Origin of the sequence: Arcticibacter sp., from assembly GCF_045629565.1 — a bacterium.
Classification (GTDB): domain Bacteria; phylum Bacteroidota; class Bacteroidia; order Sphingobacteriales; family Sphingobacteriaceae; genus Arcticibacter.
Genome location: NZ_JAZQRL010000125.1, coordinates 115344 through 173014 on the forward strand (window position 1 = coordinate 115344; position 57671 = coordinate 173014).

Genomic DNA, 57671 nt, shown 5'->3' on the forward strand with positions numbered 1-57671 from the left:
GTGAAGTTCTGCTTCGGTCAGGAACGCGCCCTCTACCCTGATCTTTTCTGCCAGGGATTTGATATCAAATAAGTGGCGGATAGGAAGCGGGGAATCGTTTTCCAGTATCTCTTTAAATTCCCTGGTTTGCCGAAGGAATTTATTTATGTTGTCGTAGTTCGACATCATCTGAATCTTATCGACCATCTGGCGGCCCATATCACTCAGACAAAGTGACTGTATATGTAATTTTACGTCTGTAAACCCTAGTTTATCAGCAGCGTTATTGGGGTAGATCATTCTTTAACTTTCGCTTTCATCAATGAATCCCTTCTTAGGGAATCCTGTTTTTTCGTTTTCTCTCTCTGCAGCATCTCCTGAAAGGTCCATTTCTTTATCGGAATAACTTTAAACGTATCGATTTTAATATATTGTTTGTTAAGTGAGTCATTTCGTAAAGAGTCATTCTTTAACTTCAGTTTTCGGGCTATAAGTTGCTGTTCTTTATTGTACTTATCTAGTTCTTCCTGCTGTTTTTTCTCTTCAATGGCGCGCTGTTCTTTTTCGAGATTTTCCAGATTCCTGATGATGGTTTCATACATCAGCTTTAGCTCGGCAGGGTTACGGGAATAATATTCCAGACTTTTTCGAATTCCAATCGAATCTGTGTTATGCTTCTTATATATGGCACCGTAGAGCGCTGCAATCTTATTCCGGCTGCTGTCTGTGTAAAGCGAGCTTGCATAACCGTCTGCAAGGTGTACATTGGTGAGCACATCGATCATCTCTTCCTTGCCCAATATCCCCTTCGGTCTATCATCAGATTTACAGGCGTTAAGAAAAATGATTATAAAAAACAGCAACAATAAACGCTTCATTTAGTAATTTAGCCAGATTAGGGGTTAAAAATACACATAAATGAGCATTGCAGCCAACTTGACGAAATTAAAGAATGAACTGAGCTCTTCAAAAGTAAAGCTGATAGCTGTTTCGAAGACTAAACCTGCGTCAGACATTCTGGAGGCCTATAACGCCGGGCAGCGTATCTTCGGGGAGAATCAAGTGCAGGAGCTGGTGGAAAAGCATGAGCAGCTTCCGAAGGATATTGAGTGGCACTTGCTGGGACATCTCCAAACGAATAAAGTAAAATATATTGCTCCGTTTATCAGCCTGATTCATTCTGTAGACAGTCTGAAGCTGCTTAAAGAAATTGATAAACAGGGGGAGAAGAACCAGCGGGTTATTGACTGTCTGCTCCAGATTTATATTGCGGATGAGGAAACGAAATTCGGACTTGGTTTTGATGAAGCTGTTGAGCTTCTCCGATCGGAAGAGTACGCAGAGATGAAACACGTCCGCATTGTAGGAATCATGGGCATAGCGACCAATACTGACCAGGAAAAGCAGATAAGGGATGAATTTAATGAGCTAAAGGTCCTGTTCGATGGACTGAAGGCGTCCTTTTTTCGCAAAACGGATTCGTTTAAAGAGATATCCATGGGCATGTCATCAGATTACAAAATTGCCATTGAAGAGGGAAGCACCATGATTCGCATTGGAAGCACCATCTTCGGTAAGCGTATAATCCCTCATTGGAAGACTAAAGACAGCTCTGGGTCGGCCACTCCCCCCTCTGATAATACTGACGCAACATTAAATTAAAATGAAAATCGAGATTCGCCCTGCGCGCAAGGATGATTGCGGGCAGCTCCTTGAAATGGTAAAAGGATTGGCTTTATATGAAAAGGCTCCTCAGGAAGTAACTGTAACATCGGATGAGTTTACGGAGTCAGGTTTTGGAAAGAATCCGATATGGACCGCGTTCGTTGCGGAGGTAGAGGGGAGACTGGAAGGATTTGCCTTGTATTACGTCCGCTTTTCGACCTGGAAGGGCTGCAGGATGTACCTGGAGGATTTCTATGTCAATGAAAGCCTCAGAGGTCAGGGCGTTGGCACAATGCTTTTTGAACGCATATTACAGGAGGCCCGGGATAAGAAATTTAATGGAGTAAGCTGGCAGGTACTCAACTGGAATGAACCTGCCATTAACTTTTATAAAAAATACAATGCGCGTTTTGAAGGCGAATGGATCAACGTTTCGTTGAGCAGTGATCAGCTTTCTGCAAGCACCATATCATCACCACTACATGATTGAAGTATATAAATTCGGAGGAGCGTCTTCCAAGGATGCAGAGGGAATTAGAAATATAGCCCATATTTTGTCATTGAAACCTGAGCTGCAACTGCTCATCGTGATATCGGCTATCGGTAAGACTACTAACGCACTCGAAGAGCTCCTGAACGCCTATGTGGATAGAAAAGACAGCACACTGGATATTCTGGAAGCGATTAAGGTTTACCACGAGAAAATCATGGACGACCTTTTTGAAGATAGATCGCACCCGATATATGATGATGTTGCGAATACTTTCGTGGAGATCGAATGGATTTTGGAAGAGGAGCCATATGACAGTTATGACTACCTGTATGATCAGATCGTGTCCGTTGGCGAGCTGGTATCATCGAAGATTGTGAGTCATTACCTGAACAACTCAGGGATTGTAAATCAATGGACTGATGCACGCAGCTATATTCAAACCGACAATACTTACCGTAGAGGAAAGGTTGATTGGGTGAAAACCTCTGCCAGGATAAAGGAACAGCTTGTCCCGGTTCTGCAAAACCAGTATATTGTGACGCAAGGTTTCATTGGGGGGACATCAGAGAACTTCAGTACGACGCTTGGCCGGGAAGGTTCAGACTACTCGGCAGCTATATTTGCTACAGGCCTGGGAGCCCGGGCGGTAACGATATGGAAGGATGTTCCCGGGGTCCTTAACGCCGATCCTAAGCTATTCGCCAACACGAAAAAGTATGAGGAACTTTCCTATCGTGAGGCCATCGAAATGACCTATTATGGGGCGACGGTCATCCATCCAAAAACAATCAAGCCTCTTCAGAATAATCATATTCCTCTATATGTTAAGCCTTTCAATGCTCCGGAAGAAAGTGGTACTTGCATTACGGACACTGACGTTAAGATCACCGAGCCTGCCGTTATCATTAAGAACAACCAGATCTTAATCTCACTTACGACAAAGGATCTGTCGTTTATTACCGAAGAACATATCAGTGTGATATACAGGAGCTTTGCAGATTTTGCGATTAAAATGAATGTTGTACAGGTTTCGGCGACAAGCCTGTCGGGGTGTGTTGACAGTGATCAACGTACATTTGCCCGTCTTATCAGCCTGCTGGAGGAGAACTTTATTGTTAAATACAACGAAGGCTTGCAGCTGGTTACTATGAGACATTATGAGAGAGACCTGTTAAATGAATTCACCAAGGGCAGGACGATCATGCTTGAACAAAGTAGTCGCGTAACAGCGCAGGTGGTTTTGAAATAGCATGAAGATGAATACTGCGCTATTTCATCCTGCCGTTCAGAAATATATAATAGACAATCTCCATGCTGATGTCCATAAGATCATGCTGGGTAAGAGTCCGTTTGAAGGAGTAAGTGCACGAGAGTTAGCTGAACAAATTGACAGCAGGAGACGGTCGGAGAAAAAGCTACCCACCTGGTTTGCAAAAGAAGGGATCTATTACCCCCCTAAGCTATCGGTAGAGCAGACATCATCAGAGATAACCGCTGCTTATAAATCTGGGTTGATGAAAGGCCGAAATGCAATCGATCTCACCGGTGGATTTGGTGTTGACAGCTATTACCTTTCGAAGACGGTTGAATCTTTGGTGCATGTAGAACGGAATAAAGAGTTATCGGAGATTGCTGAACACAACCTTCGAATCTTAGGCACAGATAATATCACCTTCGTAAACGATGACTCCCTTCCTTTCCTGAAGAAGCATACGGGGCGATTTGATACAATTTATGTCGACCCGTCAAGAAGGGTCGAAAATAAAAAGGTATTTCTACTGGAAGAGACCGAGCCTAATGTAATAGACAACCTCGGGCTCTTTTTCAGCGTTGCCGGCCGGGTGGTTGTGAAGACCTCCCCTATGTTGGATATACAGGCTGGGTTGAAGGCTTTTAAAGGTGCTACGGAGGAATTACACGTGGTGAGCGTGAAGAATGACTGCAAGGAATTACTTTGGGTCTTGTCTGCGGGAAACCATCGGGAGGCAAAGATTGTCTGCTCTGCGATAGGCGGAGAGCGAACCACCCGTTTTACATTCACTCTATCAGATGAGCGTAACGAACATATTAGCACGTATGCCAGGCCTTTGAGTTTTCTTTATGAACCAGACGTGGCTGTTTTAAAGTCCGGCGCCTTTAAAACGATTGCTAAGCGGTTTGAACTGCTAAAGTTAGGGGCTAATACCCACTTGTATACTTCTGGTGATTTGAAAGAGAACTTTCCGGGAAAGGTCTTCAAGATCGTATTCTGGGAAGCGTATAGGGAGTTTTCCAGGAAAAGAACATCAGGTAGCTTCAATGTAGTAAGCCGAAATTTCCCTTTATCTACTGATCAGCTAAAAAAGAAGCATAAGCTCAGCGACGGCGGGAATGACTTTCTCCTATTCACAACGTCAAACGATCAATTGGTGACCATCAGGGCAGAAAGGATTTCTTAGCCATAAAAAAAGCCCCATGGCATGGGGCTAACTAATTAGTATAAGGTACAATAAAAATTAAGCTTTCTTTACGTCGACTGCTTGCAGACCTTTTTTACCTTCTGCGACGTCGTATTCGACAGAATCATTTTCTCTAAGCGCGTTAACTCCGCCTTCAACATCTTTGAAGTGAACAAAGACTTCTTTACCATCGTCTCCGACAATAAATCCATAACCTTTTTCGGCATTAAACCATTTAACTTTTCCAGTTTTCATAATAATAAGTTTTGTTTAGGTACTGATAATGTGCAACTACCGAAAAAGAAATATTCATTAATTAATCAAGATGTATGGCACAGAACACTTAACCAAATGTATAAATTTCGAGTAAGATATGCAATTCTATAAGGCTGTCAAAAGCTTATTCGCTGTCTGGCTGTGGTGTAAACCTCAAATAGGGCTTTACTATCCGATGGCCCTTGGGAAATTTTTCAGGTATATCTTCTGTTTTAATGGAATTAGCCACAACAACATCCTCTCCTTGCTGCCAGTCGGCGGGCGTAGCCACACTATACTTCGCAGTGAGCTGTAATGAATCGATTACACGAAGGATCTCCTGGAAGTTTCTGCCGGTAGAGGCTGGGTATGAAATAATCAATTTCACCTTTTTATCAGGCGATATGATGAATAGTGACCTCACGGTCAGCGTATCAGATGCATTTGGATGAATCATTCCATAGGCATTAGATATCTCTTTACTTTCATCGGCTATCAGAGGAAAATTCACTTCCACTCCCTGGGTCTCATTTATATCCTGAATCCAGCCTTCGTGTTTTCCTACGGGATCAACGCTCAAGGCTATAACTTTAACATTACGCTTAGCGAACTCATCGCTTAAAGAGGCTGTTTTGCCTAACTCTGTTGTGCACACGGGAGTGTAGTCTGCCGGGTGTGAAAATAAAACAACCCAACTGTCTCCTACATAGTCATAGAAGTTAATTTCGCCCTGTGAGGTTTGGGCAGTAAAGTTTGGTGCTGTGTCTCCTAGTCTTAAGCTCATAGTATTTGATATTAGCGTTTGGTTTAAGTCTACTAATTTAATAGGTTTCGGGCAAGAAAAAGAAAATTAGTGTCTGCGTAACATCATGTTTTCCCTCCGATGTATTCGCTCAGAGTCCCAACTGTGCTTGTCTATTGAGAATCATGGGCGGGGCCAGCTTTGTACCAAGAACCTCGTTCCAGCGCCTGACTGTGTAGTCAGCTAATACAGGCGTATCCTTTTCGTCATGTTGGTGCAAAAAGAAATAAGCAGACTGAAGTCCCTGCTCTTTCCATGATTTAATGCGTTCAATCCAGTCGTCGACCCTTCTGAAATCACTTTCATGGAGGCCGTTACCAACAAAGCGGATGAAGGCATGCGGCGTAGGGAGCTCCATATGGAGGCAATCCCGACGACCACTGGCATCTGTTATTACCGCACCTATCTGGTTTTGCCTTAATACCTGAAACAACGCTGACCTTGCTTCCGAATCACTAAACCAGGCATGATGCCGCACCTCCAGAAAGAGATTGAAGTCCCTTGGCAAAGATTCCAGATAGTCGGCGAGCACCTGCAAGTTGGGGGGGCCGAAATTATCACTCAGCTGAAGAAAGCAAGGGCCTAAATACTGCCCGAACTCCATGATACTTTCCAGGTACTGCGAGGTCGCTTCCTCCGCATTTTTCAGCCTTTTAATGTGGCTGATGGTCTGGGAAATTTTCGGACAAAATTTAAAATCCGGTCTTTCTGCTTCAGCCTTTTGCCTCCAGGTGATTATCTGTTGCTTATCAGGCATTTTATAGAAAATTGCGTTGAGCTCAATAGCATTGAAATGCTTAAGGTATTCGTCGAGAAAGAGGCTATCTTTCGTTTTAGGAGGATAGATCAATCCCTTCCACTCCTTTCTTCCCCATTTTGCACAACCAATATACGATGCGATCTCATTTACAGGAGTTTGCTCGTGAAGGACATCCTGCGTTAATCTACCATCCGGCGGTAAACTAAAATCGATAGCAGGCAACTCTTGTTCAGGTACTTTACCGAAATCCATATAACATTAAACAAGAAAAGGGAGTCATTGTGTGACTCCCTTTCGATTTGCAATAAAAACAATATTATTTTACAGCATCAATGATAGCTTTGAATGCAGCTGGCTCGTTCATTGCAAGATCAGCTAAAACTTTACGGTTTAAACCGATTTCTTTTGCTGACAATTTACCGATCAACTGAGAATAAGAAATTCCATGTTGACGTGCACCTGCATTAATACGTTGAATCCAAAGGGCTCTAAACTCTCTTTTCTTTGTTTTACGGTCGCGGTATGCATACTGTAAACCTTTTTCAACTGTGTTTTTAGCAACAGTATAAACCTTGCTGCGTGATCCGTAATAGCCTTTGGCTAAATTTAAGATCTTTTTTCTTCTTCTTCTTGACGCTACTGCGTTTACCGAACGTGGCATGTTGTTTGATTTTTGACAGCGGTGTTGCTTTATGCAATCTTAGGTACCGGGTGTCTGGTTACTTAATTAAATTACTTTCCGATGCAAAGCATTCTCTTCACGTTTCCTAAGTCAGCTTCAGAAACTAAGCTTGTCTGACTCAAGTTACGCTTACGTTTAGTAGACATGTTCGTTAAGATGTGGCTCATAAACGCATTCTTCCTTGCAATTTTACCTGTTCCAGTAAGCTTGAAGCGCTTTTTAGCACTGGAATTGGTTTTCATTTTTGGCATAACTCTATTTATTAATTGTTTTTATTTTTTTGCTTTCGGGCCAACGATCAAAAACATACGTTTTCCTTCTAACTTTGGTAACTGCTCTACCTTACCCACCTCTTCTAAAGCCTGAGCAAATCTAAGCAACAAGATTTCACCCTGTTCTTTGTACACGATTGCTCTACCCTTGAAGTGGACGTAAGCGCGAACCTTCTCTCCTGCTTCCAGGAAACCGATTGCATGCTTCAATTTAAACTGAAAGTCATGCTCATTGGTGTTTGGTCCAAAACGGATTTCTTTGATAACCGTCTGCTTTGCGTTGGCTTTTATCTCTTTAAGCTTTTTCTTCTGCTCATAGATAAATTTATTGTAGTCTATTACTCTACAAACGGGAGGATCAGCATTAGGAGATATTTCGACTAGATCCAGCTCTTGCTCATCAGCAATCCTTCTGGCTTCAGCCAAAGACATGATACCCTGTTCAACATTATCACCTACAAGACGCACTTGTTGAGCTCTGATATACTCATTAATGTTGTGCTCAGCCTCTTTTTTCTTAAACGGAGGTCTCGGTCCGCGTGGACCCTTATTAAAACCTGGTCTTCCTAATGCCAAATGTTATTATTTATTTAAACTGTTACTTCTGTAATTAATTGCTTCTCAAATGCTTCTGCCGTCATGCTTCCTAAATCGCCTTCTCCATGCTTACGAACAGAGACTAAGTTCTCGCTCATTTCCTTCTCACCTATTATTAACATGTATGGGATCTTTTTGATTTCCGCATCTCTGATTTTCCTTCCGATTTTTTCATCGCGCAAGTCAATCAAGCCGCGAATATCGGAATTATTAAGAGATTCTAAAACTTTTTTTGCGTAATCTTCATACTTTTCCGATATAGGAAGCACTATAAACTGGTCTGGCGTCAGCCAGAGCGGGAAGTTGCCTGCGCAATGTTCTATAAGCACAGCAACAAACCTTTCCAGTGATCCAAATGGTGCTCTGTGAATCATTACAGGACGATGTTTGAGATTATCGCTTCCCGTATATTCAAGTTCAAAGCGCTCGGGTAAGTTATAGTCTACCTGAATCGTACCGAGCTGCCACCTGCGACCAAGTGCATCCTTCACCATGAAATCAAGCTTCGGTCCGTAAAACGCAGCCTCTCCCAGTTCTACCACTGTAGGCAGCCCTTTCTCTTCGGCCGCTTCAATAATAGCAGCCTCAGCGAGAGCCCAGTTCTCATCTGAACCAATATACTTTGTTTTGTTCTCCGGGTCGCGGAGCGATACCTGCGCGGTGTAATCATTAAATCCTAACGCATTAAACACGTACAGGACGAGATCAATCACTTTCTTAAACTCTTCCTTCACCTGATCAGGGCGGCAGAACAAGTGTGCGTCATCCTGAGTAAAGCCTCTTACCCGGGTAAGCCCGTGAAGCTCACCGCTCTGTTCATAACGATAAACAGTACCGAATTCGGCAAAGCGAACCGGAAGATCTTTATACGAGCGGGGTTTGAATTTATAGAGCTCGCAATGATGCGGGCAGTTCATTGGCTTCAGGAAGAACTCCTCCCCTTCTTGTGGCGTCTTGATTGGCTGGAAAGAATCGGCTCCATATTTCTCATAATGACCCGACGTTACATATAAATTCTTGTGACCGATATGTGGAGTAATAACTTGTTCATAGCCAGACTTTACCTGGGCCTTCTGCAGGAATTGCACCAACTTCTCACGTAACGCAGCGCCTTTAGGCAACCACATGGGGAGACCCATTCCTACCTTCTCTGAGAAGGTAAATAACTCGAGTTCCTTTCCCAGTTTCCTGTGATCGCGTTTTTTTGCTTCCTCTATCATTTTCAGATAGTCTGTCAGCTCACTTTGTTTAGGGTAAGTGACTCCGTAGATACGCGTAAGCTGTTTACGATTTTCATCTCCACGCCAATAAGCACCTGCAACATTCATTAGCTTAACCGCTTTTATGAAACCGGTATTCGGAATATGCGGACCACGACATAAATCTGTAAAGTCGCCCTGTGTATACAAGGTGATAGAGCCATCTGGAAGATCCTTGATCAGGTCGAGTTTGTACTCATCTCCTTTTTCAGTAAAGTAGGCTATAGCATCTGCTTTACTAATAGGCTTGCGCTCAAATGTCGATTTCTTCTTAGCAAGCTCGAGGATCTTGTTCTCAATTTCCTTAAAATTATCCGAAGAAAACTCCCGGTCACCGAAGTCGACGTCGTAGTAAAATCCGGTTTCAATAGCCGGGCCTATACCGAATTTGGTACCCGGATAGAGTGCCTCTAGTGCTTCTGCCATTAAGTGTGCAGAAGAGTGCCAAAACGTCGACTTACCTTCTTTATCGTTCCAGGTTATCAGCCGTACATGAGCATCTGCTTCAATCGGACGGGACGAGTCCCAGATCTGACCGTCTACTTCTGCTGCAAGGACATTTCGGGCGAGGCCTTCTGAAATTGACAAAGCAATCTGATAGGGAGTTGTTCCAGCTTCGTATTCACGAATGGAACCATCGGGGAGTGTAATCTTAATCATCTACAACTATGATTTTATGTTCTTGTATAAAAAATTGTCAGATCACGTACAGGGGTGATCTAAATGAATTGCAAAAGTATCGTTTTAGAAATAAAAATCCGGAGTATTATACATTTCCCCAGCCATGTGCAAGAACATCTGCGAGGTGCACGGATTTAATTGGCAGCTGATGTTTGTCTATATAACCCTGCATGTGTAAGAGACAGGACGCATCTGTGGAGATAATGTATTCTGCACCTACTGACAGCGCATTGTCTATCTTCTGTTGCGCCATGGCGCTCGAGATACCTTCAAATTTAACCGCAAAGGTTCCACCAAATCCGCAGCAGGTGTCATTGTCCTTCAGGTCAAGTAACTCAAGGCCATGAACCTTTGACAATAACGCCCTTGGCTCGTCCTTGATTTTACATTCTCTCAAGCCGGCACATGAATCATGATAGACAGCCCGGCCGTCAAGCTCAGCACCAAAGTAATCTTTCTGAAGAACGTTGATCAGGAAATCAGAAAGTTCAAAGATATTTGACTGAATTGATCTGCATTTATTATGTACAACGGTGTTTGTGAACAGGTCGCTGTAGTAATTTTTAACCATACCTGTGCAGGATGCAGAGGGAGAAACGATATAATTGTCCTCCGAGAAATCGCTTAGGAACTTCCCGCCGACAGCCTTTGCTTCATCCCAGAAACCAGCATTGAAGGCAGGTTGTCCGCAACATGTTTGTTCTGGATTATATGATACTTTACAACCGGCTTTTTCGAGGATCTTCACTGTGTTAAAAGCAGTGTCCGGATATAGTTGATCCATGAAGCATGGAATGAATAGTTCTACAGTCATAGTCAGTGCGTAAAGGTAATTCGTATTGAGGAAAAGCCAAACTTAATTTTCAGAGATTAATGAAGTTTTTGTACTTCCTTTAGTCCTTGCCAGGAATACAAGAATGATCAGGCCAGTAAAGAAAAACAAGCTAAGCGCCAATGCAGAGTTCCTGATATTGGATCTTTCTTCAATAAAAGCGAAAGAGGCAAGTCCGATCACAATGGCGAGCTTTTCAGTCACATCGTAAAAACTGAAAAACGACGCGGTATCTGGCGTGCCTTCGGGCAGAAACTTGGAATAAGTAGATCGTGACAAACTTTGAACGCCTCCCATGACTATCCCGACTACAACAGCGAGCACGTAAAACTGTTGTGCTGTAGATATAAAGTACGCTGAGATACAAATTGCGATCCAGACACAAACAACCCAGATCAATACGTTGATATTTCCAATCTTCCGCCCTAGCGACGACATGAGATAGGCCCCGCCGATAGCAACTACCTGAATGATCAGGATGATTATTATCAGATTTTCTGTACCCAGATGAAGTTCCTTTTCCCCGAAACTAGCTGCAACCAACATGATCGTTTGAACGCCAACGGAGTAAAAAAAGAAAGCCAAAAGAAATCGCTTTAATATCGTCATGCTTTTGACTTGCCTGAATACGTAAAGCAACTCCTGATAGCCATTTTTGCGATTTTTAGCTACCTGAACACCGGGGCCTGCGGGAAGTTTGGAAAACGGTATCTGGGCGAATAAGACCCACCAGACGCCTACCAGTAAAAAAGAAAGTCTGGGAGCAAATGAAAGATCGGTGATACCAAACCACTCTGGCTTTAGTACGAATACAAAACAGAGTATCTGCAAAAGAACGCTCCCGATATAGCCATAGGCAAAACCTTGGGCGCTTACTCTATCTTGCTGATCAACGCTAGCGATTTCAGGAAGATAAGAATTGCTGAACATTACGCCTCCTATATAGCCCATTGCTGCAATTGCAGAACAGATGATCCCCAACTCAAGGGTTTCAAGCTTGAAAAAAAAAAGCAACATACAAGCCAGACTCCCCATGTATGTAAAAAACTTCATATAAGCTTTTTTATTCCCATGATAATCGGCACTCGATGAAAGGAAAGGAAGAAGCAGCGCCATGATAAGATAAGCAACTGACAATGAATAGTTCGATAGAGCCGTATTGACGAAGGTAAATCCGAAGAAGCTGACCTTGTCGCCATGCTCCTCTGTCGTCGTAATTATCGTGTAATATGCCGGAAATATGGTCGAGGTTATGACCAGATTATAGGCTGAATTGGACCAATCGAACATTGCCCAGGAGCGAATGGTCTTCTTATCGTTCTTTACTGTCTGCATTTGAGCTGAAAATAGATGAAATTTTAATGGTTTAACGAAGCTTAGATTAAACTTCCTTTCGGAGTACTTCAAGAGGCGGGGCATTCAAGCTGCTCTTGCTGTTCAACAGTCCGATCACAACTGTAATTAAACATACACTTGACAGCAACAACAGAGATGGCATCAATTCAGGCGAAAACGCAGTTTTAAAATTATAGATTGCAAGCGCCCAACCTGCCATAAATGAGAGAAGGATCCCTGTGATGCCAGCTAAAGTTCCAAGAAAGAAATACTCCAGCGCAGTAATGGTAAGCACTTGCCTCGTACTTGCCCCCAGTGTCCTTAGTAAAACATTTTCTCTCATTCGTTGATACCTGCTTATCAAAACCGAAGTTATCAATACGATAATTCCTGTCACAATACTTAAGCCGGCCATAAAGCGAATGACAAACGCAAGCTTGGCCATAAGGCCATCCAAAACACTCAGGACGAGATTCAAATCAATAATAGAAATATTGGGAAATTTCAGAACTACGGCCTGCTGAAATTCGGCCGCCTTTTGCGGAGACTCTAATCTGGTCAAAAGTACATGGAATTGTGGTGCGTTTTCTAAAACGCCGGAAGGGAACACCACCCTGAAGTTAGTTTGTATATTATTCCAGTCCACTTCCCTAAAACTTCCAACAATAACGGGTACCAAAGCTCCCTGTACATTGAAAATCATTTCATCACCAACGCTTACACGAAGTCTTTCTGCGTACCTCTTTTCCAGAGATACGTATACCTTATCGTCGCCGGCGTCGACTCTTCCAACCCATTTGCCAGCGACAATCCTTTCTGTGCTTGTTAAGCTGTCTCGAAAGGTACTTCGGATTTCTGAGTTAAAGGCTTTTACGGGCACATCGAGAGTCGTATCTTCTTTGGCCTTCGATGCGTTTATTCCTCTTATCTCCTCAATGCGCATGGTAACGATCGGCACCTGTTGCATAACCGGCAGTCCCTGCGCTTCAGTCATTTCTGCGATCTCCTTTTTCTGTGAAGACTGAATATCAAACAGCACCATGTTGGGTTTTCCTTCGGCAGATGACGTCGTCACTTTATCAATCAGCATGTCCTTTACAAGCATCAGCGTGCTGATCAACGCTGTGCCCAGGCCTATGCACACAATTAAGATAACGGTTTGATTATTTGGCCTGAATAAATTAGAGAATCCCTGCCGGTAGATATAACTCCATTCCGATGGAAAATAACGCCTTGCAAGCTTCGTCAGCAAGTTGGCGGTTCCTACAAGGATCAGGAAGCAGAGACCTGCTCCTCCGGTAAAAATAGCCGCTTGCTTCAGGTCTCCTAACTGGATATAGGTGAATGATACAAGGAAGACTATAATAAGGAAATAGACGAGCACCCTTAGCCAATCGGGGGAATTACCCGCATCTTCCGCCGATGCCCTTAAAGTATAGAGCGGTGAAACTTTTCTGACAGTTAATAGCGGGAGAATTGAAAAAATGACTGAAACAATCAAACCTGTTGAGATTCCTTGGAAAATAGCAGGATACGATACTCTTGCCGTAATTTCGATTGGAATAAAGTCTCTCATAACAGCCGGCAAAAATTGTTGGATGAACAATCCTAAAAGAGAACCCAGAATAGACCCGACCAGACCCACTACCGCAACTTGTATAAGATAGATTAGAGTTGCCTGAGAAGCAGTTGCCCCGAGGCATCTCAAAATCGACACAGACGCGACTTTTTCTTTTATATATATATGAACAGCGCTCGCGACACCAATACAACCTAACAGGAGCGCCATAAACGCAACGAGAGACATGAAGTTTGTCATGTTTCTGAATGAATTTCCGGTTTCCTCTTTTGTCGATTCTATGGTTTCTACATCCATCAATGCGTTATCGGCAAATGCCTTAATGGATTTTAGCTCTTTCTTCAACCTTCCAGGCTCATTAAACCGGTAATGATAACTATGGTTAATGCGGCTGCCTTTTTGCAATAAACCGGTCTGTTGCAGGTAAGTCATCGGGATATAGACTATTGGTGCAATCGATGAGGAGAATCCGGTCTGTCCGGGCGCCGATTCGAGGATACCTGATATAATAAACGATTGTTCACCCAACCGGATAGAATCACCCTGTTGCGCTCCAAACTGGAGCATCAATGTTTTATCTACAAGCGCATTGTGACCGTTCGGAAGCTCTCGGGAGACTCCCTCAGGTATAGTTTTGATCTCTCCATAAAAGGGAAATTTTCCCTTCAAGGCCCTAACCTGCACCAGTCTGCTCCCTCCGTTTCGGTTAAAAAAAATCATCGAAACAAATCTCTTCTCACTCGAACGCTCGTCGCCGAGCTTCGCGAGATAATCTTCCATCCTGGCCGATGGTTGTTTGTTCGTGGACAACACCAGATCTGCGCCTATCAGGCTTGCAGCCTGATGGTCAATATCGGTGTTTAAATTATCGTTAAATGAATAAATAGCTACAAGTGCGGCTATCCCCAGAATGATCGATGAGACGAAGAGGAGGAGCCGGGACTTACTTCTGCGGCTGTCTCGCCAGGCCATTTGGAATAACCAGGCGACTTTCGATATGTTCTTACTCATTGCCGATCGGTTGGGTGGGCAAATCTGAAATCACTTCACCACCCTTAAGCCTGATGATCCGCTGAGTTCTGGATGCAAGATCGAGGTCGTGAGTCACCAGCAACAAAGTAGTTCCTGATTCCCGGTTAAGCTCAAAAATCAAGTTGATAATCTTCTCTCCCGTTTCGTCATCAAGATTGCCCGTCGGTTCATCTGCAAAGAGTATATCCGGACGGTTTGAAAAAGCTCTGGCTATGGCCACTCGCTGCTGTTCTCCCCCGGATAATTGGGTCGGATAATGGTGCGAACGCTCCAACAGTCCAACCTTATCAAGAAGTTCGAGCGCACCGGGCTTAATTCCCCTTTCTCCCCGAAGTTCCAAAGGAACCATTACATTTTCCAAAACCGTCAGGGTTGGCAAAAGCTGAAAATTCTGAAAGATAAAGCCTGTATATCTGCTTCTGACCCGTGCCTTTTCATCTTCACTGAGATCATCGATGCGAATGTCGTTTATACGAACTGAGCCGCCCGATGAACGATCCAGACCGGCACAGAGACCTAGCAAGGTCGTCTTGCCACTTCCTGATGGACCAACTATTGAAACCATAGATCCTCTCTTAACGGAAAATGAAACATCTCTCAGGACAGTCAATTGGTGCCCTGCACCTTTATAAACTTTGCTTAGATTATTTACTGATAGAATATTTTCGGTCATTTAAACTAACTTAGTCAATTACTGTTTGATCATTAACGAACATCACTTTATGAACAGATTATACAGTTGCCTGATACTTCTAATGTCTGTGTTGGGCTGCACAAATAGCACGATGAAAGAAAACGATGAAAATAAAGATAACCTAAAGAACAAAGAAACATCCGACAATCAGGAAACTAAAAATATTTTATTTTTCGGAAACAGCCTCACTGCTGGCTATGGCCTGGATGACCCTTCGAGTGAATCGTTTCCATCGCTGATTCAAGACCGGATTGATTCGCTGAATCTAAGATACAAGACCATAAATGCCGGCTTAAGTGGTGAAACAACCGCTGGAGGAAAGGGGCGCATAGGATGGCTATTGAAAAATAAAGTTGACATTTTTGTTTTAGAACTTGGAGCCAATGACGGGTTGAGAGGCGTGCCGGTTACCGAAACTGCAAAAAACCTGCAGGCTATTGTAGATACCGTCAAACAACGGTATCCCGACGCAAAATTAGTGCTCCTGGGTATGCAGGTTCCTCCAAATATGGGTGGCCAATATGCCAGAGAGTTTAATGAGGTTTTCCCTGCGATTGCGAAGAAAAATCAAATGTTGCTGATCCCGTTTTTATTAAAGAACGTTGCGGGCATTCCACGGTTAAATCTCAAGGACGGAATCCATCCCACAGCAGAGGGTCAAAAAATTCTTGCTGAAAATGTTTGGGAGGAGCTTCAGACGATTCTTTAATCGTCTTTATCCTTCCTTTTTGAGATACGGCCGTATTATTTTAAACAAATCCATTGGCACAAACGGTTTCAACACGGTATCATTAATACCGGCGTCCAGGATCATTTCCCTGCGCACGACTAAATCGCTTCCAGTAAGAGCAATTACCGGCAGATCTTTATACTTACCATCGGCAAGCATCCTGATTTTTCGGGTTGCCTCATAGCCATCCATTACGGGCATATGCAGATCCATGAGGACCAGGTCGTAATCCTTCCGTTCTATCATCTCAAGAGCCTCTTTTCCATTCTTTGCAAGATCTGATTTTATTCCCCAGCGCATTACAGTCTTTTGGGCAACCATCCTGTTCATCGGGTTGTCGTCTACAATTAAGATATAAGAGGGAATGGATACTGGCAGCTGGTCGAGTGCTGACTCTTCTATACCGGCTTCACCAGGGCGGGCAAATCGAATGGTAAAATAAAAAGAGGAGCCCCTTCCTTTTTCACTCTCGACAAATATTTCCGAATGATGAAGTTGAATTAACTTCTTTGTAATGGCAAGACCAAGACCTGTACCTCCGTATTTTCGGGTTGTATCAGTACTTTCTTGAGTATAGGATTCAAATATATAATCCAGCTTATCGGGATTAATGCCTATACCAGTATCCGATACTTTGAACCGAACAGATACAGATTGATCATCTTCACAAATAAGAGCAAGTTCCAAGTTAATTTCGCCCCGTTCCGTAAACTTAATCGCATTGCCAAGTAAATTCATCAAAACCTGATACACACGTGTATTGTCGACCATCAATATTTCTGGAATCCTATTGTCGATCTTCACTCTCATGGAAACTTTCTCCCGGTCGACTTTGAATTGCAGGGATTCGACTGTGGAAGTTACGATCTTTTTAAGATTGACTGGTCTAAGCTCCAACTCGAGGTTACCCGTCTCGATTTTGGTATAGTCGAGGACGTCATTAATGAGTGTAAGTAAGTTCTCTGTCGAAAACTTTAACATGTCGAGGTTTTCCAACTGCCTATCCAGAGGATCTTCTTCCAACAGAATGCGGCTTATGCCTATAATTGCATTTAAAGGCGTACGCATTTCATGACTCATGACAGATAGAAATGTCTCCTTGGCTTTTCCTAACTTTATAGCGGCTTCGCGGGTTGCAATAATTTCCTGCTCAGCTTTCTTGCGCTCTGTGACATCAACAACAATACACACCTGACGTTCCATCTGTCCTGATTCGTTGAACAAAGGTGTGTTCGATAAATAGAGCCAAACCTTTTCGCCCGATTTTGTGTAAAAAAGATTCTCTATTTCGTATGTCGTTTGGTTTGCAAATGCATCTTTAGCTACTTTGTAGCCATCCATGGAAGTGTCAGGACCAATCAAGATATCTCCGAGATGCTTTCCCTTAAACTCGTTCAGACAATATCCTGTGATCGTCTCAAAGGCATCATTGAACCACACAACTTTATTTGTGTTATCACGCACCACGATTCCCACACTGGATTTACTGAGAGCCAGATTGAGCGTCTCATTCTGGCTGGCTGATTCCTTCTGTTGGGTGATGTCAGTCAGTATCTCTATCGACTTGTCTGCCTGGCCTTCGTCGTTAAGCACAATTGTATTCATTACAGATAGCCAAACAGGACTCAAGTCTTTGCGGTGAGCGGGAAGAACAACGGAAAATGATTGCCTGCTAGCGGTTCGGCTTCTTGCATAGGTCAGAGTTGGGTTGTCTGTATAATTCCGAAGTAACAAATCACCTATTCTTTTTCCTAAAACTTCAGCAGCACGATATCCGGTAATTGTTTCAAACGCCTTATTGACCCATATCGCCTTACTGTCAGCATCGTTGATAACCACACCATTGTTTACATGGCTTGCAACAAGGGAAAGTTGCTCCAGCATCATTTGGTTCTTTCTTTGGTGCGTAATATCTCTTCCGTTAATCAACCACCGCCCACTCCTGATTACATTATTCCAACTGAAAACTTTAATACCTTCGTGTTTAGTTACAACGTTCGTTTCAAGTTTAAAATGGTCAAGCCCGCTTAAAATTGCTTTACGAATATCCGGAAGGAGCTTGTTTCTTTCATCGGGAGGACAAAAGTCCCAGATATATCTCCCTTTAACCTCATCAACGGTATAGCCGATAATATCAACCACCGAGTTATTGACAAACTCGATCTGACCGGTTTCACTGACTATACAATGCAAATCGCCGGAATGATTAAACATTTCCTGATATTCCTGAGCAGCGTCAAGATGGTATTTTAATTCGCGGTTTCTCTTAGATGACTCTATATGAAGGATCACCTCATCGGCAAGAAGAAGAAGCGTTTTCTGCTGCAGATCGTTTAGCGCATTTGGTTTAGTGTCCATTACACATAATGCCCCCAGCTTGCACCCGTCTTCGGAAGTAAGGGGAGCACCCGCATAGAAGCGAACCATTGGATATCCTGTTACAAAAGGATTGGTAGAAAACCTCTTATCTAATAGAGTATCATTAACTTGTAAGATTTCGTTACTCTGAATGGTATAGTTACAAAACGAAAACTCTCGCGATGTTTCCTTCAGGTCAAGCCCAACTTTCGCTTTGAACCATTGCCGGTTCGAGTCCAAAAGCGTGATCATAGCCATAGGCATCTGGCAAAGTTCAGCAGCTAATTCAGTAATGGAGTTAAAGGGGCGTTCATCCTCTGTATCAAGTATTTGATAAGTTTCCAATCCTTTTATCCTTCGCAGTTCATCCTCTCCAGCGTTTACCCCTTGCATATAAAACGTTCTCATTTAATCAAACACAACAATAAAACCATAAAAAAGATTTGCGAGGCCCGCCAATCACCTACCAACTTTAACCATATTGAAATGTGCCTGTTTACAGACTCACAAGGTGAAACAACTTGGGCAGCCTTAAACTAACCCTGCACTTGGTCATTTTGATATTGCTATCAGAAAGATTGCCAAAATGGCTATCCCTATGCCCCAGACGTTCAACCTACTCAACCTTTCCTTAAAAAGAAGCACACCTACGGCTGATCCGGCAATGATCACACCGATATTCATTGCTGAAAAGACAACAGACGGGTTCTCAGGAACCGCTCTATGAGCCTTTAAATAAAACAAGATATTTCCAAAGTTGAAAACGCCTAGTATCATTCCGCATATTAAATTTTTAAACCCAAAAGATGTTCTTCCCGACACGATACTCAACGTCAGCACAAAAGCTGCCAGTAAGAAAGATAAAACGAAAACAACAAACAGCGACGAAGTGTAGGGAATCGCCTGAAATGAGGCTATCTGCTTAAATAGCGTGTCAATAACGCCCATCCCCAGGAATACCGTCAACGGATAGAGCCACCCCAACACGGTAGTTTTATTTTTAAGTGGTTCTTTATGCCAGGGTATAGAACACAATATTGCCAGAAAGCCGACCAAAATACCTGCGACTTTCAACGGGGACATCTCTTCCTTAAAGATAAAAAACGCGGTAAGTAAAGGTATAAATAGCGACAGCCGCTGAGCTAAATCCGTTCTTACAATACCAGTATGCCGTACTGATAATCCGAGTATTATAAACAAAGAAGGAAGCAAAATCCCCAACAGCATATAGATACTAAAAGGAACTTGATCTATTTGAAGTGAAGAGATATCCGGCTTAAACAGACTATAAGTTAGTATAACTGAGACTGCATAGTTCCAGACGACTGCCTGTGGAACGCTGATCTCATATCGCTTTGCCAGCTTTAAAAGTATGGATACAATGATATTACACAGTATACTAAGAAAGATAAAAATCATATGCACTAACGCTGTTCGTAGGGCTCAAAGATAGCATAATGATCGTCGCTGAACTATGTACCAACAAGAAAAGGGTCGTTGCTTCTATTAGATAGATATGAACAACGACCCTTTAGTTTATAGCCGCTTCATTTAAACGTAGCGGTTAATGATGTTCTCCAGGTACTCCTGTTTGCCACTAATGGTAGCGGGCTCGCCCTTTTCGATAGCGTATGCCCGAAGATCTACCAAACTAAGTTTACCTTCCTCAAACTCCTTACCCTTACCTGAATCAAAAGATGAATAACGGTCTTCCCTGATCTTTTTATAGTCAGATTTTTGAAGAATGTTGTCTGCTGCAATTAAAGCTCTGGCGAAGGTATCCATTCCACCCACGTGTGCATAGAAAAGATCTTCCTTGTCCGTTGAGTTTCTTCTAATTTTTGCGTCAAAATTTACGCCTCCTCCTTTTAAACCACCAGCTTCAAGAAAAATCAACATACACTCTGTAAGCTCAGATGCATTGTTTGGGAACTGATCAGTATCCCATCCATTTTGATAATCCCCTCTGTTGGCATCCATTGAGCCTAAAAGTCCTGCATCCGCTGCAACCTGCATCTCATGCTGGAATGTATGACCAGCCAGGGTAGCATGATTCACTTCAAGGTTTAATTTAAAGTCACCCAGTAAATCGTACTGACGAAGAAATCCTAAAACCGTTGCCGCATCGTAATCATACTGATGCTTAGTAGGCTCGCAGGGTTTAGGTTCGATGAAGAAAGTTCCTGTAAAGCCATTGCTGCGTGCATAATCTTTAGCTGTGTGAAGAAACTTGGCCAAATGCTCCTGTTCTCGCTTCATATTGGTATTCAGCAGGGACATGTATCCTTCTCTTCCTCCCCAGAATACATAATTTTCACCTTTCAGGGCAATAGTAGCATCGAGTGCTGCCTTTACCTGAGCTGCTCCGTGAGATAATACGTGAAAATCCGGATTAGTAGACGCTCCGTTCATATATCGACGATGAGAGAACAAGTTGGCCGTTCCCCAGAGCAGTTTCACACCACTTTGCTCCTGCTTCAGTTTCGCATACTCTACGATGGCTTGTAATCGACGCTCATTTTCAAGAATATCGTTCCCATACTCAACCAGATCCACATCATGGAAACAGTAGTAGGGCAGGTTCATTTTTGTGATAAACTCAAAAGCAGCATCCATTTTGTCTTTCGCTCTTTCAACAGGATCGCTTTTCTCATCCCACGGGAAGATATGAGTCGGCCCTCCAAACGGATCAGCACCATCGCCACAGAACGAATGCCAGTAAGAACACGCAAACTTGAAGTGTTCTTTTAAAGTTTTTCCGGCAACCACCCGATTTTCGTCGTACCACCTGAATGCTAATGGATTATCTGACTCCAAGCCTTCGAATTGAATCTGGCCTATTCCGCTAAAGAATTCCTTATCGCCAGTAATGATCTTTCCCATTTTGTTTATTTTATAGTTAATTGTTCTTCTAAAATACGTTTCCAGTCATCGTAAACCGGCTCATACTGCTCTGTCATAGTAGGCGTTATCAGTTTGATCGACTTAACATTAAGAAAGGCCTCTTTTTCGGAGGAAAACACTTTGGCCCCTATACCTGACCCTAAAGCTGCTCCTACACTACCATCATTATGATATAACTCCACGGGCACGTTCGTCGAATTAACGAATGCCTCCGCAAAAAGCTCGCTTTGAAAAAGATTGGCTTTTCCGGCGCGGATCACCGTTGGGTTCATGCCGTTCTCCCGCATGATATCTAACCCATAGCGAAACGCAAATGCAATACCTTCCTGCACCGCCCTGAAAAGATGCGCCGAATGGTGTAAATTGAAATCTATCCGATGGAATTGGGCACCAATTAATTTATTGCCCAGCATCCTTTCTGCGCCGTTACCGAAAGGCAGTATCCGAACGCCGTTCGCCCCAACACTGACTGAAGCAGCCTGCTGGTTTATCTCTTGATAACTGAGGTTGTTTCCGAACGTATTCTTAGCCCATCTGTTTAAGATGCCTGTCCCATTAATACATAAAAGAACGCCCAAACGACGGTCATTTACCGAATGATTGACGTGGGCAAAAGTATTTACACGAGATTTAGGATCGCTGAACAACTGATCGCTTATTCCATAAATTACCCCCGAAGTGCCAGCCGTGGCAGCAACCTCTCCGGGTTCCAGAACGTTTAACGATAAGGCATTATTTGGTTGGTCGCCTGATTTGTAACTTACCGGAATGCCAGTTCTTAAGCTCAATCTTTCTGCTACATCAGCTTTCAGACACCCATGCGTCGCGAAAACCGGCTTGACCTCCGGGAACAGACCTTTGTCGAATCCAAAGTAGTTGATAATATCTTCCGATAGTTCCTCATGCTCAAAATCCCAGAAAATCCCCTCAGAGAGAGAAGAGGGACTGGATGTAATCTCGCCCGTAAGCTTCATAGCGATGAAGTCGCCCGGAAGCATTACCTTATCAATTCTGGAATATAGATCCGGTTCGTTCTGTTTTACCCACGCGAGTTTAGATGCTGTGAAGTTACCCGGTGAATTTAACAACCTTGATAAACTTTTATCCTCGCCTATCGCATTGAACGCATCATCTCCAATTTTAACAGCCCTGCTGTCGCACCAGATAATCGAGTCCCTCAACGCTTGTTGTTTTTTGTCCACAACCACAAGTCCATGCATCTGGTATGCGATACCTATCGCACTTATATCTGCCGGATTAAACAAACCGCTGGCATTGATCTTTTGGATGGCGATACCGACATGTTCCCACCACATCTCCGGCGACTGCTCCGCCCAGCCAGGTTGAGGAGAGCTGATTTCTGTTTCATTATCCGGATATTGCACAGACTGCAAGACGCGCTGAGACTGAGCATCTACCACGGAAACCTTTATCGATGATGTACCTACATCTATTCCTAATAATAACATTATAAATTGGTTAAGAGACTAATGCCAACGTTTGCACAATTGTAGAAATAAATTCTGATATTAGAAAAATATATTTTAAAAACATTTAAGCTAATCTATAACTTCGAACTTCATTTCCCGGAGGGATGAATTAATCGGTAATCGCCGGCTAAATGATATCAAAATGAAAAAAGTTACCATTCTTGACATAGCTAAGGAACTAAATATTACCTTCTCAACCGTCGCTCGTGCCCTTAATGATCACCCTGCTATTAGTGCCAGTACCAAACAAGCGGTTAGGGACGTCGCAGAACGGCTTAACTATCGACAAAATAAGATTGCTTCCTCATTACGTTCTGGAAGAACCAATGTCATAGGTGTGATCGTACCCAGTCTGCAGGTTACCTTCTTCAGTTCCGTTGTCTATGGAATTGAGCAGGTAATGAATGCTAACGGGTATAATATTCTATTATATCAGTCGAACGAAAAAATGGACCAGGAGGCAAGTGGAATTGAAACTTTTTTACAATCGAGAGTTGACGGAATTATCGCTTCCATAACTACAGAGACGACCTCTTTTAATCATTACGAGGAGATTATCAACCGTAATACTCCCCTGCTTTTTTTCGATAGAAACCCTAAAGAACTAAATTCCCCCTCTGTTACCATCGACGATTACCAGGGCGGATTTATCGCCACTGAGCATCTTATAAAACAGGGATATAGCCGCATATTACACATTACTGCAGAACAGGACATCCCCATATTTAAAGAGCGTCTGAGGGGTTATATCGATGCCCTTAAACATTACGGTATCGAAGTTGACGAGCAATTGATTATAAGGGGTAAGTTTTCATTGCAGTTTGGAAAACAAGTAGTCCAGAATGCAAAATCAAGTTGTCTGCAGTTCGATGCAGTCTTCGCTCTCGAAGATTTTACAGCCATGGGCGTTATGCAACAACTTTTGGAGTACAACGTTGACATCCCCGGGGAAGTGGGGGTCATAGGGTTTGCTAACGAATCTTTTGGCAGCCTGGTCACTCCTAAGCTCTCGACTATCGACCAGCAGACATTGACAATGGGACAAGAGGTAGCGAAACTGTTCCTCAAACGTATCAAAGATAATGAGCCTTCTCCCATTGCCGAAGAGCTGAAACTTGAACCCCTCCTGATCGTTAGGGAATCTTCCCGAAAATTGAAATAACTTCCCGATATGGTGTAAGAAATACACATAGCATATCTTGCAAAAGGGCTTAAATTATTACATTTGCTCGTACCACAAAGACTGCTATGTTAAATAACCTAAAACAAACATTCTCCAAACAATTTGGACAGGAATGTCAACGTACGTTCTTCGCACCAGGACGAGTAAATCTCATCGGCGAACACATCGACTATAACGGCGGATTGGTCATGCCTTGCGCTGTTACTTACGGAACTTATCTCTTAACAGCACCGAATAAGGATGGTATCTTCCGCTTTTCCAGCGTTAATTTCCCTGAAACGTATGAAACGCCAGTTCTACCTGAATATTCCAAAACAGGCAAAGAATGGTTCAACTATCCCCTCGGTGTAATCCATAATTTCGTTGCTGATAAAAAAGAAGTGCAGGGCCTGGATCTTTTATTTTATGGAGACCTTCCTATCGGCGCAGGATTGTCGTCTTCTGCTTCCTTAGAAGTGGTAATTGCCTATGCCTTAAACACGATCTTTAAAACCGGGTACTCGAAACTCGATCTGGTTAAGCTTACCAAAAGAGTGGAAAATGAGTTCATAGGTGTCAATTCAGGCATCATGGACCAGTTTGCAGTAACTTTCGGAGAAAAAAATAAAGCTTTAAAGCTGGACTGCGAATCGCTGGAATATCAAGCCGTAGAATGTGATCTGGCAGACAATTTGCTGGCCATAATCAACACCAACAAACCGAGGAAGCTCGCAGAATCAAAATATAACGAGCGCGTAAGCGAGTGTGCTCAAGCGCTCGAAGCTCTCCAGACAGAATTAAGCATTGATAATTTATGTGATATTAACACCCAAACGTTTGAAGCTCATAAACATCTCATCAAAGATCCAACGGTTCAGAAACGAGCTCAGCATGTTATTGAAGAGAATGACAGGGTTCAACTGGCGGCATCGGCGTTGGCTGCTCATAAATTGGATGAGTTTGGAAGATTGATGTTCGCTTCACACGATTCATTGCAATCGCTGTACGAAGTATCCGGCATAGAGCTCGACACGATTGTAGCTTTCTGTAAAACCTACTCCGGGGTTACCGGTGCACGGATGACTGGCGCCGGATTTGGTGGATGTGCCATCGCCCTGGTCAAAAAAGATAAATTTGAGGATTTTAGTAAATCCATTACCGATCACTATTCAAACACCATTGGCTACGCACCTTCTGTCTACAGCTCTGAGATAGGCACCGGAGTAGTGGAACTGTAACGACTATGCATAAACTAAAGCTCGATGAATTAAATAGAGTAAGTGTTGACGAATTTAAAAAGCAGGAGAAGCTTCCTCTCACACTCGTACTGGATAACGTACGAAGCATGCACAATGTCGGATCTATTTTTCGCACCGCAGATGCGTTCGCATTGGAAAGAATAGTGCTTTGTGGTATAACCGGACAGCCTCCCCACAGAGAGATTGAGAAAACCGCTTTAGGTGCTACACAATCCGTCGAGTGGTGCTATTTTGATACTACTACAGCTGCAATTGACTGGCTAAAAGAAGAAGGAAAGGTTATTCTGGCCATTGAACAGGCAAAAAACAGTATAATGCTCAACGAGTATCAGCCCGATCAAGGCACAAGCTATGCATTGATCTTTGGTAACGAAGTAAATGGCGTGTCTGAGGAGGTGATGCAGAAGATTGATACGTGCATCGAGATACCTCAGTTCGGCACAAAGCATTCTTTCAATATCGTCGTATCAGCAGGCATCGTACTTTGGGATATGTTTTCCAAGTTAAAGCCGGCTTCCTAAAAGAATGCAGCCCTAAGCAAAGAACAAAACTCCATATAAACAAGAAAGGCGTCAATATATGTATATCGACGCCTTTCTTGTTAAATGAATAATCCGTTAAGCATACATACTCTCAGCATCCTTGCTTTCCAACGCTGTATAACCGCTCAGGAACTGATCAACACGCCGTGCTGCCTCACGTCCTTCCGAGATCGCCCATACTACTAATGATTGTCCGCGACGCATATCGCCCGCTGCAAACACTTTGTCAACATTCGTTTGATAAAGTCCTTCCTGAGCACGAACATTGCCACGTTCGTCAAACTCAACACCCAACTGCTCGAGGAGTCCCTCTTTCTGTGGGTGCACAAAGCCCATCGCAAGAAATACGCGCTGTGCTGGCAAAATCCTTTCAGACCCTTCCACTTCCGCGAACTTAATAGCTCGTCCGAACACATCCGTCTCCCAGGATACATCAACTACACGGATACCTGTCAGATTCCCCTCTTCGTCGCCGATAAACTCCTTAGTATTAACACCCCATGAACGCTCACAACCCTCTTCATGAGAAGAACTTGTTTTTAGCACCATCGGATACGTAGGCCAAGGCATGCTTTCAGTACGGCTAACCGGCGGTTTAGGCATCAGCTCAAACTGAACGATAGACTTGGCTCCTTGTCTGTTGGATGTACCAACACAGTCAGATCCTGTATCCCCCCCTCCTATCACAATTACATCCTTTCCGGAAGTAATAATCTCCTCGTCCTGAACCTCGATATTACTTACGCGCTTATTTTGCTGCTTAAGGAATTGCATGGCATAATAAACACCCTTGAGCTCGCGTCCGGGAACCGGAAGGTTACGAGGAATTGTTGATCCTCCAGCAAGTACAACGGCATCAAAATCTGCAAGTAACTGATTAGCCCGGATATCTTTTCCGACCTCAGTATTATACTTAAATATAACACCTTCTTCTTCCATTATTTGGATACGGCGGTCTACAACCCATTTTTCAAGTTTGAAATCCGGAATCCCATATCTCAGCAAGCCACCAGCACGGTCATCCCTTTCAAAAACAGTCACAAGGTGGCCTGCCTTATTCAACTGTGCAGCAGCTGCAAGCCCCGCAGGACCCGAACCTATTACTGCAACAGTCTTACCGGAGCGTACTAACGGAACTTTAGGCTTCACCAAACCTTTGGCATACGCTATTTCAATAATGTGTTTTTCAATTTCTTCAATCGTTACAGCAGGTTTGTTGATTCCCAATACACATGCCGATTCGCATGGCGCAGGACAAATTCTACCCGTAAACTCAGGGAAGTTGTTTGTGGAGGAAAGAATGCGGTACGCCTCTTCCCAATTTTCCTTATATACGGCGTCGTTGAACTCAGGAATTATATTCCCAAGCGGACAACCTGAATGGCAGAATGGAATTCCACAATTCATACATCGGGCAGCCTGATTATTTAGCTTGTCCTCCGTAAACATCAAATTGAACTCTTTATAATCTTTAATTCTTTCTTCAGGAGATCTTTTTGAAGGAAGCTCCCGGTCGAATTCTTTAAAGCCTGTCACTTTTCCCATAATCAATTAGCTGGTTGATATTGTGCGTGTTGTAATACTCTTTTATACTCTTTAGGAAATACCTTGATAAATTTCCTGGATTCTTCTGCCCAATTGCTCAGAACGAACAATGCAAGATGGCTCTTAGTAAGCTGCATGTGGGTCTTCAATAAAGCAAGAATCTGTTCTTCATCTTCACCTGAAAGCGGATCAAGATCTACCATCTCAGGATTGCAGTTTTCAGCAAATGTCCCGTCGGTATCATATATCCAGGCAATACCACCGCTCATACCTGCAGCAAAGTTCCGTCCGGTTTTACCCAAAATAAGAGCTCGGCCACCGGTCATATATTCACATCCGTGATCTCCAACACCCTCAACTACTGCCGTAGCACCGGAGTTACGAACGGCAAAACGTTCCCCTGCCTGTCCTCTCACAAAAAGCTCGCCTGAAGTCGCACCGTAAAGAGCTACGTTTCCGATGATAATATTATCTTCTGGAACCAGGGTACTTTCCGCAGACGGATAGATCGCTAACCTTGCACCTGAAAGACCTTTACCTACATAGTCATTTGCCTCGCCCTCTAATTCAAAAGAAAGCCCCTTAGCGGTAAATGCCCCGAAGCTTTGTCCTGCGGATCCGGTGAACTTATAGTTAATGGTATTATCTGGCAGACCGGCAGAATGATAGATTTTTGAAACTTCATTCGATAACAAAGTTCCGATCGTTCTGTCTGTGTTCTTAACCTTGAAAGTCCCAAAAACAGGAGTCTTATTTTCTAAGGCTTGTTGCGCATGCTCTAATAACTTCCAATCGATGATATTATCCATACCGTGATCCTGAGACTCACTGTTATACAGCGTTAGATTGGACGGATTGGTAACGGGATAGAGGATAGATGAAAGATCCAGGGTTTTCGTTTTCCAGTGAGTGTTGTTCTCACGAACTTTAAGGAACTGCGATCTGCCTACCATATCATTGATCGTACGGAAGCCCAGTTCCGCCATTATCTCGCGTAGCTCCTCCGCTATAAAACGGAACAGGTTGACGATGTGCTCTGGTTTACCGGTAAATAACTTACGCAGTTCAGGATCTTGAGTCGCAACACCAACCGGACAGGTATTCAAATGACACTTGCGCATCATAATACATCCACCTGCAACCAAAGCGGCAGTCGCAACACCCCATTCTTCAGCACCAAGAAGAGCGGCGATGGCAATATCCCTGCCAGTTTTTAGCTGACCATCAGCCTGTAACACAACACGACTTCTCAGCTTGTTACGTACCAGCGTCTGGTGCGCTTCTGCCAAGCCAAGTTCCCACGGTAATCCCGCGTGCTTGATCGAACTTATTGGGGAAGCACCTGTACCCCCATCATAACCCGCGATCAGGATCACGTCAGCATGTGCTTTCGCAACTCCTGCAGCTATAGTTCCTACTCCGGCTTTAGACACCAACTTCACGTTGATACGAGCAGCCCGGTTTGCGTTCTTAAGGTCAAAGATAAGCTGCGCTAAATCTTCAATGGAGTAAATATCATGGTGAGGCGGAGGTGAAATCAATCCAACTCCCGGTGTCGAGTGGCGTACTTTGGCGATCCATTCGTCTACCTTATGCCCAGGTAATTGGCCGCCCTCTCCTGGTTTAGCACCTTGTGCCATCTTAATCTGTAACTCGTCAGCATTAGCAAGATAGTAAGAGGTTACCCCAAATCTTCCGGATGCAACCTGCTTAATGGCCGAGCGCATCGAATCTCCGTTAGGTAAAAGCTGGTAACGAATATCATCCTCACCGCCCTCTCCGGTATTACTCTTCCCACCTATCCGATTCATCGCAATGGCAAGGGTACTATGAGCTTCATGTGATATCGACCCGAAAGACATTGCTCCGGTTGCGAACCTCTTCATGATTGATTCGATCGATTCTACGTCCTCAATCGCAATAGGCTCCCGATGATGGGCAAAATCAAACAACCCACGCAATGTGTACATTTTCTGCGACTGATCATTTACATGCTTAGCATATTGTTTGTAAACTGAATAGTCATTCGTACGGGTGGCCTGCTGTAGCAGGTGAACTGTCTGCGGATTGAAAAGGTGAGCTTCCCCTCTTCTCTTCCATTGGTAAATACCTCCTTCTGAAAGCAATTGCTCCTCAGGTTTGGAATGAATAAAACCGTGATTATGCTTAAATAAGCTTTCTTTCGCTATCTCGTCCAGACCTAGACCACCAATACGGGTCACAGCACCGGAAAAATAACGGTCGACAACTTCTTTATTTATACCGAGGATTTCAAAAATTTGTGCCCCCTGATAGGATTGCAATGTAGATATTCCCATTTTAGAAAAGATCTTCAGCAAGCCGTCGCAGATAGCTTTAATATAATTTTTAGATAAGTAGGTGTAGTCAAGAGACGTCTCCAGCTTACTCTCTTCCTTAAGTGTATGAATAGTCGCTAGTGCAAGGTATGGATTGATGGCAGTTGCACCAAACGCCAGAAGACATGCGAAATGGTGAACCTCCCATACATCCCCGGCTTCAACTACCAGGCCTACCTGGCCCCGGTAACCCAGCCTGATGAGATGGTGATGGACCGCAGAAACCGCCAGTAAAGAAGGAATCGGGGCATGTTCCGAGTCGATAGCTCTATCAGAAAGAATCAGTACTTCAAAGCCGTCATTAACCGCATCCTCAGCGTAGCGACATAAACGCTCCAGCCCGTTTTTCAAAGCACCGGGTTGCCCGTCTGCTTTAAAGTAAGTCTGTAAGGTCTTTGCATGAAACATCCCCGTGTCAATACTTCTCAACTTTTCCAACTCATAATTAGTCAGAATGGGATGCTTTAAAGCAACAACATGACAATGCATTTTATCTTCATCAAGCAAATTTCCGTTGCTTCCAATGAACGTAGCAAGGCTCATTACCATTCTCTCCCTGATAGGATCGATTGGAGGATTGGTTACCTGCGCAAAAAACTGCTTGAAATAACTCGAAATATGTTGCGGACGATCCGAAAGCACAGCAAGAGGAACATCAGTACCCATAGATCCTATAGGCTCCTTTCCGTCAATAGCCATTGGCTTAATAATCGTCTCAATATCCTCTCTGGAATAACCAAAAACCTGCTGATATTTTAGAACAGCGTCCTTCGCCAGATTAGTAAAAGCTACTCTCGGCTCCGGAAGTTCTTCCATATTGATCTTATAATTCTCCAACCACTCACCATAAGGCTGTCCTGAAGCAATTTTATGTTTGATCTCCTGATCTGTGATGATCTTTCCTTCCTTAATATCAACAAGAAACATCTTGCCAGGTTGTAAACGACCCTTTTTTATGATGATGCTTTCCGGAATGGGAAGAGCACCGGCTTCAGAAGCGACAATGATACGTTTGTCATTGGTCATCGCATAGCGAAGCGGCCGTAATCCGTTCCTGTCAAGTAGTGCACCTATCTGACTTCCATCCGTAAAGGTGAGAGCCGCTGGTCCGTCCCAAGGTTCCATTAACGTCGCATGAAACTCGTAAAAAGCCTTTTTCAGCGGATCCATTTGCTCATTTCCGTCCCATGCTTCCGGAACCAGCATCATCATGACATGTGGCAGAGATCGGCCTGTATGCGCTAGAATCTCAACAACGTTATCCAGACATGCAGAATCGGACTGGTTACTGTCTATGACAGGCAGAATAATATCCATATCCTCTTTCGAGAAATAAGACGATGCATAGGATCTTAAACCGGAGTAGAACCAGTTAAGGTTCCCAGTAAGTGTGTTAATCTCACCATTATGCGCCATAAAGCGGAATGGCTGTGCAAGCTTCCATGATGGGAACGTATTCGTCGAAAAACGACTATGCACCATTCCGAAAGCCGACGTAAGCCTTACATCCCCAAGATCCTTATAATAAGTTCTTAGCTGATAGGTGGTAAGCTGCCCTTTATAGACTATTATGCGGCTTGACAGGGAGGCAATATAGAAATCATCACCGTACTTGGTCGTTTCGTTTATCGTTTTCGTTATAAGTCTTCTCAGCACATATAACTTTCGTTCAAAATCTTCGGAATTCACATACGAAGCCGGACGCCCGACAAACAACTGTTCAACCGATGGTTCAACAGCCAGTGCCGATTCACCCACAACCGATGGGTCCACCGGAAGGGCTCTGAAACCTAGCAAAGGTAAACCGACCTTCTCAACGGCACTGACCACAGCCGCCCTGCAAGCTTCTTTCGAACTTGAATCTTTCGGAAAAAACACCATACCAACGCCGTAATGGCCAGGCTCGGCGAGATGAATATCAAGAGAAATACATTCTTCCATCAGAAACTCGTGAGGAATCTGTATTAGTAGTCCCGCTCCATCTCCCGTTTCGGGGTCACACCCGCAGGCTCCCCGGTGTTCCATATTCTCCAGGATCGTCAGCGCATCAGAGACGTTTTGGTGTGTTTTTTGTCCGTTAATATGGGTAATAAAGCCAACCCCACAAGAATCGTGTTCAAATTCCGGGCGATATAAACCCATCTGGTCATTTTCAGTTTGTTTCATCAGATTTACAATGCAAATTACGTATTAAGGTCCTACCTCACAAGTTGAATTCGTCAACAATATTTACAAAACATTCAAGTTAACAAAAGCAAACATAACTTTTCTTAACAAGTTTTTAAAACGATTTGGGATTTTTTAGCATTCTCCTAATTCACCCTTCCTCTCAAACAATCTCGCAGAATCTTCAAATGCATGAGGGAATTTTTTATCCAAGTTAGCAAATTCTTATTTTTTTTCAAAATGATTTTCATGTTTTGTTTTAATTCATACCTTTGTGCCAAGGGTTAGTCTTCTACGACCAGCTCCTTTTGAACTCCCCCAGGGCGGGAACGCAGCAAGGGTAAAAAGTCGTAGCGGTGCGATAGAAGGGGCTAGCCCCTTTTTTTTATTTCAAAAATTCCACTATTTTTTCCTATCCAGATATCAAAAGTTTACCTTTAGACCGGCTACTGGTTTTCATACAAGTAAATCTCAACACCAGCAGCTATAACTAATTAAAAATTAACATGAAATTTTTTATTGACACAGCCAACCTGGCTCAAATTAAAGAAGCTCACGACATGGGAGTTCTTGATGGTGTGACCACAAATCCGAGCTTGATGGCAAAAGAAGGAATTACCGGCCATGAGAACGTAATTAATCACTACAAAGCTATTTGCGAAATAACGGATGGCGATGTAAGCGCTGAGGTTATAGCTACAACATTCGACGAAATCATCGTTGAGGGAGAAGCGCTGGCAAAACTGCACCCTAAAATTGTTGTTAAAGTTCCTATGATCAAAGATGGTATAAAGGCCATTAAATACTTCACATCGAAAGGAATCAAAACCAATTGCACGCTTGTTTTCTCTGCTGGTCAGGCATTACTGGCTGCTAAAGCTGGTGCGACATATGTATCTCCTTTCGTAGGACGCCTGGACGATATCTCGACTGATGGTATTGCACTGATCGAAGAGATAGCTACCATCTACGCAAATTACGGATACACTACTCAGATCCTGGCGGCGTCTGTTCGTCACCCAATGCACATTGTTCAATGTGCGACCGTAGGTGCTGACGTAATTACTGCTCCCCTATCAGCAATCGCAGCATTACTTAAACACCCTCTCACAGACAGTGGACTCACTCAGTTCCTTGCAGATCACGCAAAGGCAGCTGGCAAGCAATAATCATCTTGAACGTCCGTGTTTATTACGGACGTTTCTTTTTAACTCTACCGTTCTTCCAATGTCCGACACCCTGACACAAGTTGATGTTCTCATAATTGGCGCGGGACCAATTGGACTAACCTGCGGAATTGAAGCTCAGGCAGCTGGCCTATCCTATTTGATCATTGAAAAAGGATGCCTCGTCAACTCCCTCTATAACTACCCCTCAAACATGACCTTTTTCTCCACTTCCGAGAAACTGGAAATCGGTGGTATCCCTTTTGTTTCTGTAAATCTTAAGCCTACACGGGCCGAAGCTCTCGAATATTACAGGCGGGCTGCAGTACATTTCAACCTCAATATCCGTCTTTTCGAAGAGGTCAGCGAAGTGGCCCGGCGTCCGGATAGCCTCTTTTTAATAACCACTAAAAAGGGCTCATACTTAGCAAAAAATATCGTTATATCTACCGGATTCTATGACGTTCCGGTGAAATTGAATATTCAAGGGGAAGATCTTCCTAAAGTAAGGCATTATTATAAAGACCCTCATTACTACGCCTTTCAGAATGTCGCTGTAATCGGAGCTGGCAACTCCTCTGTTGACGCAGCTCTCGAAACGTTCCGCAAATCAGCCAACGTCACCATGATCATCCGCGGTTCGGAGATCAGCCATCGCGTCAAGTATTGGGTAAGACCCGATATAATCAACCGTATTAAAGAAGGAAGCATTAAGGCATATTTCAACTCATCTCTGGAAGAAATCACGCCTACAGCTATAATCATCCGCACTCCAGAGGGAAAAGTGTCCGTTCCCAACGATTTCGTGCTTGCTATGACAGGCTATCTGCCGAACTTCAATTTCCTTAAAAACATCGGCATTGAATGTTCGCTTGACGAATTGCAGCTGCCGACTCACAGTGAGGAGACTATGGAAACCAACGTTCCAAACGTTTATCTCGCAGGTGTAGTGTGCGGCGGAATGAATACCCACAGCTATTTTATTGAAAACTCCCGCGTGCACGCGCAAAAAATTGTTAACCATATCCGCTCCTTAACAACTTAATTACCCTCCAATGACGCCATTTCCAAATTTCTGTTAATTATCGGTCAAACACTCAGTATCTTTGCAGCGATGAACATACAGGACCTATTGCAAAAAGCACTCAACTTTCACTTTCTAAGTCAGGAAGAGGGTGTGTACCTATTCAAACATGCGACTACCAACGAACTGATGTATACGGCGAATGAACTCCGTAAAAAACAGGTTCCTCATGGTAAAGTCACTTGGCAGATAGACCGCAATGTTAATACAACCAATGTGTGTATTGCCAATTGCAAGTTTTGTAACTTTTTCAGACGTCCCGGCCATGCCGAAAGCTATATCACAGACATCGAGACGTACAAGATTAAAATCGAGGAAACCTTTCGTCTGGGCGGAGATCAGCTGCTTTTACAAGGCGGGCACCATCCCGATCTGGGGCTTGCATTTTACACCAATCTGTTCAGACAACTGAAAGAACTTTATCCTACCCTGAAATTACATTCCTTAGGCCCTCCCGAGATTGCTCATATTGCAAAGCTGGAAGGAATAAGTCACACCGAGGTACTGAAGGAGTTAATGGCATCCGGACTCGACTCGCTTCCTGGGGCAGGTGCAGAAATTTTAAACGACCGCGTCCGTCGGCTGATATCAAAAGGCAAATGCGGCGGGCAGGAATGGCTTGACGTCATGCGAGCCGCACATCAGCTGGGACTAAGTTCTTCCGCAACGATGATGTTCGGCCATGTAGAAACCATCGAAGAACGCTTTGAGCATCTCGTTTGGATAAGGGAAGTGCAATCAGAGAAACCTGAAGGTACAGAAGGCTTCATTGCCTTCATTCCATGGCCATTCCAGGATGACGGCACACTGCTTAAAAGAGTCCGGGGAATCAAAAATGAAGTATCTGCTGATGAATATATCAGAATGTTGTCATTGAGCCGTATCATGCTTCCGAACATCAAGAATATTCAGGCATCCTGGTTAACAGTCGGCAAAGCAGTCGCGCAGATCTGCCTTCACGCAGGAGCCAATGACTTCGGCTCCATTATGATAGAAGAGAATGTCGTGAGCGCTGCTGGCGCCCCTCACCGCTTTACATCAGCTGGCATACAACAATCGATCCGTGAGGCTGGGTTTGAACCTCAGTTACGTAATCAGAAATACGGCTTCAGGGAAGTTCCGCAGGAAATACAACAACAAACGATTACTTATTAAATACAGATTCACCACTAATCATTATTTTAGGTATTTTCAACAAAAACACCTGAATGACGCTTCAAGCAATTATTGTCGACGACGAAGAATACAGTAGAAAATCACTTTTCTTTCTTATCCAGGAGAATTGCCCCAACGTACATGTCAGCTATATTGCTCAGTCAGCCCAGGATGCGCGCGACTTTATCGCAAGCAATCGTATAGACCTCGCTTTCCTGGACATCGCGATGCCACGAGAAACAGGCTTTGACCTCCTCCCTGCCTTGCAAAAGCAGAACATTATGGTAATTTTTACCACTGCGTACGACCAGTATGCTCTTAAAGCAATTAGGTCGAACGCCGTGGACTACCTTCTCAAACCAATCGACATATCAGAATTAAAGGAGTCGGTGAGTAAAGCAGAAAGGTGGGCTGGGCTTATCAGCACTCAGTCGTCTTCCGCGAAAACGGAACCGCGAGCAGACGATTCTGCAAAATCCGCTGAGCCCCGATCCAAGATCACCCTGCCACATGCCCATGGCTATCATGTGATCGACCTGGACGAGATTATGTACGTCGAAGCCGATAGTAATTATTCGATATTCCATCTGAAACAGGGCGACAAAATGCTTATCTCGAAACCGCTCAAAGAGTTTGAACGCTATCTGCAAGAGGGCAATTTCATGCGCATCCATAAATCGGTTATAATCAACTTTCGGTTTGTAAGGGAGTATTCCAGCAAGAATGGAACCCAGGTAACTTTAAAAGACGGCACCATACTCCCGGTTTCAAGAAGAAGATCGAATGAATTTCAGGAGAGGTCCAGGCTGTACTTCCAAAGGTAAATGACATGAGATCCAGCGTTAAACTGACCATCCTATTTGTAGCGTTTTTTTCTGCTGTCAAAACCTTCTCCACAACGCTGAATTTCAGGCACTACTCGGTGAATGATGGCCTGGCCAACTCCACGGTTTACTACATCTTTCAAGATAGCAGAGACTTCATCTGGATAGCGACAGAAAGTGGTGTTAACCGGTTTGACGGAAATAAATTCGAGCTCTTCACCATGGATAACGGATTATCAGACAATGAGGTCCTTCAAATACATGAGGATTCTGCAGGTAGGATCTGGTTTCTCACACTCAACGGAAATCTAAGCTATTTCTTCAACGAGCGATTTTTCAATACATCAACCGACCCATGGTTGAAAAAAAGCATGGGAAACGGAAGCCTCACCTCTTTTTACCAAGATTCATCGTCAAGACTTTGGTTTTCAACAAACCAGAATAAACTGATTCAAATTGATGCCCAAAAAAATATCCGGGTCTTCTCTTCCTCCGAACATTCACTCCTTAATGCTTTTGTATGGGAAACACCTCAGAAAGATCTGATTGCTTTTTCGGAAAAATATTTTTTTAAACTAAGCAAGGAAGGGTTTATACCCGTGCCCCTGAACCATTACCCCTTGTCGCCAAAAGCAATATTTCGTGATAATGAGAAAAAAAATATTGTCTTCCTTAGTGCAGGTGGGTTGATGCAGTACGACGGCTATAAAGTACAGAAGACAGGTCACTTGCTGCAGAAATCGCCGTCGCTTATCAGCGGACTGCTACTCGAAAGAAACCATATCTGGATCGGGACTATGGGTACTGGCTTACTATTATACAATAGCCGGAACCAAATTTCCGAAGTACACCTAAAGAACCTCAACATATCGCACATTCTTAAAGACAGACAGGGCAACCTTTGGATATCTACTATAGGCGATGGAATTTATCTTCTACCCTATCAGAGAAACTTTGCAAAACACATCACCAAGTCAGACGGTCTGTCGGCCGATGCCATTACTAGTATTCTAAAAACCCATAACAAAATCCTTCTCGGGTATAACAACGGAAGTCTGGACATCCTGAAGGGAGAGACAGTCGAAAACATGCTCTCCCGGCCCGTCAACAATTATGACCCGGTAAGAAAGCTTCATGAAGAGGCACCTGCCGGATCGCTCTGGTACGCTTCAGACAATAGCCTCCTGAAAATCCATGGTAAGGGAAAACAACTCAACCTGCTGAACGACCCTAAATGGAGTCGTTATGCGTTGAAGTCGTTCAGTCTCGATAACAAGAAAAACCTGGCTGTAGCGATGGCCTCCGGTGTTTACATTTTGAAAGATAAGGAAAGAGACCAACCTTCCTATTCCGATCTCTCGTCCACATCGCGTTTCCTGGGCCGTGCCTTTGCAGTGCATTTCGATCGCGATGGTGGGCTATGGTTCTCGAATATACGGGGGCTTCACTATTTAAAAGGGAAAAATCTTATTCAGCTTTACATCAAGTATCCGCAGCTTAGACACCGGATTACCGATATCGCAACCCTAGCTGATAATACCATTATCTGTTCTTCTTATGGCTTTGGCATTTTCGTCCTGAAAGACGGTAAGTTATTAAAAACAATTACTACAAGAGATGGCTTGCCGAGCAACATTTGCAAGAAGCTTTTCGTTGAAGGAAAGAATGCCTGGGTCGTAACAGGAAAAGGCATCAGCAAAGTTAACTTGCAGGGCGACATACCTGAAGTGAATAACTACGATACAGAAAAAGGACTCCTTTCTAATGAAGTGAACGATATTTACGTCGAGAACGATACTGCTTACATTGCCAGTAATATCGGCCTGACTATCTTCAAAGAAGCCCTTAAACCTGAAAAGACCTCCCTGCCTCCCGTGCTCATACGTTCCGTATCTGTAAACAATAAACCCTCCGGCCTGGAGAAAATAAAAAATCTCTCCTATACCGAGAATAATGTCAGCGTCACTTACATCTGCATGGATTATGCAAACCCGCAGCGAGTGATGTACAGCTACAGAACCAACCAGAATGAGTTCTGGATCGAAACGAATGAACAAACGATAGAATTCAGCTCACTGAAACCTGGCCGGTATGATCTCGAGATTAGGGCGAAGAGCATGTATACAGGCTGGACGCATCCTACTAAAATCCATTTTAACATTGATAAACCCCTATGGGTGCGTTGGTGGTTCCTCAGTCTAACTGTTGCGTCTGCAATTTTTTTACTGTTTTTGCTCGTCCGCCGCTATTACCGCACCAAACAAATTAAGGAGAAAGAGAAGTTAGTCACGAAGACCAGGCTGATATCTTTAGAACAACAGGCATTGCAAGCAATGATGAACCCTCACTTCATCTTCAATGTGATGAACTCGATTCAGTACTTCATCAATACAAGAGACAACGCCATGGCAAACCAGGTTCTTACAGGTTTCGCGCGATTAATCCGCAAGAACCTCGATATCTGCAATAAAAGCTATATCAGCATTCAGGAAGAAATAACCTACCTTGGTCTGTATCTTTCACTCGAGAAGCTTCGCTTCGGAGAAAAGATGAGCTATAGCATCACTACCAACACGGATATTGATTTAGCCGATACTTATATTCCATCCATGTTGCTTCAACCTTACGTCGAAAACGCAATATGGCATGGTATCATGCCGATGAGCGAACCGGGTGAAATAAACGTGGATATCATCAGCGCAGAGCATAATCTGATTTTGACCATCCGCGACAACGGGGTAGGGATTGACGAATCACTGAAATCAAAAAGCAGCGATCATATTAGCAGAGGAATGCAGTTAACCCAGCAAAGAATTGCCCTGATGAACAAGTTCAACAAAAACGCCATGTCTATTTCCGTATCGCAACAAGCTACGGGCGGAACAATGGTGACAGTAAAAATCCCCCTAAAACCGTTTACTCATTCATAGCAGCCGATAGCTCAGTTCATTAGCAGAATATATCCTGTATACTTATTATTGCACCATAGAATCTGATTAACGAACAATAAAAATATTTTTATCTAAGTGTGTGTTTGGCGGTTGAAGCTTCCCAAAAGTTTCACCGCTTTTTTTTTGCTTAAATTTTACTTTGGCTACCTTTGCAGTCCATTGGAAAATATAACACAGCATATCGAAGCCCTTATATTCGCGTCAGAGCAGAGCATCACGCAGAAAGATATTTCACTCGTCTTACAGGATATATACAACGTAAGTCCTTCCTTAGAAGAGCTTCAGGATCATCTCAACCACATCGTCAGAAAGTATAATAACGACGAATATCCATTCACCGTTGCCGAGATAAACGGCGGATACCAGTTTCTGACGAAACCGGCTTATCATTCTACGGTTCATAAACTGCAAACTCAACGCTCAAAAAAGAAACTTAGTCAGGCAGCCCTGGAAACGCTGTCGATCATAGCGTATAAACAACCCATCACCAAACTCGATATCGAACAAATCCGGGGAGTGAACTGCGATTATACAATACAAAAGCTACTTGAAAAGGATCTGATTGCCATCTCCGGCAAGTCTAAAGCAATAGGAAAGCCATTACTGTACAGCACAAGCACCACATTTATGGACTACTTCGGTATCAACTCCCCAGCGGAACTCCCTCAGATAAAGGATTTACCGTCAGAAAACGACGCCATCGGCGACGTGTCCGAGTGATAATACGTGATTACGTTTCTCAGAAGCCCAATTTTCTGTTATTTTTGACTCCAGATTTAAAACAAGCTGAAGCAAAATTTTTCTAAATTTAGAGGAGAGAATTTACTCCGCAATTGGTAAAGCAGAAAATAATTTAAGAGCAAACGAACATGAAAAATTCAGTGATTGAACCGGAAGAGTTAGATGACGAGCTTTTTACCGACGACGAAGATGGGTTTACAGATCCGATCGAAGATCTTGGTGGCTTCGACGACTTGAATGACTTTGACGACGACGAGTTTTAGAGACGCTACTCAACCTTAATTCAGGTTATGTAACCCGATGGCTTACAGCTACAGCCTGACAACCTTTTAAATATGATTATTACTGAAGTAAAAGACAAAAAAGACAGAAAGCAATTTCTAGATATAGCAAGAATCATATATAAGGATACTAAGGTTTGGGTTTCTCCTCTTGACAAGGATGTGGAGGCAGTGTTTGACCCCGCAAAGAACAATTTCCACCAACACGGCAGGATCACCAGATGGATTCTAAAAAGTCCGTCCGGTGATCCTTTAGGACGTATTGCAGCGTTCATCAACGAAAAAAAAGCGTTTAGTTATCCTCAGCCAACCGGCGGAATAGGATTTTTTGAATGCGCGAATGACCAGATGGCTGCTAACCGTCTATTTGATACGGCAAAAGAATGGTTGATGTCACATGGAATGGAAGCGATGGACGGCCCGATCAATTTTGGAGAAAACGATACTTTCTGGGGGCTGCTTGTAGACGGATTCACGCAGCCGTCTTATGGGATGAACTACCACCACCCCTATTACAGATCCTTATTTGAGAACTACGGGTTTGAACCTCTTTACGAGCAGATCACCAATCACCTCGACGTAAATAAACCTTTTCCTGAACGCTTTACACGAATTGCCAATTGGGTAATAAAAAAGCCAGGTTATAGCTTTAAATCCCTGGAGCCGAAAAAGATCAACGATTTCGCACGTGATTTTATGGAAATATATAACGATGCGTGGAAAGACTTCGACAACTTCGCTCCTATAGACAATGCCACCATCATTGAAACCTTTCAAAAGATGAAAACGATTATGGATCCCAATCTCATATGGTTTTCATATGTGAATGGAGAACCAGCTTCTTTCGTAATCATCCTTCCTGATGCCAATCAGATAATCAAATCTTTCAACGGGAAGCTCGGTTTGATCGAAAAGATCAAGTTTCTTTATTTGCGATGGAGAGGTGTATCGAGAATGAGGGCAATCGTCATGGGAACGAAAACCGCCTATCAGAAGCACGGCTTAGAATCCGCCATGTTTATTAAACTTAAAGAATATGTATTACCTCTCGGGAAATACAAAGAACTGGAGTTATCCTGGGTCGGGGATTTTAACGACAAGATGCTCGCACTCCACGAAGCAACTGGCGCTTCTTTTGGAAAAAAGCACGTAACACTCCGAAAAAGCTTTTAAATGGCGGTACCCGCGGCTTCGCGCGGGACCTTAAGATAGCACTTTTGACTGCCTCAGTTCATCAAACAGGTCAATGATTTTCTTCTGAAGAGCAATGATCTCAGTCTCGCGCTCCCGCAGTTTTTTGTTGCTTACCTCAAGATCAGAGACATACTTTTCCTGTTCCTCTGAGTCGTTGTAAGTTAGCAGTTGTATAACTGACAAATCAAACAGTTTGGCGATCTGTTCCAGGCGAGACAGATTTATATCCGTAATTCCCGTCTCAATTTTGGAAAACGCAGGAATAGAGATATCCAGTCTCTTGGCTACGTCCTCCTGGCTCCAGCCGTTTTGATGGCGGAGAAGCCTGATTTTTTTTCCTAGTGTATTCATTTTGTTTATTCTTAGGTGGTATGATTCACTGCACGTTGAGCGATCGCATCAAGATCCAATCCCCCAAAATTACCTGAACTCATAAGAAGCAAATTTTTACCCTTATAATTAATACAACTCAAAAATTCGTCCAATATTTCACAATTATTAAAAAAAATCAACTTATTATTACCAAACGCTGCTTTTACAACACCTGAATCGTATGGCTTGAGATTCTTTTGCTCGAAAGTCTTATTATCAATATAAACAACAGGCATATCCGCATTGTCCATGCTCCCCTTATATTCGCCCAGAAAATCGGGATTCAGGCTACTGAAAGTATGAAGTTCGATCACGGCAACCAGTTCTCTGTCCGGAAACTGACTTTTTACCGCCTGAACAGTTGCTTTCAACTTCGATGGCGAATGAGCAAAATCTTTATATACTGCAGTATGGTTATTTGCGGCCAGCAGTTCTAACCTCCTCGAAGCGCCTTTAAAAGAAGCAATAGCCTCGTAAAACTTGTCTTTATTAACACCCAGCTTTCCGCAAACTAAAAAAGCCGCTTGCATATTGTACAGATTATGCTCTCCAAAGACATGAAGTGCCGTTTCATCATTCCCGTTTTGTAGATAGGTCACCCCATTTCTCGTAACACTGGCTATAGCAGAATATCCGATCTTATTTACGCTCGACTGATCATTATTAATAACAGTATTTACGGCTTCATCGTCCTGATTAAAGAACAGTGTCCCACCGGTTTCCATACTTTTTATAAACAGGCTGAACTGTTCGGCATAGTTTTCAAAAGTAGGGAATACGTTGATGTGATCCCAGGCGATTCCACTGATCACTCCGATATGTGCATGATATAAATGGAACTTCGGCCGGCGGTCAATCGGCGAAGAAAGATACTCGTCCCCTTCAATAACCATGATTTTCGCGTCTGTTATCTTGACCATAGTATCAAAACCCGCTAACTGAGCACCCACCAGATAATCAAAATCAATATGGCATTGTTGCAACACATGCAGTATCATCGAGGTAATAGTCGTCTTTCCGTGACTTCCTCCGATCACCACACGCTGTTTGTCTCTCGACTGTTCAAAAATATATTCCGGATAAGAATATACCTTGATACCCAGTTCCTGGGCCTTCAGCAACTCCGGATTATCGACACGGGCATGCATCCCTAAAATTACTGCGTCAAGATCTGGCCGGATCCGTTCTGTGTTCCAACCCAGTTTATCCGGGCAAATCCCGTGCTTTTTTAAGCGCGACAATGAAGGCTCAACGATTGCATCATCTGAGCCAGATATCTCATACCCTTTTAATTTCAGAGCGATTGCCAGATTGTGCATGGCGCTGCCCCCTATTGCTATAAAATGTAGGCGCATATTAAATCATTATGTCAAGCTTTCACTAGTTTAAGCGATGCCCAGTTGTCCGACAGATGCTTTTCAGAGAATTGTATACTAAACTCCCTCGCCTTCTGTAGCAGGACCTCACAATCTTCATCATAAAAGCCACTTAAAATCAGAATTCCTCCCGTGTTTAGTACCTCAGCGTAGCTCTCGATTTGATCAAGCAAAATATTTCTGTTAATATTCGCAAAGATCACATCGTATGTTGCATCGGGAATCACTTCCTTGGATCCACACAAAGCCTTAATGTAGCTAACGTCATTCAATGCTATATTTTCCAGCGTACTTTCAAAACAAACCGGGTCATAATCGATCGCCGTAATATCTCTGGCTCCCCTTTTTCCGGCGAGTATCGCCAAAATTGCTGTTCCGCACCCCATATCCAATACCGACTTTCCAATGAAATCCATCGTCAGGATGAACTCCATCACCATTGAAGTCGTCTGATGATGTCCGGTACCAAACGACATTTTAGGATCTATCACGATCTCAACAGGGAACTCAGGTCGAGGCTCGTGAAACGTAGCCCGTACATAGCATTGGTTGCCGATAGTCAGCGGTTCAAAATTACTTTCCCATACCTCGTTCCAATTCTTCTGAGGCACGAAGTTTTTCTCGTACGAAAAAGTAATCATATCCCGGAACGAAGAAAGGAGCTCTTCCAGCTCTAATCCTTCAGCCAGGTTTTCCGATAGGTAAGCATTAAAACCGCTTTCGGTCTCCTCAAAAGTATCAAAACCTGCTTCACCCAGAGAATGGATGAGCAGGTCCCGATAAACTTCTTCGCCTTGTTCTATTTTAAAAACAAACTCGTAGTAATTCAAATCTTAATGATTAAAAACTTTTGCAATGTCGATAAAGTCGCGTGATTTAAGAGACGCGCCCCCGATAAGTCCACCGTCAATATCTTTCTGAGAAAAAAGCTCTGCCGCATTCTTTGGGTTGCAGCTTCCACCGTATAAGATAGTCGTATCTTCTGCAACTGCATCTCCGTACCGGGCTTCTATTTCCTTACGTATAAAAGCGTGAATCTCCTGGGCTTGCTCCGGACTTGCTGTTACACCTGTACCTATTGCCCAAACCGGCTCATAAGCCAGCACGATAGTAGAGAAGTCGCCTACGCCAAGTTCAAAAACACCCTCTGTAAGCTGTCTTTTTATAACGTCGAAATGCGTATTGCCGTTTCTTTGTTCCAAAGTCTCTCCGATACAGAAAATAGGTTTTAAACCTGCTTTTATAGCGGCCCGCGTTTTTTCGGCCAGGAGCTCATTTGTTTCTCCAAAATATTGACGTCGCTCAGAATGACCCAATATAACATATTCCGCACCAACCGATTTGATCATAGATGCGGATATTTCACCTGTATAAGCACCTGCTTCCGCCTGATGGCTATTTTGCGCGCCAATACTCACGTTAGTGGTCTGGCCTGCCATCTGGCTGAGGCTATGCAGGTAAAGGCTCGGCGGACATACAACCAGTTTTTGATCTCCACGAATCTCGTCCTTCGCCATATGAAGCACTTCAGAGAATAAACTTAACCCTGCTGAATAGTCAAGGTTCATCTTCCAGTTTCCTGCAACGATTTTTTTTCTCATAATTTAGTTTTTATATTTCTGTAATGTTTGGTTAACTCAAATACCGCAGTAAAGATACCCCTTTCCATTTTATCCAACTCCTTCTCTCTTCGGGCGAAAACACGTTCAGTTGTTTCAATCGCTTTATCTAAACGATATTCGGTATTGTTCCCAATCCCGTACCATGAAAAGTCAGGCACGAAATTTTCCGGAAACCCTGCTCCGAAGATATTGGAACTTACACCAACAACCGTTCCCGTATTAAACATCGTATTGACGCTGCATTTGGAATGATCACCCATAATAAGACCGCAAAACTGCAGGCCGGTATCTCTATAGCAATCATGGGCGTAATCCCATAGTTTCACCGAAGCATAGTTGTTTTTCAGGTTCGAGTTATTCGTGTCCGCCCCCAGATTACACCATTCTCCAATAACAGAGTTTCCAAGATACCCGTCATGTCCTTTTGACGAGTAACCCATTATAACTGCATTATTTATCTCCCCGCCAATACGACAATACGGTCCAATGGTGGTCTTAGCATATATACGGGTGCCCATTTTAAGCTGCGCTCCCTCACATAGTGCGAACGCTCCCCGAACCATACACCCCTCCCATACACCAGAATTACGCCCCAGATAAACCGGACCTTTCAGCGTGTTGAAGGTACTGCATTCTGCTTCCACTCCTTCCTCTACAAAAATCTGGTCACCCAGAATGGTATTCGTTGAGCTAAGAGAAGCAGACGTCCTCCCGGCGGTAATCAGCTCAAAGTCCCTGACAATTTCCTGTTCGTTATGTAAAAAAATATGCTCAGGATATACAATGCGACAATAATCGCGGCTATAGGAAATAAGTTTAAAACCCTCCAGGTTTATGACAGGAACGCCCGACGCTGCTTGTACCCCCCTTACGGCCAGCAAAATATCACTGGCGTATAACGCTTCGCCGCTTTTCAGCGCTCCGATCGCTTCGACAAGGTACTCGTCAGGGCATACAGAACCGTTTATAAACAGACTATCAACATGGTGATCGTATGGGTACTTTTCCTGAAGATAAGCAACTGTTAAAAAGGCGACATCACTGTCCAGATGCTTCGCCCATTTTTCTGCAATGGTCAAGATTCCGACTCTTAGCTTGGCAACGGGCCGTGTAAATGTAAGAGGCAACAGACTATCACGCGCAGAGTCATCAAATAAGGTAATGGTCATTTAGGTCAAAAATAAAAAAAGTCCGGGCTGTAAGCCGGACTTTCAAAAAATATTTTGAGAAATATTACTTCTTAGAGTAACGTGTGCGGAACTTATCAATACGACCGGCAGTATCTACCAGTTTCATCTTACCAGTATAGAACGGGTGAGATGTGTGAGAGATTTCCAATTTAATAAGAGGGTACTCGTTACCATCTTCCCATTTAATGGATTCCTTAGTGTCAATACAAGATTTTGTAATGAAAGAATAGTCGTTTGACATGTCTTTAAAAACAACTAATCTATAATTTTTTGGGTGCAAATCAGCCTTCATGATCTAAACTTTTTCAGGGCGCAAATATGAAATAAATTTCCATTACATCAAAATGTAATTTAACTTTATTTAGCATCGCTTACCGGTTCAAGTGGCAAATATAGGATAATCATTCATTATGTCAAAAAAATGACGCATTAAAGTGCCTGTAACCAGGTGAAAACGTCCGGACACTTTAAACTTTTCTTACCTTTGCTCAAGCTACGTTCCGACAGAAAATATGAATCTCCCCATCTATCTCGACAATAACTCAACAACTCCGGTAGACCAGAGAGTATTGGATGCGATGCTCCCTTACTTTACCAATAAGTTTGGTAATGCAGCTAGCCGCAACCATAGTTTCGGTTGGATTGCTGAGGAGGCAGTAGACAAAGCCCGCCAACAGATAGCGAGTCTGATAGGGGCCGACAGTATCGAAATCACTTTTACATCAGGAGCGACAGAAGCAGTTAACCTGGCGCTAAAAGGTACGTTTGAGACCTATAGGGCTAAAGGCAATCACATCATCACTTGTGTTACCGAACATAAGGCAGTCCTTGACTCCTGCAAACATCTCGAAAAAATCGGTGCTGATATTACCTACCTACCGGTTGATGCTGAGGGCATAATCGACCTCAGGAACCTCAAGGCAGCTATAACTCCGGCCACCATCCTGATCGCCATAATGTATGCCAATAATGAAACAGGAGTTATTCAACCGATAAGGGAAATTGCGCAAATAGCGGCCGACAATAATATCTTATTTTTCTCTGACGCTACGCAGGCTGTCGGAAAAATTCCGGTCGATGTAAGAGAAGATGGCATTCATATGCTTGCTCTTTCGGCCCACAAGATGTATGGCCCGAAAGGCATTGGCGCACTCTATGTGAGGCGACGGAACCCACGGGTAACCATACTGCCGCAGATTCACGGAGGAGGCCACGAACGCGGCTTCCGGTCAGGAACCTTAAATGTGCCCGGGATCGTTGGTTTGGGTGAAGCAGCAGCGCTATGTGCTGATGCCGGAGCCGGGGAGCAGTCCAGACTCCTGTACCTTCGTGACAAACTCGAATCAGCACTTCGAAAAATCGAACACACTTATATCAACGGAGACCAGTCTGCCAGATTACCGAACGTATTAAACATTTCCTTTGAGCACGTTGATGGACAGGCGCTGATGATGGCCATGAAAGGCATTGCGGTCTCGTCAGGATCTGCATGTACCTCTGCGTCATTGGAACCCTCCTATGTATTGAAAAGTCTTGGCCTCACCGACGAGCTTGCACATTCTGCTATCCGCATAGCGGTCGGCCGCTTTAATACAGAAGAGGAAATAGATTTCACCATCGGACAAGTGACCAGGGCTGTGGAGCATCTGAGAAGTATCTCCCCCGCCTGGATAATCGCCCGGGAAGCAAACAATTCATCTAAATAATACATCTAAGCAACGGTTATGCAACAAACATGTCAATAACCTCGTTGTTAAATTAATGATCAAAACACCAATACCATGATAACAGTAACAGAAAAAGCAAAAGCACGAATCGAAGATTTGGTCAGGGACTCCAATTACGATGAATCCTACTTCCTCAGGGTTTCTGTTCAGAGCGGTGGCTGCTCAGGCTTGTCTTACAATATGGACTTTGACAATATAACCAAAGCTGACGATCAGTTCTTTGAAGATAAAGGAATCAGGATTGCATTGGATATGAAGTCTTTTCTTTATCTGGCAGGCACAGAGCTTGATTTTTCAGACGGGATTAACGGAAAAGGCTTCAGCTTTAACAACCCCAATGCGACACGTACCTGCGGTTGTGGAGAAAGTTTTTCAGTTTAACACAAAATAATATCTTTGTGATGTAAAAGGGGCCAAAAGCCCCTTTTTGTATATCTGTCATAATATCAGTAAATTGTTTTGGCAACCAATATAACTTAGATGCATCACACCAACGAACCGACTACCGTTCCTTCTCTGCTTCGCAATATAGTGGCTGGCGTTCATCCTGAAAATCACACCTTTCTTCTGCATAAAGCAGGTGATTCATGGAAAGAGATTAGCTACAAAGAGACGCTCGACACTGCCGACGCGATATCTTCTTATTTTTTGGACATGGGCATCCGCAAAGGCGACCGTCTGGGACTCATACTCGAAAATTCCCCGTCATATATCTTCTACGATCAGGGGCTTCAGCAAATAGGTGCTGTAAATGTTTCCATATACCCTACCCTTACCGAGAGCGAAATTGAGTATATAATCAACGATGCCGGCATCAGAACGATCATTGTAGGAACCGCATTCCTGTTAAAGAAGATTATCAAAGTGGCCAATAACTGTCCGTCCCTTCAGCGTATCATCCCTGCTTTCGATCAGTTCGAAAAACACGTTCAGGATATCGGCATCATCGCAGGCATCATCGGCTTCAAACAGTTGATTGAAGAGGGAAAGAAATCGCTGGGCGAACGTAAAAAACAGATCAACGCCTGTCGGGAGGCTATCCTTCCCTCCGACCTCTCTGCACTCATCTACACCTCCGGCACCACCGGTATTCCCAAGGGAGTAATGCTCACCCACGCCAATTTCGTGGAAAATGCCAGGGCCAGCCTTCAACAAATTCCTGTCGTTACAAAGGATGATATGTTCTTGTCTTTCCTGCCCCTTTCTCATGTATTTGAACGTACCGCGACTTACCACATATCATGCACAAAAGGATGCCGCATCGCCTTCTCCCAGAGCCTGGAACTGCTTGCGCGGAACATGGAAGAGGTAAAGCCAAGCATCATGGCCTGCGTACCGCGGCTACTCGAACGCATCCATGACAAAGCCATCAAGAGCGGCACACAGGGTGGTGGCCCTAAAGCCGCCATTTTCAACTGGGCATTGTCAACCGGGGAAAAATACAGGAAGATTACCGATTCTGGAAGGTCGGCAGGCCTTTTACTATCGATGCAGCAGAAGCTCGCAGACAAACTGGTCTTCAGTAAGATAAAAGAAAAAACCGGCGGCAACCTGAAGTTCTTTATCTCAGGCGGGGCCGCACTTCCCAAAAATGTAGGTGAATTCTTCGGAAACCTGGGCATTAAAGTACTCGAAGGCTTCGGGCTTACAGAAACCTCCCCCGTTATGTCCGTTACAGAGTATGACCGGCAGATATACGGAACCGTTGGCCGCATTCTTCCCGGTATCGAGGTGGGCATCCAGGATGTAGACACGAAAAAGATACATACCGTTCAAACACATAATTCCTTTAACGAAAATCTCGAATCGCCCGAAGGAGAGATTATTGTTAGAGGCCATTGCGTCATGAAGGGATATTGGAACAAGCGCGAAGAAACGGCCCTGGTGATTGATCAGGATGGCTGGTTCCATACAGGTGATATCGGCCAGTTTTACAAGGGGAACCTTAAAATAACAGATAGAATAAAGAACATCCTGGTGAACTCTTTCGGAAAAAACATCTACCCTACGCCGGTAGAAAACACATACCTCAAGAGCCAGAAGATTGAACAGATATTCCTTATCGGCGATAAACGTGAATACATAACCGCTATTGTCGTCCCTTCGAAAGAGTCCCTCCAGGAAACCTTTGGCTTTACGGAAGAGTACTTCGAACGTACCGAAATGTTCATATCAGAAACCGAAGTCATATCCTGGATCAGTGAAGATATAAAAAGACTTTCCGGCGAACTGGCGAAATTCGAACGTATCAAAAACTTTAAAGTTAAGCGGACACCCTTCTCTATAGAAGCAGGCGAAATGACACCTTCCCTTAAGGCGAAACGTAAAGTGATCGAGAAAAAATACGCCGACGATATCAACATGCTATATACGGAGGAAAGTTTTAACGAGTAAAAACCGGCATAGATTGGTACACTACGCCCGAATATCTATATTTGCAAAAATTACAAAGAATGAGTATTGGCTTATCCGAACAGGAAATTATACGCCGTGAGGCACTGCAGCAGCTACGCAATCTGGGAATAGATCCTTATCCAGCAGAAGCATATCAAATAAACGTTACTACGGAAGATATTCTAAAAAACTACGAGAGAGATAAAACTTCGTACAAGAACATCAGTTTTGCCGGCAGGATTATGAGCCGACGCATCATGGGTAGCGCATCTTTTGCTGAGTTACAGGATTCAACCGGAAGGATGCAGGCCTATATTAAGCGTGACGACATCTGTCCGGGAGAAGACAAAACACTTTACAACACGGTATTTAAGAAACTACTTGACATAGGTGACTTCATCGGTGTCAAAGGTTTTGTGTTCACCACCCAAACCGGCGAAATATCGATCCACGTTACCGAAATGACCCTGCTGTCGAAGTCGCTTAAGCCCCTTCCAGTGGTAAAACGTGATGAAGAAGGAAACATATTCGATGGGTTTACAGACCCTGAAATGCGTTATCGTCAGCGTTATGTGGATCTGACTGTTAACCCCGACCTCAAGCAGATTTTCATCAACAGATCGAAAGTCATCAACACCATGCGCAATTACTTTGACAGTCAGGGCTGGATGGAAGTAGAAACACCGATTCTCCAGCCTGTACATGGCGGAGCAGCAGCGAAGCCTTTCAAAACACATCACAATACGCTCGACATGCCTTTGTTCCTCCGTATTGCTAATGAGCTTTACCTGAAGCGCCTGATCGTTGCCGGTTTTGACGGCGTCTATGAATTCGGAAAGATGTTCCGCAACGAAGGAATGGACAGAACGCATAACCCCGAATTCACGTCCATGGAAATTTATGTTGCTTATCGCGACTATATATGGATGATGGGAATGGTTGAGGAGTGTATTGAGAAAATTGCGATCGCTATCCATGGCCAAGCCAGGGTAACCGTCGGACAGCATGTAATCGACTTTACCGGACCATATGAAAAACTGTCTATGTTCGAATCCATACAGAAATACACCGGCATCGATGTATCCAGCATGGACGAAGCCTCACTGCGTCAGGTATGCCAGGACCTGAATATCGAGGTGGATGCATCAATGGGTAAAGGTAAATTGATCGATGAGATCTTCAGCGAAAAAGTAGAAGCCAACTTAATCCAGCCAACCTTTATTACCGATTATCCGATTGAAATGACTCCTTTGGCCAAAAAACACCGGAGCAAAGAAGGCTTAGTTGAGCGTTTTGAGCTTTTCGTTCTTGGCAAAGAGATCGGAAACGCGTACTCGGAGCTTAACGACCCGATTGATCAGCGAGCACGTTTCGAAGACCAGCTCCTGCTCGCAAACCGCGGTGACGAAGAAGCGATGGCCATGGACGAAGACTTCCTCAGGGCCCTTGAATACGGTATGCCCCCAACAGCCGGTTTAGGTATCGGAATCGACCGCCTGGTCATGCTGATGACAAACCAAAGCACTATACAGGAAGTGCTGTTCTTCCCGCAGATGCGTGCCGAGAAGAAGCTGAAAGTGGCTTCGGTAAGCGATTACCTGGCCATAGGCGTACCTGAAGAATGGGTACCTGTACTTATAAAAATGGGGTTCAATACCATCGAAGAATTAAAGGCAGCCAATCCAAACAAAGTCTTCAACGATTTAGGAGGCATGCGCAAGAAATTGAAGCTAGATATTGCCATACCCTCCAAAGAAGCCGTCATGGAGTGGTTTGAATAATACATCTCTAACTTAACTTAAATATAAAGCCCTGTAAACATTAAGTTTACAGGGCTTTCTTATTTTCGCTATTAAAATAATAACTATGAATCTATCAAGTATAGAGATAACAGACAAAGAATATCTCATTAAGCTAAACAAGCAGGATTTCGACCTCTCGTTGATTAATACACTGATCAAGCGCATTCAGGCGGAAACCTTCTTCTCCTCCATGCTTCACGAAGACGAAGATGATATCATCAGCAAAAGAGCAAATGATCAGCGGATCAACTTATTTGACCATCTTGACGACAAATAAAAGGGCAAAGACCTATCTCGGTCTGAAGCCCCTTGTCTGAACCTGCTGCTTATCGAGCTGCCCCATCTGTCCCTGCATCATCTTAATCTGCTCCGCAAGCAACTTATTCTTATCGGCCTTCTTAGCTTCCTGCAAGTACATGGTGGCTTCGCGCTTGTTGCGTTTTGCCATGGCAATACCCGCCAGGCTAAGCTTAGCCAGCGCAATGTTATGATCCATCGTCATCCCGAGGGCAAGCGACTTCTTGAAATATTTCTCAGACTGTAAAGGTGCCTTTCGCGACTCAATCAAACCGATCAGGAGATGATAGTAACCATGCTGGGCCTTCAACAGTTCGCTTTCATAGTTTTTAATTTTCTTCAGCCAGGCTTCTGAAGCTTCCATATTTTCCTTCCTCAGATAATATTGTGCTATCAACATCTTCTCGTTAAAGAAAAAGGTTACGAAGACGATAATAGATAGTAAAAGCACCAGCACTCCCCATCCCCAATAACTAAAGAACATTAAAGCAACGGTTGCCCCTAACAAAGCAAAGGCGATTATTAATCTGACGAAATTTGGCATATTTGTATTTCTTATTAAAACAGGATGCAAATATCGCTTATTTAGCTCCTAAAACCAAAAATATACATGATGACTGTGTTAATTAATGAATCGTGGAAAGCCGTTCTTGAAGATGAATTTGAAAAGCCTTACATGAAAAATCTGAACGCTTTTCTGCAAAAAGAAAAGCAGGAGGGTAAAGTAATCTTCCCTCCCGATCCATTGATTTTTAACGCTTTCCATCACACTCCATTTGATGAGGTGAAAGTGGTGATCCTGGGACAAGACCCCTATCATGGAAACGGACAGGCGCACGGGCTATCTTTCTCCGTGCAAAAAGGAGTGAGTGTGCCTCCTTCTTTAAGGAGCATTTATAAAGAGCTTCAAAGCGACATCCCTGATTTTGTGAAGCCACAACATGGCGAACTCACTTCATGGGCAGACCAGGGCGTACTTCTTCTTAACGCAACACTCACTGTCAGAAAAGGAGCACCCGCTTCACACCACAAAAAAGGATGGGAGTTATTCACCAACCAGGTCATTAAAACCCTGTCTGAAAAGCGTACAGGATTAGTATTTCTGCTATGGGGTAAAAATGCTCAGGCAAAAATCCCTTTGATTGACGGGGAAAAGCATACTATCCTTACAGCAGCACATCCTTCCCCCTACTCTGCCCATACCGGCTTCTTCGGATGCCGTCATTTCTCGAAAACCAACGCCATTCTGAAGAAGCAGGGACAAACACCCATTAACTGGCAGGTTTAATATTGAAAAGGGAGCACTGCTTCCTTTTTGCTTGTTGACAGGATCATCATCGTCTGGAACGTTTTCACCACCTGGATCTTACCGATCTTTTCCATAATCAACTTCTCGTAAGATTTGATGTCTTTCACATAGACCTTCAAAATAAAATCACAGCCACCGGTTACATGATGGCACTCCGTAATCTCATCTATTTTTTTCACCTCGTCAACAAAAGTTTGGATCGTATTGTTATGATGAAAATCCAATTGAATCTGTATGAAAGTTTTTATCCCAAGCCCCAGTTCTTCTTCATCAACTACAGCATGATAGCTCTTAATCATTCCCGAGTTCTCGAGCTTTCTTACACGCTCAAGTGTGGGAGCAGGCGAAAGACCAATCTCGTTTGATAACTGCAAATTGGTAATTCGCCCATTTTCCTGGAGTCGCTTTAGAATTTGTAAATCTGTTTTATCGGGTTGGAACGGCATATGTTTTTAATTAGGCAGCCAATTTAAAACAATTTAGAAAGATTTTTTATTTTAGAGTAATCTAATCTTTTTTATTAGGTTTGCTTAACGCGCAGATTAAACATGAACGAGTCACTTGGAGAAGTACATTCATCAGTAATCACTGCCGGCAAGAAAGGCTGGCGTAAGCTTTTGTCATTTCTAGGGCCCGCGTACCTGGTCAGTGTTGGCTATATGGATCCGGGCAACTGGGCAACCGACCTCGCCGGAGGCAGCCAGTTTGGATACCAGCTGATCTGGGTGCTGCTAATGTCCAACCTGATCGCCCTGTTACTGCAGTCGCTCAGCGTCCGCCTGGGTGTCGTACAGGGGCTTGATCTGGCACAGGCATCCCGGAATGCATATCCTAAATGGGCAAACTTCCCCCTGTTTATTCTCGCCCAAATTGCCATTATAGCATGCGACCTTGCCGAAATTATCGGTATGGCTATAGGATTGAACCTCTTGTTTGGCCTTCCTATGATCTGGGGCGTTTCCATCACCATTCTTGATACCGTCCTGCTGCTCTTCCTGCTCAACAAGGGAATGCAGGTCATGGAAAGCTTCATTCTGTCTATGGTCTTCATTGTAGGTCTCTCATTCCTGGTAGAAATGTTCATCATCGAACCCGAAATAAAAGACGTCATCGCGGGTCTGGAACCCTCCATGTTAAGCGGCGATGCATTGTACATTGCCATCGGGATTTTAGGGGCAACCGTCATGCCCCACAACCTCTACCTTCATTCCTCCCTCGTTCAGACGAGGAAGATCGAACGGACAAGCAAGGGCATCAAGGAATCATTAAAATTTAACCTTATCGACACCAGCATTGCCCTGAACCTGGCTTTCTTCGTGAATGCCTCTATATTGATCCTGGCGGCGACTGCTTTTCACAAAAACGGATATTTCGGGGTCGCAGAGATACAGGATGCACATAAGCTGCTCGATAACATATTTGGATCGCTGGCTCCAGCCCTCTTTGCTATCGCGCTGATTGCCGCCGGACAAAGCTCTACAGTTACCGGAACTTTAGCCGGACAGATAATCATGGAAGGCCATATCAAGCTGCGCATCCAACCATGGCTCAGGCGCCTACTTACACGCTTACTGGCAATCATCCCGGCATTCTTCACCATTCTCTACTTCGGCGAGGGGGCACTGGGAGAACTTCTTATTCTAAGCCAGGTCGTCCTTAGTCTGCAGCTCGGTTTCGCCGTTATTCCTTTAATTCATTTCACCTCAGATAAAAGCAAGATGGGCGAATTTGCGATAAAGCCCTGGGTGAAAGTCCTGGCCTGGCTGAGTGCCATCATTATTGTGAGCCTGAATATCAAACTTGTCTACGAAGAGATTTATTCCTGGATGAACACCAGCAACAGCTGGTGGCTTTATATCATTATAGTTCCTGTAGTTCTTGCAGTGATCGCCCTGTTGTTCTACGTGTCTTTCCACCCCCTGTTCAAAACGCAAGCCATCATCTCGTCGAACGTTCCGCATGGGAAGGCCGAGGAGATCCCAAGTGTGGAAAACGTATCCTACAAAGCCATAGGTATCCCAGTGGACTTTTCTAAAAATGACAAAGCCACCATCGAACACGCGCTTATGCAAGGAGGTAAAAATGCCGAATACTTCCTTATCCATATCGTCGAAACAGCCGGCGCGCGCTATCATGGAGATCGAGTTATGGATTTTGAAACGAAGAGCGATGCTGACAACCTGGACCTATATCGCCTCAACCTGGAGAAATTAGGGTACCACGCCCATATACGGATTGGTTATGGAAATGTCGCCAGGGCAATCTCCAGACTGGCGGTCGACAACCACCTGGATCTGCTGGTTATGGGGGCGCATGGTCACCAAACAATGAAAGATATGATATTTGGCACTACTGTAAACGCCGTCAGACACCGGATTAAAATACCTATTCTGATCGTAAGAAAATAGGCCTTACTGCAAATAGCTCAACACTTCCCGACTGCTCAGGCGCTTCTTGATGTCGATATATCCAGGATAGGAAATCTTTCTGTCCGCTACAACAATGTTTGGCTTAACCCTCAGCGTGATAGTAACCGAAGTATCTTTTGAAGCAGAAAAGAAATCAGAGAGCATACGTTGGTTTTCCGGCCTGGAGATAACAGGATGGATATCCGTATGTATAGCGAAGGGCACAGCCACCTCGCCTCCGTTCCCGGGTACCAGGATCGTTTGCTCATATACCCCTCTTAACAGCTCATAATCAGCAACCATCAGTATATATTCAAAGTCATTTATACCCGCATCTTCAGTCCCCGGATTACTTATTCCCAGGTCAAGGCGCGCCCTGAGGGGGACTTTCTGCTGGAAGAATGCCAGAGCAAGCTGCGGAGCACGGGTCATATCCAACCCGCCCTTTTTCACTATTCTGTCAACGGGAACACCGGCAACATAAACGCTGTCTATCGAATTGACCCCAAACACACAATGCTGAAGGGCTTCGAGCTGACTAACCTGCGTTTTTACCCCGCAAGAGAAGACCGAACCGATGGAGAGAAACAAAAAGATGATCTTAAAATAATTCATTACGTCTATTTTTTCAAATGGCGTCGAGAGGAATGCGGCTATTACGCTTATGGTGCATAGCCTTAAACTGTCCGGGCGTATAAGTGGTTACACGCTTAAATTGCGTCGAAAGATGTGCGGCGCTGCTATAGCCCAGCATATAGGCTATCTCTTTTAAACTAAGTTCATTGTAACATAGCAACTCTTTAACACGCTCAGTCTTCTGTCTGATGATATATTGCTCAATGGTGATCCCCTCTGTTGCAGAGAACAGGGTACTCAGATAGTTATAATCGTGAGACAAGGCTTCGGCTATCATCGCAGACCAGTTCCATCTCCGGACACCGTCAGCCTGGTGAAAGATCATATCGATGATTAAGGTCTTTATGCCTTCCACAAGCCTGTTTTTTCCGCTGTCAATCAGCTCAAAACCCTGAGCCTGGAGAGCCTTACCGATCTCCGCGATCCGGGCAGCTTCACAGGAACCACCAACACGCGCATAGCCAAGCGCAATCGCTTCAACATCCAAACCGTGTTCCTCCAGAATTTGCCTCACTGCTGATATGCATCGCGGACAAACCATATTTTTAATGTAAATCTCTGTCATACGGATAAGCTTGGACTTTATTTTCTACTAATATAACGCCGAAAATGGTTTGTATGTACGTCAGAACGATTTGATCATCTGAATATGTTCTATACCATCTTCATCATAGACCTCGCTGCTTCTCACAAATCCAAACTTCTCATAGAATTTTTCAGCATATAATTGAGCACCAATTTTGACCGGCCGGTTACCGAGCAAATCCTCCAGGTCTGATAAAATCAGCTTCATCATTATTGCACCAACACCCTTTCCGCGATAGTGCGCATGAGTCACGATCCGACCAATTGAAGCTTCTTTATATGATATCCCCGGGGGGATAATCCTCGCATACGCAATCAGCCGGCCCTCGTCATACATCATCAGGTGATGACACTGTTCGTCAAGATGATCCAGATCCTGATAGGCACATCTCTGCTCCACAATAAACACCTCGTTACGAAGTTGCAATATCTGGTATAATTGCTCGAGACTGAGATCCTGGAACCTCTTGGTTATCTTGATATATGACATTGCCGAAATTAACCGTTATAATTTGTAATCCGTTGAAGCAAGGGCAAAAATGCCTTAATTAGCGCGAGTTCTTCATTGGAGTAGACTTCCGACATCGCTTTGGCGAGCCACTCCTCTTTTATACGCCGGGTTTCGGCCAGCATGGCGGAGCCCCTCTCCGTTAACGAGATCACCACTTTACGTTTATCAGCTTCTATAT

Annotated in this window: 54 protein-coding genes and 1 other RNA gene (2 of these 55 cut by a window edge); 24 read left to right on the forward strand and 31 right to left on the reverse strand. The window is 43.9% G+C overall.

Annotated elements, in window-relative coordinates; all coding sequences use genetic code 11:
• Both ACKI5J_RS17380 and ACKI5J_RS17385 read right to left on the reverse strand, forming a co-directional pair.
• On the reverse strand, positions 1 to 279 hold the 5' end (the start) of the coding sequence (locus tag ACKI5J_RS17380) for an endonuclease MutS2 (RefSeq protein WP_407430757.1). It extends 2088 nt beyond the left edge of the window; 279 of the gene's 2367 nt are visible here — the first part of the coding sequence; it begins with the start codon at positions 277 to 279; the stop codon falls past the left edge of the window.
• The gene (locus ACKI5J_RS17385) at positions 276 to 857 is read right to left on the reverse strand and encodes a DUF4296 domain-containing protein (RefSeq protein WP_407430758.1); all 582 of its coding nucleotides are present in this window, start codon (positions 855 to 857) and stop codon (positions 276 to 278) included. The genes ACKI5J_RS17380 and ACKI5J_RS17385 overlap by 4 nt, the downstream gene beginning before the upstream one ends.
• 40 nt (positions 858 to 897) lie before the next feature.
• On the opposite strand from ACKI5J_RS17385, the gene ACKI5J_RS17390 reads away from it, so the two are divergent.
• From ACKI5J_RS17390 to ACKI5J_RS17405, 4 genes are read left to right on the forward strand one after another with little or no spacing between them, the layout of a single operon-like run.
• The gene (locus ACKI5J_RS17390; RefSeq protein ID WP_407430759.1) at positions 898 to 1641 is read left to right on the forward strand and encodes a YggS family pyridoxal phosphate-dependent enzyme; all 744 of its coding nucleotides are present in this window, start codon (positions 898 to 900) and stop codon (positions 1639 to 1641) included.
• Position 1642: 1 nt separating this feature from the next.
• Positions 1643 to 2134: a GNAT family N-acetyltransferase gene (locus ACKI5J_RS17395; RefSeq protein ID WP_407430760.1), complete on the forward strand. Its 492-nt coding sequence runs from the start codon at positions 1643 to 1645 to the stop codon at positions 2132 to 2134.
• Positions 2130 to 3386, forward strand: a complete 1257-nt coding sequence (locus tag ACKI5J_RS17400; protein WP_407430868.1) for an aspartate kinase — start codon at positions 2130 to 2132, stop codon at positions 3384 to 3386. Before ACKI5J_RS17395 ends, ACKI5J_RS17400 begins: the two co-directional genes overlap by 5 nt.
• A gap of 7 nt (positions 3387 to 3393) precedes the next feature.
• Positions 3394 to 4575 (forward strand): THUMP-like domain-containing protein, encoded by a 1182-nt coding sequence (locus ACKI5J_RS17405; RefSeq protein WP_407430761.1) that lies wholly within the window; start codon positions 3394 to 3396, stop codon positions 4573 to 4575.
• Positions 4576 to 4632: 57 nt separating this feature from the next.
• Here the strand turns inward: ACKI5J_RS17405 and ACKI5J_RS17410 are convergent, their stop codons facing one another.
• From ACKI5J_RS17410 to ACKI5J_RS17460, 11 genes are all read right to left on the reverse strand, one after another.
• Complete coding sequence (locus ACKI5J_RS17410) at positions 4633 to 4830, reverse strand: cold-shock protein (protein ID WP_407430763.1); 198 nt, start codon at positions 4828 to 4830, stop codon at positions 4633 to 4635.
• A gap of 145 nt (positions 4831 to 4975) precedes the next feature.
• Positions 4976 to 5614 (reverse strand): peroxiredoxin, encoded by a 639-nt coding sequence (locus tag ACKI5J_RS17415; protein WP_407430765.1) that lies wholly within the window; start codon positions 5612 to 5614, stop codon positions 4976 to 4978.
• 109 nt (positions 5615 to 5723) lie between these two features.
• A complete protein-coding gene (locus ACKI5J_RS17420) occupies positions 5724 to 6644 on the reverse strand; it encodes a DUF72 domain-containing protein (protein ID WP_407430767.1) in 921 nt (306 codons plus the stop codon).
• Positions 6645 to 6708: 64 nt separating this feature from the next.
• A complete protein-coding gene (gene rplT, locus ACKI5J_RS17425) occupies positions 6709 to 7053 on the reverse strand; it encodes a 50S ribosomal protein L20 (protein ID WP_106292688.1) in 345 nt (114 codons plus the stop codon).
• Between the two features lie 71 nt (positions 7054 to 7124).
• The gene (gene rpmI / locus ACKI5J_RS17430; RefSeq protein ID WP_407430769.1) at positions 7125 to 7325 is read right to left on the reverse strand and encodes a 50S ribosomal protein L35; all 201 of its coding nucleotides are present in this window, start codon (positions 7323 to 7325) and stop codon (positions 7125 to 7127) included.
• Between the two features lie 21 nt (positions 7326 to 7346).
• Positions 7347 to 7922, reverse strand: coding sequence for a translation initiation factor IF-3 (infC, locus tag ACKI5J_RS17435; protein ID WP_407430771.1), 576 nt, complete (start codon positions 7920 to 7922; stop codon positions 7347 to 7349).
• Positions 7923 to 7936: 14 nt separating this feature from the next.
• Positions 7937 to 9862, reverse strand: coding sequence for a threonine--tRNA ligase (gene thrS, locus ACKI5J_RS17440; protein WP_407430773.1), 1926 nt, complete (start codon positions 9860 to 9862; stop codon positions 7937 to 7939).
• 106 nt (positions 9863 to 9968) lie between these two features.
• Positions 9969 to 10697: a (Fe-S)-binding protein gene (locus ACKI5J_RS17445; RefSeq protein WP_407430775.1), complete on the reverse strand. Its 729-nt coding sequence runs from the start codon at positions 10695 to 10697 to the stop codon at positions 9969 to 9971.
• 42 nt (positions 10698 to 10739) lie between these two features.
• A complete protein-coding gene (locus ACKI5J_RS17450; protein WP_407430777.1) occupies positions 10740 to 12050 on the reverse strand; it encodes an MFS transporter in 1311 nt (436 codons plus the stop codon).
• 46 nt (positions 12051 to 12096) lie between these two features.
• Positions 12097 to 14640, reverse strand: a complete 2544-nt coding sequence (locus ACKI5J_RS17455; protein ID WP_407430779.1) for an ABC transporter permease — start codon at positions 14638 to 14640, stop codon at positions 12097 to 12099.
• Positions 14633 to 15334, reverse strand: coding sequence for an ABC transporter ATP-binding protein (locus ACKI5J_RS17460; RefSeq protein ID WP_407430781.1), 702 nt, complete (start codon positions 15332 to 15334; stop codon positions 14633 to 14635). Before ACKI5J_RS17460 ends, ACKI5J_RS17455 begins: the two co-directional genes overlap by 8 nt.
• Before the next feature lie 49 nt (positions 15335 to 15383).
• On the opposite strand from ACKI5J_RS17460, the gene ACKI5J_RS17465 reads away from it, so the two are divergent.
• Positions 15384 to 16064 (forward strand): arylesterase, encoded by a 681-nt coding sequence (locus ACKI5J_RS17465; RefSeq protein ID WP_407430783.1) that lies wholly within the window; start codon positions 15384 to 15386, stop codon positions 16062 to 16064.
• A 6-nt stretch (positions 16065 to 16070) separates the two neighbouring features.
• Here ACKI5J_RS17465 and ACKI5J_RS17470 read toward each other — a convergent pair whose 3' ends face one another.
• The 4 genes from ACKI5J_RS17470 to ACKI5J_RS17485 form a co-directional block, all read right to left on the reverse strand.
• Positions 16071 to 18851: a PAS domain S-box protein gene (locus ACKI5J_RS17470; protein WP_407430785.1), complete on the reverse strand. Its 2781-nt coding sequence runs from the start codon at positions 18849 to 18851 to the stop codon at positions 16071 to 16073.
• Between the two features lie 144 nt (positions 18852 to 18995).
• A complete protein-coding gene (locus tag ACKI5J_RS17475) occupies positions 18996 to 19862 on the reverse strand; it encodes an EamA/RhaT family transporter (protein WP_407430787.1) in 867 nt (288 codons plus the stop codon).
• A 132-nt stretch (positions 19863 to 19994) separates the two neighbouring features.
• The gene (gene xylA, locus ACKI5J_RS17480) at positions 19995 to 21326 is read right to left on the reverse strand and encodes a xylose isomerase (RefSeq protein WP_407430789.1); all 1332 of its coding nucleotides are present in this window, start codon (positions 21324 to 21326) and stop codon (positions 19995 to 19997) included.
• A 5-nt stretch (positions 21327 to 21331) separates the two neighbouring features.
• Positions 21332 to 22816, reverse strand: coding sequence for a xylulokinase (locus ACKI5J_RS17485; protein WP_407430791.1), 1485 nt, complete (start codon positions 22814 to 22816; stop codon positions 21332 to 21334).
• A 163-nt stretch (positions 22817 to 22979) separates the two neighbouring features.
• Here ACKI5J_RS17485 and ACKI5J_RS17490 point away from each other — a divergent pair, with 163 nt between their 5' ends.
• The 3 genes from ACKI5J_RS17490 to ACKI5J_RS17500 all read left to right on the forward strand — a co-directional run bounded on the left by ACKI5J_RS17490 (position 22980) and on the right by ACKI5J_RS17500 (position 25779).
• Positions 22980 to 23999 carry a LacI family DNA-binding transcriptional regulator gene (locus ACKI5J_RS17490; protein WP_407430793.1) on the forward strand — a complete coding sequence of 340 codons (1020 nt, stop codon included), beginning with the start codon at positions 22980 to 22982 and terminating at the stop codon, positions 23997 to 23999.
• 86 nt (positions 24000 to 24085) lie between these two features.
• Positions 24086 to 25237 (forward strand): galactokinase, encoded by a 1152-nt coding sequence (locus ACKI5J_RS17495; protein WP_407430795.1) that lies wholly within the window; start codon positions 24086 to 24088, stop codon positions 25235 to 25237.
• Positions 25238 to 25242: 5 nt separating this feature from the next.
• Entirely contained in the window at positions 25243 to 25779 is a 537-nt protein-coding gene (locus ACKI5J_RS17500) for an RNA methyltransferase (RefSeq protein WP_407430797.1), read from the forward strand.
• 96 nt (positions 25780 to 25875) lie between these two features.
• Here ACKI5J_RS17500 and ACKI5J_RS17505 read toward each other — a convergent pair whose 3' ends face one another.
• A complete protein-coding gene (locus tag ACKI5J_RS17505; RefSeq protein ID WP_407430799.1) occupies positions 25876 to 27345 on the reverse strand; it encodes a glutamate synthase subunit beta in 1470 nt (489 codons plus the stop codon).
• Positions 27346 to 27347: 2 nt separating this feature from the next.
• Positions 27348 to 31868, reverse strand: coding sequence for a glutamate synthase large subunit (gene gltB / locus ACKI5J_RS17510; protein WP_407430801.1), 4521 nt, complete (start codon positions 31866 to 31868; stop codon positions 27348 to 27350).
• Positions 31869 to 32150: 282 nt separating this feature from the next.
• Between gltB and ffs the strand changes: the two genes are divergently transcribed.
• The 9 genes from ffs to ACKI5J_RS17555 all read left to right on the forward strand — a co-directional run bounded on the left by ffs (position 32151) and on the right by ACKI5J_RS17555 (position 41243).
• An RNA gene (gene ffs, locus ACKI5J_RS17515) (signal recognition particle sRNA small type) lies at positions 32151 to 32248 on the forward strand.
• 126 nt (positions 32249 to 32374) lie between these two features.
• Positions 32375 to 33037: a fructose-6-phosphate aldolase gene (gene fsa, locus ACKI5J_RS17520; protein ID WP_407430803.1), complete on the forward strand. Its 663-nt coding sequence runs from the start codon at positions 32375 to 32377 to the stop codon at positions 33035 to 33037.
• Positions 33038 to 33095: 58 nt separating this feature from the next.
• Positions 33096 to 34079 (forward strand): YpdA family putative bacillithiol disulfide reductase, encoded by a 984-nt coding sequence (locus tag ACKI5J_RS17525; protein ID WP_407430805.1) that lies wholly within the window; start codon positions 33096 to 33098, stop codon positions 34077 to 34079.
• A 69-nt stretch (positions 34080 to 34148) separates the two neighbouring features.
• Positions 34149 to 35273 carry a cyclic dehypoxanthinyl futalosine synthase gene (gene mqnC / locus ACKI5J_RS17530; protein WP_407430807.1) on the forward strand — a complete coding sequence of 375 codons (1125 nt, stop codon included), beginning with the start codon at positions 34149 to 34151 and terminating at the stop codon, positions 35271 to 35273.
• A gap of 53 nt (positions 35274 to 35326) precedes the next feature.
• The gene (locus ACKI5J_RS17535; RefSeq protein WP_407430809.1) at positions 35327 to 36097 is read left to right on the forward strand and encodes a LytR/AlgR family response regulator transcription factor; all 771 of its coding nucleotides are present in this window, start codon (positions 35327 to 35329) and stop codon (positions 36095 to 36097) included.
• Between the two features lie 5 nt (positions 36098 to 36102).
• On the forward strand, positions 36103 to 39027 hold the full coding sequence (locus ACKI5J_RS17540; protein WP_407430811.1) for a two-component regulator propeller domain-containing protein: 2925 nt from the start codon (positions 36103 to 36105) through the stop codon (positions 39025 to 39027).
• Positions 39028 to 39207: 180 nt separating this feature from the next.
• Positions 39208 to 39768: an SMC-Scp complex subunit ScpB gene (scpB, locus tag ACKI5J_RS17545; protein ID WP_407430813.1), complete on the forward strand. Its 561-nt coding sequence runs from the start codon at positions 39208 to 39210 to the stop codon at positions 39766 to 39768.
• Positions 39769 to 39917: 149 nt separating this feature from the next.
• Positions 39918 to 40052: a hypothetical protein gene (locus ACKI5J_RS17550; protein ID WP_407430815.1), complete on the forward strand. Its 135-nt coding sequence runs from the start codon at positions 39918 to 39920 to the stop codon at positions 40050 to 40052.
• A 72-nt stretch (positions 40053 to 40124) separates the two neighbouring features.
• Positions 40125 to 41243, forward strand: coding sequence for a GNAT family N-acetyltransferase (locus tag ACKI5J_RS17555; RefSeq protein WP_407430817.1), 1119 nt, complete (start codon positions 40125 to 40127; stop codon positions 41241 to 41243).
• Between the two features lie 30 nt (positions 41244 to 41273).
• Here ACKI5J_RS17555 and ACKI5J_RS17560 read toward each other — a convergent pair whose 3' ends face one another.
• From ACKI5J_RS17560 to ACKI5J_RS17585, 6 genes are all read right to left on the reverse strand, one after another.
• Positions 41274 to 41615, reverse strand: coding sequence for a helix-turn-helix domain-containing protein (locus ACKI5J_RS17560; protein ID WP_106292712.1), 342 nt, complete (start codon positions 41613 to 41615; stop codon positions 41274 to 41276).
• Positions 41616 to 41626: 11 nt separating this feature from the next.
• The gene (gene murC / locus ACKI5J_RS17565) at positions 41627 to 42991 is read right to left on the reverse strand and encodes a UDP-N-acetylmuramate--L-alanine ligase (RefSeq protein WP_407430819.1); all 1365 of its coding nucleotides are present in this window, start codon (positions 42989 to 42991) and stop codon (positions 41627 to 41629) included.
• A 14-nt stretch (positions 42992 to 43005) separates the two neighbouring features.
• Entirely contained in the window at positions 43006 to 43842 is an 837-nt protein-coding gene (prmA, locus tag ACKI5J_RS17570; protein ID WP_407430821.1) for a 50S ribosomal protein L11 methyltransferase, read from the reverse strand.
• 3 nt (positions 43843 to 43845) lie between these two features.
• Positions 43846 to 44613 carry a triose-phosphate isomerase gene (gene tpiA / locus ACKI5J_RS17575; RefSeq protein WP_407430823.1) on the reverse strand — a complete coding sequence of 256 codons (768 nt, stop codon included), beginning with the start codon at positions 44611 to 44613 and terminating at the stop codon, positions 43846 to 43848.
• Positions 44610 to 45803 (reverse strand): GlmU family protein, encoded by a 1194-nt coding sequence (locus ACKI5J_RS17580; protein ID WP_407430825.1) that lies wholly within the window; start codon positions 45801 to 45803, stop codon positions 44610 to 44612. The genes tpiA and ACKI5J_RS17580 overlap by 4 nt, the downstream gene beginning before the upstream one ends.
• Positions 45804 to 45867: 64 nt before the next feature.
• Positions 45868 to 46116 carry a type B 50S ribosomal protein L31 gene (locus ACKI5J_RS17585; RefSeq protein ID WP_407430827.1) on the reverse strand — a complete coding sequence of 83 codons (249 nt, stop codon included), beginning with the start codon at positions 46114 to 46116 and terminating at the stop codon, positions 45868 to 45870.
• Positions 46117 to 46336: 220 nt separating this feature from the next.
• Here ACKI5J_RS17585 and ACKI5J_RS17590 point away from each other — a divergent pair, with 220 nt between their 5' ends.
• The 5 genes from ACKI5J_RS17590 to ACKI5J_RS17610 all read left to right on the forward strand — a co-directional run bounded on the left by ACKI5J_RS17590 (position 46337) and on the right by ACKI5J_RS17610 (position 52024).
• On the forward strand, positions 46337 to 47530 hold the full coding sequence (locus ACKI5J_RS17590) for an IscS subfamily cysteine desulfurase (protein ID WP_407430829.1): 1194 nt from the start codon (positions 46337 to 46339) through the stop codon (positions 47528 to 47530).
• A 75-nt stretch (positions 47531 to 47605) separates the two neighbouring features.
• Positions 47606 to 47932 (forward strand): HesB/IscA family protein, encoded by a 327-nt coding sequence (locus ACKI5J_RS17595; protein ID WP_407430831.1) that lies wholly within the window; start codon positions 47606 to 47608, stop codon positions 47930 to 47932.
• Positions 47933 to 48031: 99 nt separating this feature from the next.
• On the forward strand, positions 48032 to 49945 hold the full coding sequence (locus tag ACKI5J_RS17600; RefSeq protein WP_407430833.1) for an AMP-dependent synthetase/ligase: 1914 nt from the start codon (positions 48032 to 48034) through the stop codon (positions 49943 to 49945).
• A 59-nt stretch (positions 49946 to 50004) separates the two neighbouring features.
• Positions 50005 to 51726 carry a lysine--tRNA ligase gene (gene lysS, locus ACKI5J_RS17605; RefSeq protein ID WP_407430835.1) on the forward strand — a complete coding sequence of 574 codons (1722 nt, stop codon included), beginning with the start codon at positions 50005 to 50007 and terminating at the stop codon, positions 51724 to 51726.
• Between the two features lie 85 nt (positions 51727 to 51811).
• On the forward strand, positions 51812 to 52024 hold the full coding sequence (locus tag ACKI5J_RS17610; protein ID WP_407430837.1) for a hypothetical protein: 213 nt from the start codon (positions 51812 to 51814) through the stop codon (positions 52022 to 52024).
• A 12-nt stretch (positions 52025 to 52036) separates the two neighbouring features.
• On the opposite strand, the gene ACKI5J_RS17615 is transcribed toward ACKI5J_RS17610, so the two are convergent.
• On the reverse strand, positions 52037 to 52588 hold the full coding sequence (locus ACKI5J_RS17615; RefSeq protein ID WP_407430839.1) for a DUF2892 domain-containing protein: 552 nt from the start codon (positions 52586 to 52588) through the stop codon (positions 52037 to 52039).
• A 69-nt stretch (positions 52589 to 52657) separates the two neighbouring features.
• Between ACKI5J_RS17615 and ung the strand changes: the two genes are divergently transcribed.
• On the forward strand, positions 52658 to 53332 hold the full coding sequence (ung, locus tag ACKI5J_RS17620) for a uracil-DNA glycosylase (protein ID WP_407430869.1): 675 nt from the start codon (positions 52658 to 52660) through the stop codon (positions 53330 to 53332).
• On the opposite strand, the gene ACKI5J_RS17625 is transcribed toward ung, so the two are convergent.
• The gene (locus ACKI5J_RS17625) at positions 53329 to 53799 is read right to left on the reverse strand and encodes an Lrp/AsnC family transcriptional regulator (RefSeq protein WP_407430841.1); all 471 of its coding nucleotides are present in this window, start codon (positions 53797 to 53799) and stop codon (positions 53329 to 53331) included. The two genes, ung and ACKI5J_RS17625, sit on opposite strands and share 4 nt — an antisense overlap.
• 102 nt (positions 53800 to 53901) lie before the next feature.
• On the opposite strand from ACKI5J_RS17625, the gene ACKI5J_RS17630 reads away from it, so the two are divergent.
• Positions 53902 to 55761: an Nramp family divalent metal transporter gene (locus ACKI5J_RS17630; protein ID WP_407430843.1), complete on the forward strand. Its 1860-nt coding sequence runs from the start codon at positions 53902 to 53904 to the stop codon at positions 55759 to 55761.
• A gap of 3 nt (positions 55762 to 55764) precedes the next feature.
• Here the strand turns inward: ACKI5J_RS17630 and ACKI5J_RS17635 are convergent, their stop codons facing one another.
• The 4 genes in view from ACKI5J_RS17635 to ACKI5J_RS17650 are tightly spaced (at most 60 nt apart) and all read right to left on the reverse strand, a layout consistent with a single transcriptional unit that may run on beyond the window.
• A complete protein-coding gene (locus ACKI5J_RS17635; RefSeq protein WP_407430845.1) occupies positions 55765 to 56376 on the reverse strand; it encodes a hypothetical protein in 612 nt (203 codons plus the stop codon).
• Positions 56377 to 56389: 13 nt separating this feature from the next.
• Complete coding sequence (locus ACKI5J_RS17640) at positions 56390 to 56962, reverse strand: helix-turn-helix domain-containing protein (RefSeq protein ID WP_407430847.1); 573 nt, start codon at positions 56960 to 56962, stop codon at positions 56390 to 56392.
• A 60-nt stretch (positions 56963 to 57022) separates the two neighbouring features.
• On the reverse strand, positions 57023 to 57472 hold the full coding sequence (locus tag ACKI5J_RS17645) for a GNAT family N-acetyltransferase (RefSeq protein ID WP_407430849.1): 450 nt from the start codon (positions 57470 to 57472) through the stop codon (positions 57023 to 57025).
• An 8-nt stretch (positions 57473 to 57480) separates the two neighbouring features.
• Positions 57481 to 57671: the final stretch of a MarR family winged helix-turn-helix transcriptional regulator gene (locus ACKI5J_RS17650; RefSeq protein WP_407430851.1), read on the reverse strand. Its footprint extends 244 nt past the window's final position; 191 of the gene's 435 nt are visible here — the last part of the coding sequence; the start codon falls outside the window, past its right edge; the stop codon is at positions 57481 to 57483.

Bases quoted from the DNA above. Each gene is read 5' to 3' on its own strand.
- ung (WP_407430869.1), top strand. From the start codon at position 52,658: ATGACTGTGTTAATTAATGAATCGTGGAAAGCCGTTCTTGAAGATGAA.
- ACKI5J_RS17505 (WP_407430799.1), bottom strand. From the start codon at position 27,345: ATGGGAAAAGTGACAGGCTTTAAAGAATTCGACCGGGAGCTTCCTTCA.
- ACKI5J_RS17535 (WP_407430809.1), top strand. From the start codon at position 35,327: ATGACGCTTCAAGCAATTATTGTCGACGACGAAGAATACAGTAGAAAA.
- ACKI5J_RS17560 (WP_106292712.1), bottom strand. From the start codon at position 41,615: ATGAATACACTAGGAAAAAAAATCAGGCTTCTCCGCCATCAAAACGGC.
- ACKI5J_RS17450 (WP_407430777.1), bottom strand. From the start codon at position 12,050: ATGCAGACAGTAAAGAACGATAAGAAGACCATTCGCTCCTGGGCAATG.
- ACKI5J_RS17600 (WP_407430833.1), top strand. From the start codon at position 48,032: ATGCATCACACCAACGAACCGACTACCGTTCCTTCTCTGCTTCGCAAT.
- ACKI5J_RS17445 (WP_407430775.1), bottom strand. From the start codon at position 10,697: ATGACTGTAGAACTATTCATTCCATGCTTCATGGATCAACTATATCCG.
- ACKI5J_RS17460 (WP_407430781.1), bottom strand. From the start codon at position 15,334: ATGACCGAAAATATTCTATCAGTAAATAATCTAAGCAAAGTTTATAAA.
- ACKI5J_RS17420 (WP_407430767.1), bottom strand. From the start codon at position 6,644: ATGGATTTCGGTAAAGTACCTGAACAAGAGTTGCCTGCTATCGATTTT.
- ACKI5J_RS17455 (WP_407430779.1), bottom strand. From the start codon at position 14,640: ATGAGTAAGAACATATCGAAAGTCGCCTGGTTATTCCAAATGGCCTGG.
- ACKI5J_RS17385 (WP_407430758.1), bottom strand. From the start codon at position 857: ATGAAGCGTTTATTGTTGCTGTTTTTTATAATCATTTTTCTTAACGCC.
- ACKI5J_RS17585 (WP_407430827.1), bottom strand. From the start codon at position 46,116: ATGAAGGCTGATTTGCACCCAAAAAATTATAGATTAGTTGTTTTTAAA.
- rplT (WP_106292688.1), bottom strand. From the start codon at position 7,053: ATGCCACGTTCGGTAAACGCAGTAGCGTCAAGAAGAAGAAGAAAAAAG.
- ACKI5J_RS17625 (WP_407430841.1), bottom strand. From the start codon at position 53,799: ATGCCGTTCCAACCCGATAAAACAGATTTACAAATTCTAAAGCGACTC.
- murC (WP_407430819.1), bottom strand. From the start codon at position 42,991: ATGCGCCTACATTTTATAGCAATAGGGGGCAGCGCCATGCACAATCTG.
- ACKI5J_RS17580 (WP_407430825.1), bottom strand. From the start codon at position 45,803: ATGACCATTACCTTATTTGATGACTCTGCGCGTGATAGTCTGTTGCCT.
- thrS (WP_407430773.1), bottom strand. From the start codon at position 9,862: ATGATTAAGATTACACTCCCCGATGGTTCCATTCGTGAATACGAAGCT.
- ACKI5J_RS17410 (WP_407430763.1), bottom strand. From the start codon at position 4,830: ATGAAAACTGGAAAAGTTAAATGGTTTAATGCCGAAAAAGGTTATGGA.
- ACKI5J_RS17395 (WP_407430760.1), top strand. From the start codon at position 1,643: ATGAAAATCGAGATTCGCCCTGCGCGCAAGGATGATTGCGGGCAGCTC.
- mqnC (WP_407430807.1), top strand. From the start codon at position 34,149: ATGAACATACAGGACCTATTGCAAAAAGCACTCAACTTTCACTTTCTA.
- lysS (WP_407430835.1), top strand. From the start codon at position 50,005: ATGAGTATTGGCTTATCCGAACAGGAAATTATACGCCGTGAGGCACTG.
- tpiA (WP_407430823.1), bottom strand. From the start codon at position 44,613: ATGAGAAAAAAAATCGTTGCAGGAAACTGGAAGATGAACCTTGACTAT.
- ACKI5J_RS17550 (WP_407430815.1), top strand. From the start codon at position 39,918: ATGAAAAATTCAGTGATTGAACCGGAAGAGTTAGATGACGAGCTTTTT.
- ACKI5J_RS17590 (WP_407430829.1), top strand. From the start codon at position 46,337: ATGAATCTCCCCATCTATCTCGACAATAACTCAACAACTCCGGTAGAC.
- ACKI5J_RS17470 (WP_407430785.1), bottom strand. From the start codon at position 18,851: ATGAGAACGTTTTATATGCAAGGGGTAAACGCTGGAGAGGATGAACTG.
- ACKI5J_RS17595 (WP_407430831.1), top strand. From the start codon at position 47,606: ATGATAACAGTAACAGAAAAAGCAAAAGCACGAATCGAAGATTTGGTC.
- ACKI5J_RS17405 (WP_407430761.1), top strand. From the start codon at position 3,394: ATGAATACTGCGCTATTTCATCCTGCCGTTCAGAAATATATAATAGAC.
- ACKI5J_RS17630 (WP_407430843.1), top strand. From the start codon at position 53,902: ATGAACGAGTCACTTGGAGAAGTACATTCATCAGTAATCACTGCCGGC.
- ACKI5J_RS17495 (WP_407430795.1), top strand. From the start codon at position 24,086: ATGTTAAATAACCTAAAACAAACATTCTCCAAACAATTTGGACAGGAA.
- ACKI5J_RS17555 (WP_407430817.1), top strand. From the start codon at position 40,125: ATGATTATTACTGAAGTAAAAGACAAAAAAGACAGAAAGCAATTTCTA.
- ACKI5J_RS17645 (WP_407430849.1), bottom strand. From the start codon at position 57,472: ATGTCATATATCAAGATAACCAAGAGGTTCCAGGATCTCAGTCTCGAG.
- ACKI5J_RS17635 (WP_407430845.1), bottom strand. From the start codon at position 56,376: ATGAATTATTTTAAGATCATCTTTTTGTTTCTCTCCATCGGTTCGGTC.
- rpmI (WP_407430769.1), bottom strand. From the start codon at position 7,325: ATGCCAAAAATGAAAACCAATTCCAGTGCTAAAAAGCGCTTCAAGCTT.
- ACKI5J_RS17475 (WP_407430787.1), bottom strand. From the start codon at position 19,862: ATGATTTTTATCTTTCTTAGTATACTGTGTAATATCATTGTATCCATA.
- ACKI5J_RS17390 (WP_407430759.1), top strand. From the start codon at position 898: ATGAGCATTGCAGCCAACTTGACGAAATTAAAGAATGAACTGAGCTCT.
- ACKI5J_RS17525 (WP_407430805.1), top strand. From the start codon at position 33,096: ATGTCCGACACCCTGACACAAGTTGATGTTCTCATAATTGGCGCGGGA.
- fsa (WP_407430803.1), top strand. From the start codon at position 32,375: ATGAAATTTTTTATTGACACAGCCAACCTGGCTCAAATTAAAGAAGCT.
- ACKI5J_RS17490 (WP_407430793.1), top strand. From the start codon at position 22,980: ATGAAAAAAGTTACCATTCTTGACATAGCTAAGGAACTAAATATTACC.
- ACKI5J_RS17465 (WP_407430783.1), top strand. From the start codon at position 15,384: ATGAACAGATTATACAGTTGCCTGATACTTCTAATGTCTGTGTTGGGC.
- xylA (WP_407430789.1), bottom strand. From the start codon at position 21,326: ATGGGAAAGATCATTACTGGCGATAAGGAATTCTTTAGCGGAATAGGC.
- ACKI5J_RS17540 (WP_407430811.1), top strand. From the start codon at position 36,103: ATGAGATCCAGCGTTAAACTGACCATCCTATTTGTAGCGTTTTTTTCT.
- ACKI5J_RS17610 (WP_407430837.1), top strand. From the start codon at position 51,812: ATGAATCTATCAAGTATAGAGATAACAGACAAAGAATATCTCATTAAG.
- ACKI5J_RS17485 (WP_407430791.1), bottom strand. From the start codon at position 22,816: ATGTTATTATTAGGAATAGATGTAGGTACATCATCGATAAAGGTTTCC.
- ACKI5J_RS17500 (WP_407430797.1), top strand. From the start codon at position 25,243: ATGCATAAACTAAAGCTCGATGAATTAAATAGAGTAAGTGTTGACGAA.
- ACKI5J_RS17415 (WP_407430765.1), bottom strand. From the start codon at position 5,614: ATGAGCTTAAGACTAGGAGACACAGCACCAAACTTTACTGCCCAAACC.
- gltB (WP_407430801.1), bottom strand. From the start codon at position 31,868: ATGAAACAAACTGAAAATGACCAGATGGGTTTATATCGCCCGGAATTT.
- ACKI5J_RS17640 (WP_407430847.1), bottom strand. From the start codon at position 56,962: ATGACAGAGATTTACATTAAAAATATGGTTTGTCCGCGATGCATATCA.
- ACKI5J_RS17615 (WP_407430839.1), bottom strand. From the start codon at position 52,588: ATGCCAAATTTCGTCAGATTAATAATCGCCTTTGCTTTGTTAGGGGCA.